Genomic DNA, 57,671 nt, shown 5'->3' with positions numbered 1-57,671 from the left:
CGTTCTGAAACAGCAGGAACGAGCCCCAGCCGCAGGTCACAAGGAAAGCCACAGAGGAGGCGGCGAGAAACTTGGCGTTCATGATCGGGGTGACGATGACAAACAACAAGCACAGCAGGAATGTGACCGTCAGCTCGACAGAAATGGCGTAATTGGGTCGCTGCAACAGGGTGTTGGTCAGCAGGTTTTCCAGCAGCTGCGCGTGCAGCTCCACCCCCGGTACGGACACGCCAAACGGGGTTGCGCGGTAGTCCCCCAGCCCGACCGCAGATGTGCCAAAAAACAGCAGCTTCCCTGACACCTGCGCTGGCTTCAGCGTGCCGTTCAACACATCCGCCGCAGGAATGAACCGATCCTGTCGCGAGCGTGTGAGATAGGGGCGCACGGTGCCATCAGCGGAGGTTTGCACAAACTGGCGCGCGAGCACCACGCCATCCACACCCGCTTCATTGGAGCGCAGCACAAATGGCGCACCGCCCGTGGCCACGCGCAGCATTTCCGGCGCCAAGGCGAGACGCAAATGGCCCTCGGCCCGCATCACCATCGGCAGATTGCGATAGACCCCATCAGGATCTGGCCGAATGGAAAACATCCCGCGCCCCGCAGCCGCGTCTTCCAGAACCGAAAGATTCTGTACCAGATCAGGCAGCTCCAGAATAAAGCCATCCGGCGGCGGCCCCATCGTGGCGTGCGGCACATCTTGAACCTCTGCACTTTGGGTGGCGCGGTGAAACGCGCTTCGCACGCTGGTTTGCCCAACGATCACCCGCGCGCGCTGAAAGGCCTCCGCCAGCACATCGTCGTTGTCGGGGAGCTGCGAGAGGGCCTGCGACACCCCGCGCGGCAATGCCTCATTGTCGATTGCCACCGCCTTGGGAGACAGTCGGTCTGGCTCAGCAAAAATCACATCAAAAGCAATGGCCACCGCGCCGTATGATGTGAGCGTGTCGATCATCTCTGCAAAGCGGGTGCGCGGCCAGGGCCATTGGCCAATTTCCGCGATACTGGCGTCATCAATATCAATGATCGCAACCGGCAACGCCTCTGGCGTGCGCGGCAAAATGCGCTGGAAACTGTCAAAGGTGAGATTGCGCACGAGCTGAACCGGAATCGGATCAGCCACACGCACAAACAACGCAAAGAAAATCAGCGCCAAAGCAATTATTCGGGCAACCGCAACAGACTCAATAAACCGACCAAACATGCTCTACCTAAGCAGGATTGGGCAGCGTTTGGCAAATTTTCGCAGCGCTATGCCACGCCAATCACGGCGCGATCAGAAATCCAGCTACCACGCACCGTGGAAGGTGCCCGCCTTGTCGAGACGTTGGAACCCATGAGCGCCAAAAATATCCCGCTGCGCCTGAATGAGATCTGTCGTGCCGCGCGCCTGACTGATCGCATCAAACCACGACACTGCGGCAGATAGGGCGGGCACCGGCAGACCGGCCATTATGGCCTGAGCAACCACCCGCCGCAGCGCCCCGATATTGTCCTTAAGCAGCGTGGCGAAATGATCCGACAAGATCAACCGGCCATGGGGCAACTCGTTTTTGAATGCCTCGGCAATGTCATCCAACAAAGCCGAGCGGATGATACAGCCGGCGCGCCAAATCTCTGCGATCCGCGCAAAATCCAGATCCCAGTCAAATTCGTCCGACCCGGCTTTTAGAATGCGGAACCCTTGTGCGTAGGCCAGAATGCGGCCAACGCGGAAAGCGGCCTCTAGATCCTCTTCGCTGAAAACGACCGGCTGCGTCGTTTGAGGTGTGTCCTGCGCGCGGAACACATCTTGCGCTGTGTGTCGCACCGTTCGTTCCGAAGACATCACCCGCGCGCCCACCGCGGCCTCAATCACTGAGGCAGATTGGCCCATGCGAATGGCCTCAATCACCGTCCAGCGACCGGTGCCTTTCTGTCCGGCCTGATCGACAATCACGTCAACCATCGGCTTGCCGGTTTCGGGATCCACAGCTTTCAGCGCTTTGGCGGAGGTCTCGATCAGGAAACTTTCCAGATCACCCGTGTTCCAGCGATCAAACAGCGGCGCGATCTCTGCTGGGGTGCGCCCTTCGCCATCACGCAACACACCATAGATTTCTGAAATCATCTGCATGTCGGCGTATTCAATGCCATTGTGAACCGTTTTCACGAAGTGGCCTGCCCCGTCAGACCCAAGATGCGCGACACAAGGCGCGCCTTGGTAATCGGCGGCAATCTTTTCCAGCATTGGCTGAACGCGCAGCCAGGCCTGTTCGGCCCCACCAACCATCATGGAAGGGCCATGGCGCGCGCCCTCTTCGCCACCACTGACACCGACACCGAGATATTGAAGCCCGGCCGCCTCGATACGCGCAGTGCGGGCCTGGGTTTCGCGAAAATCACTGTTGCCGCAGTCCACGATAATGTCGCCGGGGGCAAGCTCGGACACCAGCGCCGCTATGGATGCATCAACCGGCCCCCCGGCCGGAACCAAAAGCAACACGGCGCGCGGCGCCGGCATTGACGCGACCAACGCCTGAACACTGTCTGCTTTTGTCAGTCGTGGCGCCAAATCGCCCGCGCGCGCAAGCAGCGCGTCAACGGTTTCAGTTTCCAGATTATACAGCGCAAGATCATGGCCTTGTTCTGCGATGTTGAGCGCAAGCGCCGCCCCCATGGTGCCCACCCCAACAAGGCCAAATGAAATCTGCGTCATGTGCGTGTTCCTCAAACTGCCCTCAGGCGGATGTGCGTGTGGTGCGACGATCGTTGATAAAGACGAGATCTACCATGCGTCGCGTTGTTGTTGAAGCTGGCGGTATGTTCCTGACATTTCGAACAAACCCTTAGAATGTAAAGCACATCATCAGGGCCCGGCGCGCGCGTCATAGATAGAGTGATCTGTCACAACTGCAAGAGCGCGTGTGCCGATGCAGGCAAAAGTACACACCCTTGGCAGCGGACATTGCGGCGCTTTGTCCTGTCTTTCGCCACAAAAAGCGCCGCAACCTGCAATATCTAGATATGTCCAATAATCTATGATTATGGCTGAAATGGCCGCAGCACACCATCACTTCGAGAGAGTATCTGCGCGAATTTGCTTACAACGGCTTAAAATGACAGAATCGTAAGGCAAAATGGTGCCCGCCACGCGCCCCAAACACCACCTAACTGGCACGAGGGGACGCTATTGAGGCGCCAAGATGTGATGCTAGGCCTCTGCCTTTTCCAAACCTTCGAAAATCTCGGGGTCCATATCTTCCCAGAACGCGAAGATTGCGCGGATATTGAGCGGAGACACCCAGCCGAAACGCTCAAAATCACCACGCGCGACATCATCTTCGAGCTGGCTTGCAAACAGGCGTTTGTCTGCGTCGCGCTGCGTTGGGGTGCGCGCTTCAATTGCGGCCTGAACCCGGCGCAACCGCTCCGCCCGATCAGATTTAGGCGCGGTTGATTGCGGTTTCGGCGGCTCGTCGGTGGGCTTGTAGTCTTCTTTCAGGGCCGCCGTGAGATAACCCACCATGCTTTTCACGTCTTTACGCTGTTTCACATAGTCGAGTTTCGCCATCACCTGCTCTTCGCCGTAGGCACCAAGCCATTGACGCGCCAATCGATCGCTAACGCCAAGTTCGAGAAGGCGCGCATAAACCGGCCCGTGACGCAGACCTTCACCATCATCAATATCCAGAATCGCCAGTTGTGGGTTCTCTTTGATGCGGAAGCGAATATCCGTCACCACCCTGCCCTGCTTGCGGGTTTCCGGCTCGATCAGGATGTTGCTGGTTTTATTGACCTCTGCGACGGCTGGTTTGATAACCTTCGCATTCAGATGCTTGTAGCTCTCATAATAGCTGGAGCCCTCAAGCCCCATGAGGCGCCGAAACAGATCCATCGACCACCAACCGGTGCTGCCCGTGCGAATGAAGCGATAGCAGTTTTCATAAAGCGCAAGCGCGTGGCCGGAGGTGAATTTGCGCTGAATATTCAGGTTGATGAGCGCAAAGACCTTTGGGTCATGCAGTTTTTCAGCCAAAGCAGGCGAATAGGCGTACTCACAAACGCCGCCTTTGAGCTTCGCATAGCTCAGAAGGCTCGAGACGCCCCATTCTTGCTGTCCTTTTTCATCCAGCATGTCCCATTCCGCGACGGTTTCCGCCAAACCGCGCAATGATGCCTTCAGCGTTTCCATGTCATTGGAATTGTACCCAATCATCATACAAAGCGTGCGCGCATCAATAGAGTGCTTGCCGTGGCTGGTGAGCGTGTCATACGCGTTCAGCAACAGCACGTTTGAAAGCTTGCGCTGGAGTAGCGTCAGCTTGCCTGAAACGTGGATCGCCGCCACGTGTTTTTTCACCGCTCCGCGCCGCAAAGCGCCTGTGAGCTGGTCGCGAGGAATGTCGTTCATCGCTCTGCCCTTTTTTTTGACATTATGCGCCGAAAGGAACCTTAACGCAAACCCAATAAGGGTGCTCCAATGTCGAAAAATCCGGTCCCGTAAGCGGGTCCCTTTGACGACTTTGGGGGCTGTGGATGCCCCTTAAAGGGACCCGGCTACAGGATGAGACTCCGGGAAATTGCGGGAAACAGACCAAATTCCTTGCGGAATGGGCCAAAACTGGACTCAGGTGCCCCTATTACCGCGAATCGGGCCCCTACTCACCGCATCTAGGCACCTTTGATCCTGTGTACGGGTCCCATTGATCCTGTAGAGGGGTCCCCAAACACATTTAAGTATTTGTTTTATAATTATTTTCCAGACGTAAAGATTCTAAAGTCCCTAAAGATTCTACAAGCTATATGTCGCTGTTTTTTCTGTTTTTTGGAAGGTTTCGCGGCGAAACCGCGTGTTTTGTTTCACAAGGTTGGTTTCATGTGCGATAGTTCCGTCAAAATCATGATTGAAGCAGTACATCGCTGAGGAACTGAGATGGTATCAGGCAAAGACAACCTGCCCCCTTATTTCAACATCAACCCAGAGGAAGCCGCAGCCAAGTTATCTGACCCTATCGACACAGCGCGATTCGCAAAAGCAGCGGCCTTTGCCACCAAAGGGCGACAGGATCTCGCGCGCAGAGGATACGCCCCCGACGGCAAGAAGAGGCTGCGTCGATTCTCGACTTGGGAAATCTGCAAGTTCCTGATCCCGGTTGCGCCTGCGCATTTTCGGAGAGTTCTGAAAAAATACCCGGACCTTCCTCAGGGGGTCGGTGAGGGCAATTCCAAATGGTTTACACTTGAGGATGTTCTGGCGCTGAGGGCGCATTTCGCTGCGGAGGGCGCGCAGGACCGGGAATACAAGCCATGGCGTCCTGAAGGGTTGCCTGCGAAAATCGTTGCCGTCTCCAACTTCAAAGGTGGGACATCAAAGACCACCACCACCGCGCATCTTGCCATGTCGGCGGCATTGGATGGCTATAAGGTGCTTGTGATCGATCTGGACAGCCAGGGCTCGCTGACCTCCATCATGGGTGGGGACGTGCCGGACGAATGGTCGACCGCGTTCCCCTTGATGGCGAAAGACTATGCGCAGGCGTTGCTTGCTGAAAACAGTGTGCGCGAGGCGGCTGGCGAAAGCCCCCTGCCCTTTGACGAGACACTGACCGAGGCGCTGAACACAACCGCGCGTGATATCATCCAGCCGACACATTGGCCAAACATCGATCTGCTGGGCGCGCAGCTGAATCTCTACTGGGCTGAATTTCAGATTCCGGTTTGGAGGATGGGGCTGCGCAGTTGGCCCTTATGGGATGCGCTGACCAATGCGCTGGAAAACGAAAAGATCGTGGACGATTATGACATCATTATTTTGGACACGCCCCCTGCCCTTGGCTATCTGACGATCAATGCCTTGGCGGCCGCCGACATCCTGCTGGTTCCGCTTGGTGCGTCGTTTCTGGAATTTGATTCCACGGGGCGCTTCTTTGACATGCTGTACTCGACGTTTGCGAGCGTTGAAGAAGGTGAGAATGCTGCGCGGCGACGGGATGGTTTGCCAGAAGTGAAATTTGAGTGGGACGCGGTGCGTGCGTTGATCACCCGGTTTGACGCTGGCCAGCAGACTGACTTGGCCAACGTCATTCAGGCTTACTTCGGAGATTTCATGACAACCTATCGACAGGAAATGACCGCGATGGTTGGACAAGCCGGGGAACAGGTGAACGGCATCTATGAAGCGGATTACCGAGAGTTCAATCGAGATACATATGTGCGCGGGCGCGAAACGTTTGATCGTACCTGGGCTGAGGTGAAAGAAATCATTCTTGGAACCTGGTGGCGTGATCTGGAAGATTTGAAAGCGGAACAGATGAGCACGGAGGCAACCGATGGCTAAGCGTAGAAAACTGGTGGCACCCAGCAGTGCCGATCTGACCAAACTGGAAGAGGAGTTTCGCCGCGAAACCTCCGTGCCGGAGCCGGCGGCATCACAGGTGCGCGGTGTGGCACCAATCGCAAAGATCGCCGCAGATGCAGCTGCGGTTGCACAGCCGGCAAGTGTTGCAGATCGCGCGCGCCAGGCGCAGTTGGAAGCGAGTGAAGCCAAGCTGAATGACGCGGAAACAGAAGGGCGCCTGCTTGTCGATATTCCAGTTGGTGAGATTAACGCGGATGCCATGGTGCGAGACCGTGCCGCGCTGGACCCTGACGACATGCTGGAATTGCGGCTTTCGATTTCAGCAAATGGTTTGCGGTTGCCAATCGAAGTTTACGAATTGCCTGGAAGTGATGGGGAGAATGCGCCGAAGTTTGGCCTGTTGTCTGGGTATCGGCGACTGATGGCTGTGCGTGAGCTGCTCGGATTGACTGAGGATGCTGCGTTCAAGACCATTCGGGCAATCATTCGGCCAAAGGCGGAAACCGATGCGGCCTTCGTCGCGATGGTTGAGGAAAACGAGGTGCGTTCGGAGCTGAGCCATTTTGAGCGCGGCCGCATTGCTGTGATTTCTGCGCAGCAAGGTGCGTTTCTGAATGTTGAAGACGCGGTCAACAAACTGTTTGCGACGGGCTCCAAGGCGAAGCGTTCAAAGGTGCGTAGCTTTGCGCTGATTTTTGAAGAGTTGGGGGACATGTTGGAATTTCCCGATGCGCTGAGTGAAAAACGGGGTTTGAAGTTGGCGCAAGCGTTGCGGCAGGGCGGTGAAGACCGCATTCGCGATGGGTTGGCCGCTGCGACATATGCCACGTCAGACGAAGAGTGGGCCGTTATTGAAGGCGTGATCGAAACGCTTGATGCGCCAGTGCGGGATCCCAAACGCGGTGGGCGCCCCCGTGCAGCCGCGACAGTTGACGACTGGGGTCATGCGCATAAGTTTGTCAGCTCCAACGGCGTTTCTGTCAGCCCTAAGCAAGACGCAAAGGGATATGTTTTGCGGTTCGAAGGTCAAGATTTGGATGCTGAACTTATGGACGGGCTGATGGAGGAGATCCGGGTCTATCTGGAACGCAACTGACCGGCGCTCCTTTCAGACACCCCGCGAAGGGGTTTCGCCGCGAAACCTGTGATTGGTTTCGCGGCTTTTTTGTGGGAAAAGACGGTAAGGCGGACGCGCGAAGACAGCCAGCGTCCAAATAAACATTGGCCTATTTGTCACCGCCGATCGTTATTCGCCTTGTTGGGCGTAACTTCCCGCTTTTTTCGCTGCCTTACGCGATCTGGCCAAACCGCTGCGCAGGCTGTGCCCGGAGAACAATGCGAGACGCTCTTTTTCAGACAGATCTGGACGCAAACCTGCTGCGATAACTGTGCGTTTGATAAGGCGGGCCACATGTTTGTCGTTCAGGCGCGCATCAAGCGCGCGCTTGCCGTCTCTTGAAATACCGACAAAAACGGGGCCTGCCTGGATTTTTGAAAAGTGAAGCCATTGCTCTAGCGCGTGTACCGCGCAGATCTGTTCCTTGATCTGGCGATTGATGCAGACCGTTTGCTGACCAGTGCGTGTGCTGTAGGTGACGGCGGCGCCAGTTTCTGAAATCTCAATCCAACCTCGGCGCGTGTCATCGTCAGGATTGTCATGTGCGCCGAGATCCAGACCGACCAGATCAGTGCGGCCAAGCCCCGCCTCATAGCCGAGACGCAAGAGCGCGCGATCTCTCAACCCGCGTAGATCAAAGGGCAGGGTGGCTGCCATGGCGTGAATTTCCTCTGGCTGGATTGCCTGTTTGCGATCCGGCGCGCGGTGATGATTGGCACGCAGGTCTCGCATGAGATTTGCGAGGGCAGGGGCGTTCCGATCCAGCGGTTGCCCGCGTTGGGCGCAGTTCCACAAGAGGCCGGCGAACCGCCGCTCTATGCTGGCGACTTTTAGGGCTGGGCCGCTGGCTGGATTTGCGAGCTCCGCAAGGTAGCTGGCCACAACATCGGGTTCAGGAGGCATGGGGGCGTGACCTTGCAGGCGACACCAACGTGAAAAATGGCGCCAATCCGCGGCATAGGCCTTGCTGGTGTGTGCGGAGGGCTTGGGTTGCTGGGCAGTATTCACGGGCATATACTCCTGAAACATACGTATAAAATTTGGAGGTTGTGATGAGCCGGATAAAGGTCAATCTCACGCTGGATGCTGATGTTGTGGCAGAGGCGCGAAACCTTGGACTGAACATGTCGCGCCTTGCGGAGGCGGCGATTGTGGACGCGGCAAAGGTGGCGCGAAACAGACGCTGGCAGGCTGAAAATGGCGCTGCGCTTGACGCTTATGCGCAGGAGGTGGCGGGCGAGGGGGCACCAATGCCACGCCTGCGGCGCATTTGAGGGCGTAACTCTATGGCGCAGTTTGATGTTTACAGGCTGAATGGTGCGCCGAATGATGGCGTGTGCGACGGTCAGCTGGTTGTGGATTTGCAGACGGATTTGCTTGGTCTCGATGCAACGCGCATAGTTGCGCCACTGCGTGAGGCGGAGAAATACGCCCATTTGCCCCTGATAGCGCCTGTGGTGGCATTTGAGGGGCGGGAGTGGCTCGTGCGGGTGCCCGAGCTTGCTGCGGTGCCTGGAGCGGCGCTCTGCGGCTCTCTGGGCTCTTTGCGCGCTTACGAACAGGACTTGAAACAGGCGTTGGACATCCTGATAAACGGGATCTGAGTGATATAATGACCTCATGGTCAGGAGAATCGGCGATTACCGGGCCAAAAGCAAGATTATTGGACATATCTCGAAATTGCATTGTGCGGCGCTTTTATGAGAAAAAGGATAGCGTAAAGCGCCGCAATGGTGTAGCTGATGGTGTATGACACTCGGGACAACACACCGCGCCTTGCTTGATGACGCTTTTGATGAGGCAGGTCAGCTTCCGAGGGATGCGCGCGCGCGTCGGAGTGGACAATCTATTGAAGATGCAGCGTTTTTTTCCGGTGCGGCTCTGGCCAAACTCAGTGACACTCTGGCGCAAGATGCCTTGCCTCTTGGGGTGTTGCGAGATCGTTTGGCATTGCGGGCTGCGGAAGCGACGGTTGTGGCGACCGGACGCCCGGAACGCGCCACAGAATTGCGTGATGCGGTGACGTTTCTGCGGCCAGAAGACCATCCGGGGCCTGCTGGGGCCACCTATATGAGTTGGCGTCGCGCGGTGGCGCGCCCCTTGAGTAAAGTGTCGTTACAACGTGCTTTTGCACAGTATGAGGCGGATGAGATCGAGGGCTGGTTGCGGGTGTCGAGCGAGAGAACGGCCAAATCCCCGATTGGGCAAGCGGCGGCAACTTTGGCGGCGGTGCTGAAAGATCAGCCTAAGTCAGAGGGGCTGGCAATGTGTCTTGCGGATGCGCGATTGGCGCGGGCCATGAACTGGACGCATGTTGTGCCTTTGATGGCGCTTGGTCTGACGGCGCGCGACCTACGTAAAACAGAGGATGATGCGCGGTTGGCGTGCCATACGGCCACCACGTTGGCGGCCGATCATGCTTTAAGTGTGTCGCAGAGTTTGATCCGACGGGCCGAGGCGTTGCGTGCGGTTGCGCCAAAGCTGCGCGCAAAGGGATCTGACAAGGCGGTCGCGCTGTTCCTTTCCCAAGATGCGGTGACGCCAGCAATGTTGACTCATCTGATGTCGGATCGTGCGGCGCGGCGGTTTTGTGATCGTCTGGTCAGTCTTGGGGTTGCCAAAGAGCTGAGCGGGCGCGAGAGCTTTCGTCTCTACGGGATTTGACGATATGAAAGATCGCAAAGAGCCTGTTTTGGATCGCGAATTGGACGATCTGGCCCCCGAGCTGCGCTGGCGGGAATGGATGCGCCGGATCGAAGCGGTTTTGTTTGCCTCTGCGGCGCCGGTTGCAACAGCCGATCTGGCGCGCGTTGTTGGGCAGGGTGTTTCGGTCGATTTACTGCTTGAAGATTTGGCTGCCGATCTGGATGGGCGGGCTTTTGAGATTGCCGCTGTCAACGACGGCTGGATTTTGCGCACGCGCACAGCCTATGCGCCTGCCATTCGTGCTGCATCGCAACTGGGCGCCCATCTGGTGGATCTGGGAGAGTTTGAGATCGCCGTTCTGGCCGCCATCGCCTATCGCCAGCCGATCACGCGCGACGGGTTGAAGGACATTTTTGGCAAAGATATCAGCCGCGATCTGATTGGCCGCTTGCATGATCGCGGTCTCATCAGCACCGGGCCGCGCAGTCCACGACGCGGAGCCCCCTACACTTTTGTGACAACCGATCAGTTTTTGGTGGCGTTTGATCTGGAAAGTCTTAGAGATTTGCCGGATCGTGAAATGCTGACTGATGCGGGTCTACACCCGGAGGGCTGAGGTGCTGATCCGACTTGAGAAAATCAATCCTGGCCGCCGCCAGCGGCGCTTTTATGTGCTGTATGTCACACAGACGCTTTTCGGCGAATGGTGTGTCATCCACGAATGGGGGCGCATTGGCAGCAAGGGCGGGCAGCGTCGGGTCGATTATCTTGAGACAGAAGGCGCCGCGCGCGCGGTTTGTGAAGAATGGAAAGCCGTGAAGCTGCGCAGCGGCTACGCGCCGATTCCTGTGCAGCTCACTTTGTTTGGCTAACAGGCTGCTTTTCAGCGCACGAACTGCTGTTTATATCGCGCGTTAAATGGCGGTGCTTTACGTGGGCGTGACGCGCATTGACCCCGGGAAGCGTTGCGATCGCAGCGGTCAGCGCGCAAGCCACAATCCAATCCACACCATGTGCCACTCATTCAAGGCCGTGGGACGGGTTTCCGTCAGACACGACCGTGCCCAAAAAGTGCCCGAAACGGAGCCCTTACGGAAAATGCTGTTGCGTGATTGTTGATTGCTGGGGCTGTGCTCTGAGGTCAAGTGCGCCGTTGGTGTTGATGTGCGTATTGGTCTGAGCATCCCAAGGAAATACCCGAAGTCGCATACGAATCCTGAAATTTTGCACGGGACCAATTTGGGACTTTTCCAGAAAAACTGTTAAAATTGGACCAGAGATTTGCACAAAATCTTTGCAAACGCGCCCACTATCTTACTGTGAAGAATAGAAAATTCCGGTGGTTCAAAATAATAATTGAAATGGTCCAATTATGGGGCATGATCAAGGCGAGCCAATGGATCGTACCAATCCGGTCTGAAAAGGTTCTTTGCGCGGGCAACTGGTTGTTGGGAGGAGCACCACGCCGCACTTCAAAGCCGAGATAAAAAATTCGGCAAAAAACAGGAAAACCAAGAGGGAAGAACACATGACTCTCGACGTGAGCGCGATACACGCTGAACAAGTCACATTAAACTCGCTGGTGCAGAACATTCTGTATGCATCTGGCACGGTCGGGGCGATCCTGGTTGTCGTTGGCCTGCTGCTGATCGACGCCGGGACAGCCCGGCGCAAAAACCTTTTCAACTCGACCATCGAAAAGACACTTGGATTTTTTCTGGGGTTTGCGACCTACTACATGGTTGGGTTCGGCCTTTGGGCGGGGCAGTACTATATCATGGAGGGCGCCACCATGATGGACTCTGTGAAGGACTGGTGGCTGGGCGGAGGCATGACCAATGCTTTGGCACACCATACGGATCCGGGCACATTCCCCGGTCTGAACACCTTCCAGATCTTTATCTTTTTCCTTGCGACCTTTGCCGGGATTATCAACATTCTGTTCCACTTCTCGGTGTCTGAGCGGATGAAGGCATCGGCCTATTTTGTCATCTGTGTGGTGGCCGCAGTCGTATCTTCGGCGCTGAGCTGGGCCACATGGGGATCTGTTGGCCCGCTGACGCTGGCCGGGTTTCATGACTTCTTTGGTGTGGGTTTTGTTTATCTGTTCCCCGCAGGTATGGCGCTGGTGTTCACGCCAATGCTGGGCGCGCGCCCTGGCATGATGGATCCGCACCCGCAGGTGTCGGCCTATCTCGCGCCGAGCATTGGGCTTTGCGCGCCCGGTTTGCTGCTGATTTTTGCAGGTTTGCCAATGGTTATCCTGTCGTGCCTGTTCTTCTTTGACCCTGAAGCCCTGGCGGTGAGTGTGACCATGGCTGACACCAGCGTTGGCATTGCGATCAACAACTATGCGCTGGTTTGGGCAGGCGGTGCCATCACCGGCCTGATACTGGCCTATCGCTCGGGCAACTATGCCTACACCCTGCTTGGGCCGCTTGCGGGATACGCCGCCGGTGCGTCTGGCTTTGATGTGTATCTGCCGTGGGAGGCCTTCCTTCTGGGGCTGGCGGCACCGTTGGTTGCATTTGCGGTTTATGAATTCACGCTCAAGCGCGGCATTGATGAGCATAAGCTTTTCCCGCTGTTCATTGGCTGTGGCACCTTTGGCATGATTGTTCTGGGGATTTTCAAAGCAGGCACCCCGCGTGGTGGCTACTTTGGAATCGAAGAGGGCGCCTATGCCTTCCAAGCGGGTGAGATTTCACTCATCATGCAGCTTGTTGGTGCGGCGGTCTGTATTGGCGTCGGGGTGATCACCGCGTTGATCATGGCGCCTGTGCTTAAGGCTACAGTTGGTCTGAGTGTCAGCGAAGAAGATCAGGTGGCGGGTCTTGACCCCAAGCTCTGGGAGCTGGAGCCGGATGTCATCACCCATGCCGACAGCAAGTGAGCAAGACACCTCTTGATAACATGACGCAGACCTCGGCTTTTGGGCCGGGGTCTTTTTTGTTGATTGCTTGAGTTTCTGGCGCTGCATGACGTACAAGACAGTAGGGAAGCGCGTTTAGAGCCGCAGGAAGTTGAATGAACCAAGTCATAAATACTGATCTGCCAAATGGTCAGGATGTCGGTGAGACGGTTCGCGTGGTCATGGGTACTTTGTATGCAAGAATCCAGTCCGGCGAATATCCGACAAATTCGCGACTGCCGTCCGAACGGGCCCTGGCCGCGGAGCTCGGGGTGTCCCGCAACACTGTGCGTGAAGCGTTGGATGTTCTTGAATCTTGCAAGATGATCCGCCGCCGCCAGGGGAGCGGCAGCTTTGTGATCTATCAGAGTGAGCAGGTCGAAGCGCCCGTGCCCGGATCGGTGGGAGAGCGGACGAGTCCGTTGGATCATCTGATCGTGCGGTCCATCATTGAGCCGGAGATGACTCGCCTTGCGGTGATGAACATGACGCCAAAGCAGCTGGAAAAACTGGCGCAAATCGTCGCCCGCATCGAAGCTGTGCGTACGGATCTGAATGAATTCATCCGCTTGGAAGAAGAGTTCTATCGCTGGATCGCCAAGGCGACGCGGAATCCCTTGCTGGAATCCTGTTATGAGATGACGATCGAGGTGTGTCGGGCCAGTTTCCGCACAGCACTGATGCGCAAACATCTGACGCCGGATCGCATCCAGGACTATCAAACCCGATTCAATTCACTGTTCAACGCGATTGCTGCGCGTGATCTGGAATCGGCGGTGGAGATTGCCAAGCTTCACCTCGTGGAAGAGCAGAAACTTTTCATGCATGAAAGCTAAGGCTTTCGCCGTTTGTCTTGACTTTAAACGTTTGTGCGCGACCTCTCCCATTTGGGGTGACCGCGAACATCGCACCAATGGCCGCCTATAGGCGCAATTTGCTTTAGTAGGCCGCGCGGGCTGTCAGTTGGGCGTGGTGGCCACTTTCGGCGCGCTGATGCCAGAGTTGGCCTTCTTGCGCCATGTGGTGGCGAAACAGGGCTTCGTGTTTGTCGAGCCAGTCGATGATGGACACGAATTCCGCGATGCGCGCCTTGCCGGATTTCAGCGTGACCACAGGCCAATCGCCGATCAGAGCATTGTCGATTCCAAAGACGCTTTCCCCCCACCAGCGGGCCGGGCCGAAGGTGTGGGTCACCGGATCCATCTGTTTCATGGTCGCCATCACCGACACCGGCTGAACAGAGGCCACTTTTTCCACCGCCGCATGCCATATGTCGAGGATTGCAACATATTCCCAGCTCACCGCGCTCCAGCTGTCCGGATAGCGTGTGGTGTATTCTTTGTAAAAGCTGCTGGGCCGCATCAGGAATGAGGTGTTTCGTGCCAGTTCCGGGTCATCAAAGTCGGGGAACTGAAAGATTGTGCCTTCCATGAATTCTGTCGAAGTGCGGGCCACCAGACGGGCATAATCATCCAGCGTGCAGGACATGATCTTGCCGTTGTATCCCTTGTTGAAAGCATACTCTGTCATGGCGTTAACCATTGGTGTGTAACTGGTGCACCAGCAGACCAATTGAGGGTCCGCATCGAGCATAGGCTGAACGATTCCCGCGACATCGGTCTCTTCTGGGGCGTATTTCACCTCTTTAACCACCTCGATTCCGGCCGCTTCAAACGCTGCCCGATATGTGGCAATTGAGGGCAATCCGTGGGCATCGGTCTGGCTGCACAGCGCAACTTTGCGCACTTCGGGGTGGTTGCGGGCCAGCCAATCGACGCCGGTGACATTGTACAAAGGGTGCACTTCTGAGGGTGCAATCAGGTAGCGCGTGTCCGGTGACAGGTCGCTTGGCAGCAGTGTGGAGGTCAGCACTTTGTTGTCTGAAAGGAACTTTCGCAGCGGCGAAAAGGTGTCTCCGCCCAGCATCAACAGTAGTTTTACATTCTCAGATTGCACCAGATGGCGGGCGCCAGTCATTGCGCGATCGGCGTCATAGCCGCAATCAAATGGAACAATTTCAACGGGATAGCGTCGTGCCCCCACCAATAGGCCGCCGGCTTTGTTCAGGCGGTCTTGCCACAGGCGGCATCCCTGAAGGCCGGGAAGGCCCCAAGAGCTGACGTCACCTGATAAGGGCGCCAGAAAGCCGATTTTGATCGGCTCGTTGGTTCCCACCCGGTCGTTTGGCAGCAAAGAAGACATGGCTATGCGATAGGCGAAACTGGAAGTCAGCATACCTATTGCTACCACTGCATGCCGACATGTCAAAACGAAAAGGATTTACCTGGTAGGTTAATAAATTTCCCCGAAATGAAAATTATTGACATCGCGGGCGAACTGGCCTTCAACTGGTGCAAACCAATGAGACCAATAAAATGCCAACTCGGAGATAAGCATGACCAATAAGCGCATTGCCATCATCGGTGCCGGGCCTTCGGGCCTTGCTCAGCTGCGGGCCTTTCAATCAGCCGCAGCCAAGGGAGAGGATATCCCGGAAATCGTCTGCTACGAAAAGCAAGACAACTGGGGCGGCCTTTGGAATTACACGTGGCGCACTGGTTTGGACGAGAATGGCGAACCGGTACATTGCTCCATGTATCGTTACTTGTGGTCCAATGGCCCCAAGGAAGGTCTGGAGTTTGCGGACTACTCATTTGAGGAGCATTTTGGCAAACAGATCGCGTCTTACCCTCCGCGCGCAGTGCTGTTTGACTACATTGAAGGTCGAGTCAAAAAAGCGAATGTCCGCGATTGGATTAAGTTCAACCACGCGGTTCGTTGGGTGAACTACGACGACTCCACGGGCAAATTCACGGTCACCGTGCATGACCACAACATCGACAGCACCACGTCGGAAGAGTTTGACCATGTGATTTGCGCATCGGGCCACTTCTCTACCCCGAACGTGCCACATTATGAAGGGTTTGAAACCTTCAATGGTCGTCTGGTGCATGCGCATGATTTCCGTGATGCGCGTGAGTTTGCAGGCAAGGACATTCTGGTTGTAGGGGCGTCTTACTCCGCTGAGGACATTGGCTCGCAGTGTTGGAAATACGGCGCCAAGTCGATCACCAGTTGCTATCGTACGGCGCCCATGGGCTTTAAATGGCCAGACAATTGGGAAGAAAAGCCCGCGATGGAAAAGGTCAGCGGGAACACCGTCTATTTTTCAGATGGCACCACCAAAGATGTGGACGCGATCATTCTGTGCACCGGCTACAAACACTTCTTCAACTTCCTGCCTGACGATCTGCGCCTGAAAACAGCCAACCGTCTGGCGGCGGCGGATCTATATAAGGGTGTGGTCTATGTGCATAACCCGAAGATGTTCTATCTGGGCATGCAGGACCAATGGTTCACCTTCAACATGTTTGATGCGCAGGCTTGGTGGGTGCGGGATGCGATTCTCGGCAAGATCGACATCTCTGGTGTGTCCAAAGACGACATGCTGGCGGATGTGAAAGAGCGTGAAGCCCGTGAGGACGCTGATGATGACGTAAAATACGCCATTCGCTATCAGGCGGATTATGTCAAAGAGCTGGTGGCGGAAACCGACTACCCAAGCTTTGATATTGATGGCGCTTGTGAGGCCTTTTTTGAGTGGAAGAAGCACAAAGCCAAGGACATCATGGCGTTCCGCAACAACAGCTACACCTCTGTTATCACAGGCACTCTTGCGCCAGTCCATCATACGCCGTGGAAAGACGCGCTGGATGACAGCATGGAAGCCTATCTGAAAAACTAAGATTGCGTCGCCCCCTTTGTCATCCGGGGGCGAACACTCTCGCGTGACGCACCACATTTGGCGCGTCACGCGCTTTGTTTGTCAGGCTTACGCGTGTCTGAGGTTGCTCTGTCCTGTCTGGGTGCGTGAGTACATTTTGGGGGGCTCAATGAAGCACATAAGGCGGGCCGCGGGACATGCATCAAGAAATTTACTTGACTGGCAGGAATATAAATTCATTATTGAGAAAATTGCGGCGTTCATTAGGGACCGGAGGCAACCGGCAATGATACCTTTCTCAATGGGCGCCGGAAGACATGCGCGCGACCTGCGGCTACGTCCCGCCGCGCTCAGCCACCCCACCTAATCCAGCGACGCTGCGAGTGCGCTTTCAGCGGTTGGGTTGGAAACGATCGCACCCAAATAACACGCCGCAACCTGCGTGGCACGCAACAACAGGAGATATCTTTTGGCCTATAAAACCGACATCGAAATTGCCCGCGAAGCCAAGAAACAACCGATCCAGGAGATTGGTGCAAAGCTGGGCATCAGTAGCGCTGATTTGCTGCCTTACGGCCACGACAAGGCCAAGGTGAGCCAGGAGTTCATCAACTCCGTCAAAGACAAAGAGGACGGCAAGCTGATCCTCGTGACCGCCATCAACCCGACACCTGCGGGCGAAGGCAAAACCACCACCACTGTGGGTCTGGGCGACGGTCTGAACAAGATCGGCAAAAACGCCATGATCTGTATCCGCGAAGCGTCTTTGGGCCCGAACTTCGGCATGAAGGGCGGCGCAGCGGGCGGCGGCATGGCACAGGTTGTGCCCATGGAAGAGATGAACCTGCACTTCACAGGGGACTTCCACGCGATCACCTCGGCACACTCGCTGCTGTCGGCGATGATCGACAACCACATCTACTGGGGCAATGAGTGCGAAATCGACATCCGCCGCGTGGCATGGCGTCGTGTGGTCGACATGAACGACCGCGCTCTGCGTCAGATCACGGCTTCTCTGGGCGGCGTGTCCAACGGCTTCCCTCGCGAAACCGGCTTTGACATCACCGTGGCCTCTGAGGTGATGGCGATCCTGTGTCTGGCAAACGATCTGGAAGATCTGGAAAAGCGTCTGGGCGACATCATCGTGGCCTACCGCCGCGACAAAACCCCGGTGTATTGCCGCGACATCAAAGCAGAAGGCGCAATGACCGTTCTGCTGAAAGACGCGATGCAGCCAAACCTCGTGCAGACTCTGGAAAACAACCCGGCCTTTGTGCATGGCGGCCCATTCGCCAACATCGCCCACGGCTGTAACTCCGTGATCGCAACCAAAACCGCGCTGAAAGTGGCGGATTACGTTGTCACTGAGGCAGGCTTTGGTGCTGACCTTGGTGCCGAGAAATTCATGAACATCAAGTGCCGCAAAGCGGGCATCGCGCCTTCCGCGGTTGTTCTGGTGGCCACCGTGCGCGCCATGAAGATGAACGGCGGCGTTGCCAAGGCGGATCTGGGGGCAGAAAACGTCGAAGCAGTTCAGAATGGCTGTGCCAACCTTGGCCGTCACATCGAAAACGTGAAATCCTTCGGCGTGCCGGTTGTTGTGGGCATCAACCACTTTGTCACCGACACCGAGGCAGAAGTGCAGGCCGTCAAAGACTACTGTGCCGAGCACGGTGTGGAAGCAGTTCTGTCCCGTCACTGGGAGCTGGGCTCCGAAGGCTCCGCACCGCTGGCAGAGAAAGTTGTGGAAATCGTGGAAGGCGGCTCTGCCAACTTCGCACCGATCTACCCAGACGAGATGCCGCTGTTTGAGAAGATCGAAACCATCGCAAAGCGCATCTATCGTGCCGACGAAGTGCTGGCTGACAACAAGATCCGCAACCAGCTGAAAGAGTGGGAAGACGCAGGCTATGGCAACCTGCCGGTTTGTATGGCGAAAACTCAGTATTCCTTCTCCACCGATCCGTCCCTGCGCGGCGCGCCAACAGGCCACTCTGTGCCTGTGCGTGAGGTCCGTCTGTCCGCCGGTGCTGGCTTCATCGTGGTGGTCTGCGGTGAGATCATGACCATGCCAGGCCTGCCGCGCAAGCCTGCTTCGGAAAGCATCCGACTGAACGACGAAGGCTTGATCGAAGGCCTGTTCTAAGGTGTGACACGCGAACGGAGGGCGGGATTTCTGGCTGTCAAAAGTGAATGGCTCAGATGTCTTGCCCTTTGTTTTTCATACTGAATCTGCGCTTGGCGCGCGGGACATTCATTTGGTGTAGAAAAAGGGAATTCGATGACTGCAAAGCTGATTGACGGCAAGGCCTTTGCCGCCACTGTCCGTGAAAAAGTTGCGTCACATGTGACGCGCCTGAAAGAAGACCACGGCATCACCCCCGGTCTGGCTGTGGTGCTGGTGGGTGAAGATCCCGCGTCGCAGGTGTACGTGCGTTCAAAAGGCAAACAGACCACTGAAGCGGGTATGAACTCTTACGAGCACAAGATGGATGCTGACACCACTGAAGCGGATCTACTGGCGGTTATCGACGCGTTGAACACTGACCCGGCGGTGCATGGCATTCTCGTGCAGCTGCCGCTGCCCGGTCATTTGAATGAAGATCTGATCATCAATTCAATTGCGCCGGAAAAGGACGTCGACGGTTTTCACATTTCAAACGTGGGCCTGCTGGGCACCGGTCAGAAATCCATGGTGCCGTGCACGCCGCTGGGTTGCTTGATGATGTTGCGGGACCATCACGGGTCTCTGTCGGGCATGAATGCGGTTGTGATTGGCCGCTCCAATATTGTGGGCAAGCCGATGGCGCAACTTTTGCTTGGGGACAGCTGCACTGTGACCATTGCGCACTCGCGTACCAAGGATCTGCCCGGGGTGGTGAAACAAGCGGATATCGTTGTGGCCGCTGTGGGGCGTCCGGAAATGGTGCCGGGGGACTGGATCAAGGAAGGCGCAACCGTGATCGATGTGGGTATCAACCGCATTGAGCGCGACGGCAAAAACAAGCTGGTGGGCGATGTCGACTTTGAAAGCGCGGCGAAAGTGGCGGGCGCGATCACGCCGGTTCCGGGCGGGGTTGGTCCTATGACCATTGCCTGCCTACTGGCCAATACGGTCACCGCCTGTTGCCGCGCAAATGGTCTGGCTGAGCCCGAAGGGCTTACGGCATAAAAGCGGCAGGGTGCGCGCGGGTGCACCCTGCAATATTTGCGGTTCAGAGCTCTGGATAGAGCGGGAACCTGGCGCAGAGCGCGGCCACTTCGCCGCGTACTTTGGCTTCGACGTCGCCGTTGTTGTCTGCGCCGTGGGCGGCCAGACCATCCACGATTTCAATGATCCAGTCTGCGATTTGGCGGAACTCGGCCTCGCCAAAACCGCGGGTTGTGCCGGCGGGCGACCCCAGTCGAATGCCCGAAGTTACGGTTGGTTTCTCCGGATCAAAGGGCACACCGTTTTTGTTGCAGGTGATATGCGCACGCCCCAGCGCCTTGTCCACGATATTGCCAGTCACGCCTTTGGGGCGCAGGTCGACCAGAACCACATGCGTGTCGGTGCCATTGGTCACGGTCGCTAGACCGCCTTTGACAAGTTGATCGGCGAGCGCCTGCGCATTGCTCACCACAGTCTTGATGTAGTCTTTGAACTCAGGGCGCAGCGCTTCGCCAAAGGCCACGGCCTTGGCCGCAATGACATGCATCAGCGGGCCGCCCTGAATGCCGGGAAAAATTGCGGAGTTCACTTTTTTCGCGATCGCCTCATCATTGGTGAGGATCATCCCGCCGCGCGGGCCTCGCAGGGTCTTGTGTGTGGTGGTTGTGGCCACATGCGCATGTGGGAAGGGGCTCGGGTGTTCGCCCGCCGCAACGATGCCAGCGAAGTGGGCCATATCAACGTGCAGATAGGCGCCCACCATATCTGCGATTGCGCGCATACGCGCAAAATCGATCTGGCGTGGAATGGCGGACCCGCCGGCGATGATCAGTTTTGGCTGATGTTGCTTGGCCAGCGCTTCGACTTGATCATAGTCCAGCAAATTGGTGTCGCGGCGCACGCCATATTGCACGGCCTTGAACCATTTGCCCGACTGGTTCGGAGCGGCGCCATGGGTCAGGTGCCCGCCTGCGTCCAAGCTCATGCCCAGAATGGTGTCGCCCGGTTGGAGCAGCGCCTGAAACACACCCTGATTGGCCTGACTGCCAGAGTTCGGCTGAACATTGGCGAATGCACATCCAAACAGCTGTTTGGCGCGTTCAATGGCAAGGGTTTCTGCCATGTCGACAAATTGGCAGCCGCCATAGTACCGGCGACCGGGGTATCCTTCGGCGTATTTGTTGGTCATCACGGAGCCTTGGGCTTCCATCACGGCGCGGGACACAATGTTTTCTGAGGCGATCAGCTCGATTTCATCTCGCTGGCGGCCCAATTCCTTTGTGATCGCGCCAAACAGCGCCGGGTCGCGCGCGGCCAGGCTTTCGGTGAAAAAGCTGTCTGTGCTGTCGTAGAGATCTTTGGTCATGGTGGCTCCCTGTCTGTTTATCCGGTCCAGCCAAGGCCGGAGGAGATGCAATTCATGGATTGCATGAGGTGGATACGGGCTGGGTTTGCGGAGGATGGATCGGCGCGCACGTCCTGTAGCAGAGTCATTTGCAACTGGTGGGCTGCCTGCAGGGTCGGACCGTTGCGTTCACATTGCGCGCGCAGACGTGGGAAGCGCGCGGCCAGAGGCTGACCGGTGATTGTGGTGATCATGGATTGCGTGCGCGCATGTTCCTTCTGAATGTCGCCAAAGATGGTCGCAGAAACGTTGGGGTCTTCGACAAGATCCGCATAGCCACGCGCGATGGTCATGTCGGTCAGCAGCAGTGCCTTTTCCACTTCGTCGATCATCAAGCGGAACAGCGGATTGTGCAGGAACATGCGGTGCAATAGTGCGTCGCTTTGCGCCCCTCGGATTGAGCGGAAGGTTTCCAGTGCTTTGCCGACGCCATACCAGCTGGTGATCATCTGGCGGTTCTGAGACCAAGCGAACACCCATGGAATTGCACGCAAGTCGTCCAGAGAAGCAGCCCCGAACCGACGCGCGGGGCGTGACCCGATGCGCAGGAGTGCAAGTTCATTCACAGGGCTGGCTTGGTTGAAGTATGGCAGGAAATCCTTGTGCGATATCAGCGCCGTGTAGGCGGTCTGGCTCAGGCTGGCCAGCGCTTCGAGTGCGTCATCCATTTCCGGGTCGATGGGTTCCAATCCGCTATTGGCACTGTGGCGCAGGACTGAGGATGCCAAAAGTTCCAATTGTGCCGCAGCCGTGCCGACATTGGCGTATTTTGCGCTGACAACTTCGCCCTGTTCGGTGATGCGCAGCGCGCCATCCAGCGTTCCAAGCGGTTGTGCTGCGATGGCCCGGTCGGTGGGCGCGCCGCCCCGACTGACCGAACCACCGCGACCGTGGAAAAAGACGGGCTTCAGACGGAAGGAAGCAAGGCTGCGCGTGATGGCCCGTTGTGCGCGATCAAGCGACCAGATCGAGCGCAGGAACCCGCCGTCTTTGTTGCTGTCAGAATATCCAAGCATGATTTCGATACGGCCGGACCCGTTGCGTAAGCTGCGCAAGGCAAGCGGCGTACTCAAAACATCTCGCAGTATTTCTGGGGCGGCTTCGAGGTCGGGAATGGTTTCGAAAAGAGGCACCACTTTGAGGGACAGCGTTTCTCCTCCGAACCCTGCATAGCGTGCCAGCAGATATACGGCGAGAATGTCATCTGATGATCTGGTCATCGACAGAATGAACGGGCCGATGGCTTCGGGATCGACGCCGGTCTGGCTTTCGCGGATCAGGCGCAACAGGGCCATTAGCTCCGTTGCTTCCTCGGACAGACGGGTGTCATTGATATGCACAAGGTCGGGTTGGGAGAGCTCGCGCCGCAGGCGGGTGCGCCACTCAGGCGTTTCGGGGGCAGGGGTGTGCCCCTGTGCTTGCCATATGGCCTGAAGCGTGCGTGTGACCACCTCTGAATTCTGACGAATATCAAGGGTGTGCATGCGCAACCCAAAGACCTGCACCTGCCATCGCAAAGGGCGGATCAACTCTTGCGCCAGCAGGTCTGCGTTGATGTCGTGCAGAGCAGTTTCGACGGTTTTCAGGTCTTTCTCGAAATCCTTCACATGCAGATAGCGCCGATCAGACAGGCAAGAGCGGATGGCGGCCATGGCCTGACGGAAAATTTCGTTTGGGTTTCGCGCACGTAAAGTTGCGGCATCCTGCGCGCGGGTCTCAATCAGTTGGGTCAGTGTTTTCTGGGTTGCTTGGGGCAGGGGTACCAGCTTTGCGGACACTGACAGGTGCTGAACGATGTCATCCAGACGCTCAAGATAAAGCGCGTGGGCCATATCGCGGGAGCGGGTCAGCGCCTGGGCGGTGACTTTGGCGGTGACATTTGGATTGCCGTCGCGGTCGCCCCCAATCCAGGAATGGAAGCGTAAACAGCAGCTGTCTGGCAGGTCGTTTCCAAAGGCGTCCTGAGTGGCCGTGGCAAAACTTTCAAACAGGCGCGGTACGGCTTGCATCAGGCTGTTGCGGTAGAACTGCAGGCCCCAGTCGATTTCCGCATCAAGGGTGGGGCGTTCGAGGCGCAACTCGCCTGTCATCCAGAGCAGGTCGATCTCCATTTCAAGGCTGCGCTGAAGTTGCGCCTCTTCGCGTGGGGACCAGCGTTCTGTTTCGAGGTTGACCAAGCAGCGGTAAATGCGCCGGTGGATCTCCAGCACAGAGACACGTTTGGCTTCTGTTGGGTGGGCGGTCAGAGTGGGGCCGACGTTCAGACGATTGTCTTCGATCAGTTTGCGCATGCTGCGCTGGGCTTCTTTGTTGGGTTCAGCGAGGACCTGCGCAAAACTGCCGGTGCGATTGGCTGGGCCTTCTGAGCGGTCTGCCTGACGGATGGTGCGGATGAATGTGTTTTCATCCAGAATTTGTTGCAGCTGGAACCAGATGGTTGCCGCTTGAAGGTGATCTGATGCCAGATCCAGAGACCAGCAGGGGGGCGGTGTGCCCTGATCCGTCAAGAGGGCGGGCGCCCGGCGTGCCAGAACATGGGTCCAGGCCCGCTTCAGGCGCGCGCGCAGGCGGTCGGTCTGAAGAGCGAAATTGGCCGTCGGTTGGGAAGTTTCGGGCGCCCGCTGTTGCATCACTGCACCTTATCTATTGGGTTTCCATCTTTGAAAAACGCTTCGAGGTTGTCGAGCACACGAAACCCCATGGCTTCGCGGGTGGCTCGGGTGGCACTGCCCAGATGAGGCAGCATGACGAGATTGTCACATTGCATCAGATCCGGGGCGATGCGCGGTTCGCCATCAAATACATCCAGCCCGGCCCCGCCGATCATGTCAAAGCTGAGTGCCTGAATCAGGGCGTGTTCGTCGATCACCTCGCCACGGGCCGTGTTGATCAGGAAGGCATCCTGTTTCATCAAACCAAGGCGTTGCCCGTTGATCAGGTGCTTGTTCGCTTTGCCGCCCGGACAGTGCAGGGAGACAAAATCGCAGTGCGGCAGAAGCTCTTCGATGGTGTCGACCTGTGTCGCGCCATAGGCGGCCAGCACTTCTGGCGCGACCTTTGAGCGATTTTGCACGATGATCTTCATGCCAAAGCCATGATGCGCCCGTCGCGCCATGGCCTGACCGATCCGGCCAAAGCCAATGATGCCAAGTGTTGCGCCGCTCACGCGCGTGCCCACCAGGTGCGTGGGACGCCATCCCGTCCATTGCCCGGCGCGCAACTCGCGTTCGCCTTCGCCTGCACGGCGGGCCACCATGAGCAGCAGAGTCATGGCGATGTCGGCGGTGCAATCTGACAGCACATCTGGCGTGTTGGTGACCGTGATGCCGTGGGTCTTGGCCAGATTCAGATCGATATGGCCAAAGCCCACGCCGTAATTTGCCAATAGCTCGGTCTTGGGGCGCGAGACATCAAGCGCTTCGGCATCCAGTTTGTCTGTGACCGTTGGCAGGATTGCATCATATTTCTTGAGAGCCTCGCGGAAATCCGCGTGACTCATGGGGGTGTCTGCCTTGTTGAACTCGGCATTGAAATTCTCCGCCAGCCGCGCCTCGACAGCTGCTGGCCAGCGGCGGGTGACAAGCACATTGGGTTTCGCGGGCATCAGGCGGCCTCCTTCATGACACTGGCGATGGTGTCGCCGATCACGGCTGGGTTGGGCGCAACGGTGACGCCTGCCGCAGAGAGGATTTCGACCTTTTCGCTGGCACTTTCGCCAAAGGCTGAGATGATCGCACCGGCATGGCCCATGGTGCGGCCCTTGGGGGCGGTCAGCCCTGCGACATAGGCCACCACAGGTTTTGTCACATGGGTGCGGATATAGTCGGCTGCTTCTGCTTCTTGCGGGCCGCCGATTTCGCCAATCATGCAGATCACATCCGTTTCATCGTCGTTCTCGAACTTTTCAAGAATGTCGCGGAAGGACGAACCGTTGATGGGGTCCCCGCCAATGCCAACGCTGGTCGAGACGCCGATACCGTGTGCCTTGAGCTGCGCCGCGGCTTCGTAGCCCAGTGTGCCTGAGCGCCCGATGATGCCGACGTTCCCCGGCAGATAGATATGTCCGGGCATGATGCCGAGCAGCGCTTTGCCGGGGCTGATGGTGCCTGCGCAATTTGGTCCGGTCAGCACCATGCGGCGCTCTTTGGGGTAGCGATACATATAGCGCTTAACGCGGATCATATCCTGTGCCGGAATGCCGTCGGTGATACACACGCAGTAGCGAATGCCGCCATCTGCGGCTTCCATGATGCTGTCGGCAGCAAAGGGAGGCGGCACAAAGACAAGGCTGGCATCTGCCTGAGTTTCGGCAACGGCCTCTTCCACGGTGTCAAAGACAGGCACACCGTCAACCATTTGGCCCCCTTTGCCGGGCACAACGCCGCCCACAACGTTGGTTCCATATTCCAGCATGTCTGCGGTGTGGAAGCGGGCCATCTTGCCGGTAATACCATGCACGATGACGCGAGAGTTTCGGTCCAGATAGATGCTCATTTCATAACCCTCACCTTGGTATCTTGGGACAATTCGTTCTGCCATGCGCCAACGGCCCGTTCGGCTGCTTCCATCAGGGTTGCGGCACGAATGATGGGAAGCCCGCTTTGTGCGAGGATTTTCTGACCTTCCTCTACATTGGTGCCCGCAAGGCGGACGATCACGGGCACGTCGACTTGCACTTCCTGCAGGGCCTGCACAACGCCGGTCGCCACCCAGTCACAGCGGTTGATGCCTGCGAAAATGTTGACGAGAACGGCCTGAACATTGCTGTCAGACATCACCAGCCGGAACGCCTTGGCAACCCGCTCCGGTGTTGCGCCGCCGCCGATGTCGAGGAAGTTGGCAGGTTCGCCTCCGGCCATCTTGATCGTGTCCATGGTGGCCATGGCGAGACCGGCACCGTTAACGATGCACCCGATATTGCCATCAAGGCCGACATACGACAGGCCCCGGTCCGCCGCGCGGCTTTCGCGTGGATCTTCCTGCGATTTGTCGCGCAGCTCTGCGATCTGTGGGTGACGGAACAGCGCGTTGTCGTCAAAAGTCATTTTCGCGTCGAGCGCAACAATGCGGCTGTCGCTTGTCACAACCAGCGGGTTGACCTCAACCATGGTGGCGTCATGTTCGGTGAAGGCGCGATAGCAGCCTTGCAACGTGCGCACCATTTGCTGTGTCATTGCTGGCTCGATGCCCAGTTTGAAAGCGATCTGGCGGCATTGAAAATCCTGCAGACCCACCGCTGGTTCCACTGTGGCGCGGACGATGCTGTCTGGTTTTTCTGCCGAGATGTCTTCGATCTCCATGCCGCCTTCGGCGCTGGCAACGATCATCACGCGCTGGCTTGAGCGATCCAAAACGAAGCCAAGATAGATTTCCCGCTCTATCGGGACACCCGCTTCGACATAGACGCGATAGATGCCTTTGCCATCGGGGCCGGTTTGGTGGGTCACCAGCTTGCGGCCAAACATCTCTTCGCAGCCGCTTTGAATGTCGGCGTCATTTTTGCAGATCTTGACGCCGCCCGCCTTGCCGCGGCCACCGGCGTGTACCTGTGCTTTGACAACCCAGAGTTCGCCGCCCAGTTCGCGCGCGCGGTATACGGCCTGTTCAGGGCTGTAGGCCAATGCGCCTGCGGGTACATCCACGCCAAAGCCGGCGAGGATTTCCTTTGCCTGATACTCATGAATATCCATGGTGTCCTCCCAAAATACCTGTTGGTTTCCTATTCCGCAGCAACTGCGACGCGGTAATGGCGTTCAAGCGCGGCATTCACGGCAGCGTGATCAACACTGCCGCCGAGCTCCTCGATGGCCTGGCCAAAGCGGACGACGATGTCGCGGATGGTGGCCTCACTCAGCAAATTGAGGATGCCAATGCGCACTTGCACGGGTTCTGACAGGGTGGGCCAGATGCCAAAGTTGCGTGCGCGACAGTTTTGCACGAGTTCCATTTCGCGGCCCGCCAGTGCGCCGGGCAGATTGAGCACGACCAGCGACGTCATGTTCGATGTGACCTCGCAGCCCATGGCGGCAACCGCTTTGCGCAGGGCTGCCTCGTGGTGGGTGTAGTCCTTCGCGCGCTGTGCAACGGTTTGCTGTAGCGCGATGCGCAATGCTTCGTGGAAAGCGGCGACCGCATAGGCCGAATGGGTGCGGTGGTAGGTGCCTTTTTCGACATCTTGGCCGTCGATGATGCCCCAATGGCGGGCCTCCATGAGGGGGTGATGCACAAAGCTGCGGGTGCCGGTGGTCTTGAGTGTGTCGACATAGCGATCGGTCAGAGACACCGGCGCATAGGTGAGTGGCAGACAGCAAATGCCCTTCTGTGGACAAGAGGCCCAGCCCGCGACGCCGGGGTAGTCATCAATGCGAAAGTCTTCTACGCCCAGAGAGGAGACCGCATCGACCAGTCCCATGGCGCCGTGCTTTTCGCAGGCGTCACTGAACCCTTGAATGTCGTTGATGCGGCCGGAGCCCGTTTCCCAATGCGCCATCGCGGCCCATTTCGGTTTGTGCTCGGCCAGCGCTGCGTCGACGATTTCACCGGTGACGGATTGCCCGTGCGGCACATTGATGATGGTGACGGATGCAGGTTGTGGATCCAGTGGATTGGCGGCCAACTCTTCTGCGGTGGCGGCTTTCATGCGCACGGTTAAGCCGTCGATGCCTGAGAAGGTGCCATTGACGAACACGACGACTTTGTCACCGGGCATCACAGCGCTGAACATCACATCAAGGCCGCTCCAGCCGGTGCCAGCCACACCAAAAGTATGCGTGTTTTCGGTGCCCCAGATTTGGCGGAGCATGTGCTTGCATTCGATCATGCCACGCAGAACATCGCCATGCATGTGGTCCGCGATGCCCGCCCCTGCAAAGGCCTCAAGCACGCGTGTGTCGGTGTTGCCGGGGCCGGGTCCGGCAGCGATTGTGGCAGGGATCACCAGCTTTGAGAAAATCTGTGGGCTTTGCATTTTGGGCTCCTAACTGATGTTTTAGTATTCGAATTTCCAAAATGATGACTTGCCTTTGATTTTAAGAAAACGCACCTTGATCCTGCTTTTGTGTGTCTAAAAGGGTGGGTAAATACCTACCCATATTGGTAAGTATTCCGTTGTATACCCGAATTAGAGCTACCTAAATGGGTAGTTTATTCAAAATAACTTAGGAAAAACAAATGGTTGAAAAAACCTCTGCTCCGATCTCGATCATGCTTGGTGATGGCAATCCATTGGTGTTGTCAGCCATGTCAGAGATGTTTGACCGCGATGCGAGATTCTCTTTGGTGGCGACCAGCGCCACCGCCGAAGGGTTTCTGGGAACGGTGATGCGGGTGCCGGTTCAGATCGGTGTGATCGATTGGGAATTGCCGGTGCTGGGGGCGGAAAAGCTGACCGAAGTGTTGCGTGCCCAGGAAAATGCGCCCCGGGTTATCATCTACGGGAATGATGACAGAGCCTTGGTAAAAAGGGCAATGAGTGCAGGAGCAGCCGCATATGCAACGCGATCTGGGTCGACAGATACCCTGATTCAAACCTGTTTGGATGTGGCTGCCGGTAAAATGGTCTTTCCATTTCTCGACGTTCGTGAGTTGAGAAATGATCCGATTGAGAGCCTTTCCCGCAAAGAAAAGCTGTTACTGGATGCACTGGCGACGGGCCTGACAAACAAGGAATTGAGCCGAGAACTGGAGATTTCGACCAATACGGTGAAGTTTCATCTGTCGAATATCTTCGACAAACTGTCGGTCAGAAACAGGGCGCAAGCGATCGCTTACTACTACTCTCATAAAGCAAAGGACGGTCAGGGCTGATTAAGTCGGCATTCATTCGTATGCAGAAAAAATTATTGACAGGAAAATTAGTTTTGGGAAATTGAAAACTGTAGACAGACCCGAGCGCGAGGAGACGCCCCATGTCCTTTTTCCCAATCGAACAAGCCCCCGGCCGCCTGAATCGTAGTGAGCTTGCCGTTCCTGGAAGCCAGTTGCATATGTTTGAAAAGGCGGCACAATCTGATGTCGACGTCATTTTTCTCGACCTTGAGGATGCGGTCGCCCCCGACGAAAAGGAGCAGGCCCGCAAAAATATCATCAAGGGTCTGAACGAGATCGACTGGAACACCAAAACCATGTCGATTCGGATCAACGGTCTGGACACACATTATATGTATCGCGACGTGGTTGACGTGGTTGAGCAGGCTGGCGACCGGTTGGATCTGATCATGATCCCAAAGGTTGGTACCGCCGCAGACGTCTATGCCGTCGATATGCTCACCACGCAGATCGAAGATGCGGTGGGTCTGAAGAAACGGATTGGCTTTGAGCATATCATTGAAACCGCGCTGGGCATGCAGAACGTGACCGAGATCGCGGGCGCCTCAAAACGCAATGAAAGTCTTCATTTTGGTGTGGCGGATTATGCGGCGTCGACCCGAGCCCGCACCACGATCATTGGCGGTGTGAATCCGGACTATTCGGTGTTGACTGACCCATCTGATGATGGGGCGCGCATGACCCATTGGGGCGATATGTGGCACTACGCACTGGCGCGTATGGTTGTTGCGGCGCGCGCGAATGGGCTGCGCCCGATTGATGGGCCGTTTGGAGATTTTCAAGATGCTGATGGCTATCGCGCTGCTGCAAAACGGGCTGCTGTTTTGGGGTGTGAGGGCAAGTGGGCCATTCACCCCAGTCAGGTTGCTTTGGCGAATGAGGTGATGTCGCCCTCTGAGGCGGAAGTGACCAAGGCTCAACGTATCTTGGAGGCAATGGCTGAGGCCGAGGCCGCCGGAAAGGGGGCGGTGTCGCTCGATGGGCGTCTGATCGATTATGCATCGATCCGTCAGGCTGAGGTGCTGGTTGAAAAAGCGCGGCAAATCTCTTTTGCTTGATCAGCCAAACCTGCTGCGCGGCGTCTCCCGCACCGCCTTTGATATGGCGGTGCGGTGCGCTGATCCGGCGCAAGCGGTGCAGGCAGAACTGTCGCGCGCGCCTTTTGCGCCACTGCAGGAGGGGGCGAAAACTTACTGTATCGCCATGGGTAAGGCAGCCCCAGCGATGTTGCGCCCGTTTTGCCAGAGCCGATCCGGACCGATGGAAACGCTTTGCGTGACCCATCGTGAAAACACCGAAGTGGTCACGGCAGATTGGGTTTTTCGCGCAGGCCATCCTGTCCCGGATGAGGAAGGTTTGCGCGCTGCTGCAGCGATTTGTGATATGTTGGAACGCGCCGAGGCGCAGGATCGCGTGATTGCGCTGATCTCTGGTGGTGGATCGGCGCTTGTGCCCGCGCCGCCAAATGGCGTGAGTCTGGCTGACAAACAGACATTGAATCGGCTGCTGCTGCAAAGCGGATTGGGCATCAATGCGATGAATTTGATCCGGCAGCAGGTGTCTGATCTGAAAGGCGGTGGGTTTTTGCGGCGCGCCGCGCCTGCGCAGGTGACTGCGCTTATCCTGTCTGATGTCATCGGAGATGATCTGCGCGCCGTGGCCAGCGGGCCAACCGTGGCCCCACTTGGCACCGCGCAGGAGGCTTTGCAGCTGATCGCAGAGGCGGGGATCACGGACCGGCTGCCGCAGAGCATCCTGATGCATCTGAGCCGTGAAGGGGCCGCGCCCGAGGTTGGGCTCGCGGACAACCGTCTGATCGGCAGCAATCGACAAAGTGTTGAAGCTGCGGCCCACGAGCTTGGCGGCAGGTTTGACGTCACTGTGGCAGACGCGCCTCTGACTGGAGACGTGCGCGACGCCGCAGACCGGATTTTTCGCTCCAGTATTGAGAGAGCCACACAACATGGGCCTCAGGCGTTGGTCTGGGGTGGGGAAACCACCGTGCGCGTGCGTGGAAACGGAAAGGGCGGGCGCAATCAGGAGCTCGCGCTGCGTGTTGCGGCACTGGCGGACGCCCAGCCGATAGATCGCCACTGGGTGTTTCTGTCTGGTGGTACCGATGGTCGCGATGGGCCCATGGATTCTGCAGGAGCTGTGGTTGATCAGGCCACATGCGCGCGCATTCGCCAGCATGGTCGCGCGCCGGCACGTTTTCTGGAGTGCAATGACAGCTATGCTGCGCTCGCCCTGTCAGGTGATCATCTGATGACCGGTGCGACAGGCACCAATGTGGCGGACATTCAGATCATGTTGATTGGGTGAATCGGATGCGCTCTTAGGCAGGCGTGTCCGTTGTATGCGGGTTCACTGGGCTGTCCAGTCGCCAGTCATGAACATCATTCACCAGCATATGTGCGGCGCGGCGCAGGGTGGCGCGGATGCGCTGGACAGTTGCAATGTCCATCAACCCACAATCATCCAGGGCTTTGTCAAATGTCTGTAGCCAGAGGTCGGCATCCTCTTTGCGGATGGGGATGTGTTCGTGCAGCTCTCGCAGGTTCATGTGGCCAAAGCGTTCGCGATAGTAGGCTCGGCCTCCGAAGAAGCCGGACAGAAATTCAAACTGCGCTTGCCGGATGTGTTCCATACCATGCCCGCGAAAATGAAGACGGTGCAGAGGGTAGGCCTCTGGGTCCGTTTCCATGCGATCATAGAAGCAATTGACCAACTCTCGCAGCCGTTCCTCTCCACCAATGTCGGTCAATGCACTCATAATTTCAGCCTATCTTTGCGTTTGTTCTGGTCCTTGATCTTGGTTAACAGGCCAGGCTTACGACCGGGGGCGCGTTTTCTGTGGATCGTAATGGGCAAAGGGCACGATGGTGGCCGGCAGGCGTTTTTGGTGACCGTCGAGTTTGCCGATTTCTACCTCTGTGCCGACGTCATGATGGGCCACGTCCACCCGCGCCAGCGCGATGTTCTTGCCCAAAATTGGCGAGCGCATGGAGGAGGTGACTTCGCCGATCTGGGCCCGGCCAATGTGGACACAGTCCCCGTGAGCGACATCGACATTGGCGTGGATATCAAGGCCAACCAGCTTGCGCGCCGGGGTTTCCTTGCGTCGGATCAACGCGTCGCGGCCGATGAAATCATCAGTCTTGGACTTCAACGGCACGGTAAAGCCGATGCCGGCTTCGAAAGGATCGGTTTGATCACTGAAATCATAGCCCGCAAAGATCAGACCGGATTCGATGCGCAGCATGTCCAGCGCCTCAAGGCCCATGGGGCGAATGCCATGTTCCTGCCCCGCGTCCCAGACGGCGTCAAACACCGCGCCTGCGTGGCTGGGGTGGCAGAAGATTTCATAGCCGAGTTCCCCGGTATATCCCGTGCGGGAGACGACAATCGGCGTGCCATCATGACCATGCAGGCGCGCAGGGGTGTGGCGGAACCAGGCCAGATCCTCGAAGTTGGGATGATGCGGCATGGTCCAAATGATCTTTTTCAGCAGGTCGCGGCTTTCTGGGCCTTGCACAGCGATGTTGTGTTGAACGTCGGTGGAGGCGCGCACCAGCACCTTTAGGCCCAGCTTTTCCGCCTGTTCGCGGATCCATTCGCCGCCATAGTCTGAGCCGCCAATCCAGCGGAAGTTGTCTTTGCCCAAACGGAACACAGTGCCGTCATCGATCATGCCGCCATGGGGATAGCACATGGCCGTATAAACCACGCCGCCCACCGGCAGGGTTTTCATGTTGCGGGTGAAGATATACTGGCACAGGGCTTCGGAATCTGGGCCGGTGATTTCGAATTTGCGCAATGCGCTGAGATCCATCACGACGCATTTTTCACGCGCCGCGTGGTATTCTTCGATCGGGCCTGCGGTGGACATGCAGTTCGCCAGCCAGAACCCATTGTATTCAATGAAGTTCTCGGTGAATTTGGCAAAGCTGTCGTGGAAACCGGTCTGTTTTGTCATTTTCGCCTCGGCATCAGGGGTGGGGCGGTAGGCCACCGCACGTTGGAATTTTTCTTCGCCGCTGTAGGTGCGAACATGAATATCAGTGGGGTTCCAGCCGTTTGCGGCCGATGTGTCATCGGGGCAGGCTGAGCTGACGCAGACCAAATCGGTCAGCGCGCGCAGCAACACATAGTCGCCCGGGCGGGTCCAAGGCTCGTCAGAATACATGACGCCGTGTTCGTCCAGCGCCGTATTGAAGAAGAAGTTGATCGCCATCCAGCCGGCCCGGCCCGTCACCCCATGCGGCGCGAGCGCAGCATTGAAGTTGTCCGAACAGTTCACATGGCCGGGATAGCCGATGTCGTCATAGTATTTTGATGAACAGGCCAGGGCAAAAGCGTCGTGACGTCCGACCGTGTCCTGTATCACTTCGACCAGCGGCAACATGTCGTGATCATAGTATTTCGCATGTAGGCCCGGCATTGGATAGGCGTGTTCCATAATGGTGCGCGTGGTGGTCACATCCAGGGCATGTTCGACGCCTTTGTCCAATTTGCGCGCAGCGAAACACTGGAAATCGGTGCATTGACGGCCGTCGACGTCGAGGATCTGAATGTAATCTCCGGCTTTCACGAAGTAGCTTTGCGCTGTGGCGGAGTGGACGCGGATTTCGGCAACGGGATCTGCCAGAGGGTCTGGCAACTCAAAGCTGGTGTGGGGCTTGATGACGGCGCGTTTGACCCAGACCGTCAGTGGCGTTGAGGTGTTTTGCAGCTCAAAATCCATCACGCCACCGGGGGCGGCTACAACGACAACGCCATCTCGCCGTGCGGTGAAGATACGGTCTTCTCCGGCAGGGGTGGTTGGGCCGAAAATGTCGATAGAGCGTGCTGAGCCCAGTTCTATGCCTCGCGCCTCCAGCCCCAAACGCAAGCCACGCAGGGATTGGTCTGAATTGGTCAAAAGCGCCTTGAGGCCCATTGCGGTGCCGTCGCCAGCTTGCCCAAAGACTGCAGGATCGACAACGCCATCGGGGCCCGCTGCGACGATTTCGCAAGGCTGGCCGCCCTCGGTATTGGAGACGGTCAACGTATCGCCAGTTTCGATTCGGATCAGGATTGCCCCTGCACCTTCAACAACATAGCGTTCTGTGCCTGGCGGTAGTGAGAACACTTGAGGCTGTCTAATCAAGCTTGGCTTGGGTGGTCCGGGTGCAACGTCCGGGTAACGATTGTCGAGCATGTTTCCCCCTTATAGGTGATCCACCATTTGCTTTTGCGGAATAATAGTTAAATATAAAGAATATCCACAAAGCGGTCCTTCGGACAAGAAAAGAAACCAGTTGAACCAATTATTTTGAAAGGTTCAAAAAAAGCAAGTGGGTTTGCGCAACAGAAGGTGTGACGGATTGTTGAGTCTAGGGTTGGGAATTGTAGCGGCTTTGGCTTGGGGGTTTCATGATCTCTGTGTGCGGTACGTCAGCCAAAACGCTGGAATCATTGCGCCTTTGCTGGGGGTCATGGTGTTTGGTACGCTTATGGTCGCGCCGTTCAGCCTGTTGGCTGAGTCCCAACCCACAACAGGGGCGGTCACGCTCGGCTTGGTGGCGGGCGTGATCTATGGATTGGCAGGATATGCGCTTTATCAGGCCTTTTCCATTGGCCCTGTGCGCCTTGTGGCACCAATTATCGGTTCATATCCCGCGCTGTCTGTGGCCTGGGCCAGCGTCATGGGGCAAGCCGCGACTGTAGATCAATGGGTTGCGGTGCTTCTGATCATTGTTGGAGTTGGGTTCGGCGTTGGTCGCAGCGATGAAGAAGGACAGCCGCAAGGCAGACGGCGTGCTGCGGTTCTCTGGTCGTTGGCGGCTGGGGTGAGCTTTGCCACAACTTTTGCGATCGGGCAGGCGGCAGCTTCGGGTGGGGCGGAGGTGGCGCTTTTGCTGCCCACGCGGCTGGCAGCGCTTGGGACGATTATCGCGTTGGCCGTGCTGAGTGGGCAATCGGTCAGACCGGCCATGAAAACCCTGCCTGTTCTTGTGCTCATGGGGGCCTTAGATGCCTTGGCGCTGGGAATGATTATTGTCGCAGGCGGGGTGCCGCGACCGGAATTCGCCAGCGTTGCTGCCTCTGCTTTTGGATTGATTACGGTTACGCTGGCCGCCCTGTTCCTGCGGGAGCGGATGACCCCGGCCCAGTGGGGGGCGGTTGGCGTTGTCTTTGCTTCGATTGCCTATCTTGGGCTTTGAGCGCGCGCGATAGCGTGTCACTTATCCCGATCGTAAATCAAACCGGGTGTTGAAAAAAGAGCGCGCGACCCGGTCGCGCGCTAAGGGGGATGACCTGCCGGGGGAGGTAAAGGTCAGATATCGAGAGTGTGCTCTTTCTCCCAACGGGAGAAATGGCTGACGAAGGAGTTCCATTCCTGGTTCTTCAGCTTGAGATAAGCGCTGGAGAATTCACCGCCCATCGTTTGAACCAGCTCATCATCCCGTTCATAGGCGCGCAGGGCGTCCAGCATGTTGAGCGGCAACTTTGGGGCATCCGTGATGGAGTGACCTTCGGCATACATGTCGATGTCATGGCGCTTGCCCGGATCTGCTTTGGTGCGTACGCCAGACAGACCGGCGGCGATGATCACCGCCTGCAGCAGATAGGGGTTCACCGCACCATCGGGCAGGCGCAATTCGAACCGGCCGGGGCCAGGAACGCGCACCATATGTGTGCGGTTGTTGCCGGTCCAGGTCACTGTGTTTGGCGCCCAAGTTGCGCCGGACATGGTGCGCGGTGCATTGATCCGTTTGTAGCTGTTCACGGTTGGGTTGGTGATCGCAGCCAGCGCGCTGGCGTGTTTCATGATCCCACCAAGGAAATGGCCGCCTTTTTCAGACAGGCCAACTTCGCCAACCTGGCCGCCAGCGTCGCCTGCAAAGACATTGACCTTGCTGTCCGAACCTGGCGCGTCCCAGACCGAGATGTGGGCGTGACAGCCATTTCCGGTCAGACCTTCAACCGGTTTCGGCATGAAGGTGGCGCGGAAGCCATGTTTTTCCGCCACCGATTTGGTCATGAATTTGAAGAAGCTGTGCTTGTCCGCGGTTTTCAGAGCGTCGTCAAATTCCCAGTTCATTTCGAACTGGCCGTTCGCATCCTCATGGTCGTTCTGATACGGACCCCAGCCCAGTTCGAGCATGTAGTCGCAAATTTCACGCACCACATCATACCGTCGCATCACAGCCTGCTGATCGTAGCACGGTTTGGCTGCGGTATCGAAGGGGTCGCTGATTTCATCTCCTTCCGGAGTCAGCAGGAAGAACTCTGCTTCGATGCCGGTTTTGACGTGCATGCCTTCGGCGGCGGCCTCATCAATCAGGCGGCGCAATACATTGCGGGGGGCCTGGGCGACATCCTGTCCTTCCATCACACAGTTGCCAGCAACCCAAGCCACTTCGGGCTTCCAGGGCAGTTGGATTACGGAGTCCGGATCTGGCACCGCCAGCATGTCGGGGTGGGCTGGTGTCATGTCCAGGTAGGTGGCAAACCCGGCGAAACCGGCGCCATCCTCTTGCATGTCGGCGATTGCCTGCGCCGGAACCAGTTTGGCACGTTGGCCACCAAATAGGTCCGTGAAGGAAATCATGAAATACTTGACGCCTTTTTCCTCGGCAAATTTTGCGAGATCAATCGTCATTTGGGGCTCCCTGTAGGTCTTGTTTTTTATAAAAAGGCGTGCGGAGTGGTGTCCGCACGCCCTGCATTTTTAGTAACCGGTCCCGGGTTTTCCCGGATACCAGTCGGTGCCAGCCATCGGAATCTTGGCCATTGCAGCCGCTTCCAGTGTCAGCGCGCACAGGTCCTCTGGTTCGAGGTTGTGCAAATGGTTGTGTCCGCAAGCTCGCGCGATGGTTTGTGCCTCAAGGGTCATCACCTTCAGGTAGTTGCGCAGACGGCGCCCTGCCTCAACGGGATCAAGGCGCGCCATAAGGTCGGGATCTTGAGTGGTGATGCCTGCCGGGTCTTTGCCTTCGTGCCAGTCGTCATATGCACCAGTGGTGGTGCCCAGTTTCTGATACTCCGCCTCCCACTTGGGATCGTTGTCTCCAAGTGCGATCAGAGCTGCGGTGCCAATGGCCACGGCGTCTGCCCCCAGAGCCATGGCTTTGGCCACGTCTGCCCCAGTGCGAATGCCGCCAGAGACAACCAGCTGCACTTCGCGGTGAACACCCAGATCCTGCAACGCCTGAACGGCGGGGCGGATGCAGGCCAGCGTTGGCATGCCCACATGTTCGATGAACACGTCTTGGGTTGCAGCGGTGCCGCCCTGCATGCCGTCCAGAACCACAACATCGGCCCCGGCTTTTACGGCCAGTGCGGTGTCAAAGTACGGGCGGGTGCCGCCGACCTTGACGTAGATTGGTACTTCCCAATTGGTGATCTCGCGCAGTTCCAGGATCTTGATCTCAAGGTCATCTGGGCCAGTCCAATCTGGATGACGGCAGGCGGAGCGTTGATCGATGCCTTTGGGCAGGGTGCGCATGTCTGCCACGCGGTCAGAAATTTTCTGACCCAGCAGCATGCCGCCGCCACCGGGCTTGGCGCCCTGACCAACCACGATTTCGATCGCATCTGCTTTGCGCAGATCGTTTGGGTTCATACCGTAGCGCGACGGCAGGTACTGGTAGACCAGCTTGTTCGAATGGCCGCGCTCTTCAGGGGTCATGCCGCCATCACCGGTGGTGGTAGACGTGCCCGCCGCGCTGGCGCCGCGCCCCAACGCCTCTTTGGCCGGGCCAGACAGCGCGCCAAAGCTCATGCCGGCGATGGTGATCGGGATGTCCAGTTTGATCGGTTTCTTGGCAAACCGGGTGCCAAGGGTCACGCTTGTGTCGCACCGCTCGCGATAGCCTTCCAGCGGGTAGCGTGAAACTGACGCGCCCAGAAACAGCAGATCATCAAAATGCGGGACGCGCCGTTTGGCGCCGCCGCCGCGGATGTCGTAAATGCCAGTGGCCGCTGCGCGCCGGATTTCCGCGTTGATCGGGTTGGAAAATGTTGCCGACTGGATCGGCATGGTCTGCGGGATTTTGTTATCCATATCTTTCATCCTGATCCTCAGTAGGACTGCGCATTGTCGACGTCGAAGTTGTAGAGCTGACGGGCGGAGCCGTAGCGCTTGAACTCTTCGGGTTTGGCGTCAGCACCTGCGCGTTCGAGCAGATCCTTGAGGATCTCGATGTGTTCGGGGCGCATTTCTTTTTCGATACAGTCGGCTCCTAGGCTTTTGACTGAGCCGCGCACAAACAGGCGTGCCTCATAAAGGGAGTCCCCCAGTGCATCACCGGCGTCGCCGCAGACAACAAGGTTGCCCGCCTGCGCCATAAAGGCGCTCATGTGGCCGATATTGCCGTGTACCACGATGTCGATCCCCTTCATGGAGATCCCGCAGCGCGAGGACGCGTTGCCCTTGATGACGAGCAGACCGCCATGGCCGGTGGCCCCGGCATATTGGCTGGCATCCCCTTCGACGACCACGGTGCCCGACATCATGTTTTCTGCGACGCCGGGGCCAACTGAGCCTTTTACATTGACGGTCGCCTGCTGGTTCATGCCGGCGCAGTAGTAGCCGGTCGATCCGTTTACGGTGACCTCGATCGGCGCATTCAGACCCACAGCAATTGCATGGCTGCCTTTGGGGTTCACGATGTTCCATTCGGTCTGGTTGGTGGTTTCGCTTTGGGCGTGCAGGGCGGAGTTCAGACCGCGCAGGCCGTTGGCTTCAAGATCATATGTCTGCATCTTAGTGGTTCCAGAAGTAAACGGTTGCGGGTTCGGGTTCCCAGACTTTGGCGTCTTCGATGCCGGGCAGGTTCACCAAGGCGCGATATTCGCTGCCAAAGGCGACGTACTGATCGGTTTCGGCCATCACGGCGGGTTTGCAGGCGATCGGATCGCGGACCACGCCAAAGCCGTCCTTGGTTCCGACAACAAACGTAAAGAAGCCGTCCAGATCGTTGAGCGAGCTTTCCAGCGCTTCGCCAAGCGATGCACCTTCGCGCATTTTCCAGGTCAGGTAGGCTGCGCCAACTTCGGTGTCGTTCATTGATTCAATTCGCACACCTTCACGCTGCAGCTTGCGGCGCAGCGAATTGTGGTTGGACAGAGACCCATTGTGCACAAGGCACTGGTCTGCGCCGGTTGAAAATGGGTGCGCGCCTTCTGTGGTGACGGCGGATTCTGTGGCCATACGGGTGTGGCCGATACCGTGCGTGCCAGCCATTGAAGAGATGTCAAAGCGGGCTGCCACATCTTTGGGAAGGCCCACTTCTTTGTAGATTTCGATGGTATCTCCATCGCTCATCACGCGCATGCCAGGGCGCAGTTCACGCACGGCCGCGCGGGCGGCATTGGCTTTCTCTGCAGGAAGGGACAGCACGGCGTGGCTGTCGTTGCGTGTCATGGACACTTTGGCGTCGATGGCGGTGCCAAGATCGGCGGCAAGGGTTTGAAGGTCGGCGTCCGCATTGTCGGACTGGACCGTCAGTTTGGCCTCTCCGTCATTTTCATTGCCCCCGTAAATGGCAATCCCGGCACTGTCGGGGCCACGATCTGTCATCGTGATGAGCATGTCAGTCAGCAATGCGCCAAGCTGGGGCTCAAGTGCTTTGTCTTTCAGGAATAATCCGACGATTCCGCACATTTCTTTGGTTGCTCCGTTTTTTGATTCGACCCTCTTGGGGTTGGATTTAGGCTACCACCCGGCAAGTCGATGATCAAACCAAAATGAAAAAGATATTCCTGTCAGTCAATGATCCGGGCGCCAATTGCGCCCGGATCATGCAAGCTCAATATCGCTCTACGCTTTGAGTGATCTTGTCGTGGTCAATCGCCTGCTTGCGTGCTTCTTCAAGATGTTTGCCTTCGCGCACGAATTGAATGCGATGCCAGCCCACCCAGAAGGCGACTCCCAGGATGACCATCAGCACCTCTGATCCCTGGAAGGGGTAGATCGCCCCAACATCCGCGAGATCGACGTTCCAGTTCTCATAACCAATCGTAGACATGTCGATTTCTCCTTATTTTGCGGGTTTGATGTTGTTGGCGAGATAGCGCTTGTCGGCTTCGATGATTTCGGACTTGGCGTCTTCGTAGGAGTGGTGTTCTGCGTAATCGAGGCCCTGCAGTTCGACCTCTTCGGGGATGCGCAGAACGCCTGCTGCTGCCTGAATTTTGGCGAGACCCCAACCGGGCAAGAAGCCAAGAACGAAGAACATGATGACGGCGCCAATCGTTTGCCCCAGCGGGTTGATGGCTGCGTAGCCTTCGAAGGGCGATGATGGTGCACCCCAGAGCATGAAGCCGGCGATGATCAGACCAACAACGCCTGAATATCCATGCACGGCAACCGCCCCAACAGCGTCATCCAGTTTGAAGCGACGCTCGACCCAATAGTGCATCTTGTAGACGATCACGACGCCCACGGCGGCAATCAGCATTGCCTGAATCGGGTGGTAAAGATCGTTGCCAGCGGAGGCAGTGATCACCCCGGCGAGTCCGCCAGAGAATGTCCAGAAGGCATCGCCACGTGAGACAACATAGGCTGCCATCAGGCCGCCAGAGAGCGACATCAGAAAATTGAAGGTGATCGCAGACAGAGATGTCGGTGCCAGATAAATATTGGTGGCTGTCCAAGTTGTGCCGGTGATCTGACCGCCGATCACTTCGGGCGAAATGACGGGCACGTTGCAGGCCGCATAAAAGCCCCAGAAGCCAGTGTAGATCAGGAAGATCCCGATGGTCAGCATCCATGGGTTGTGCGGGGGGATGTCGCGTGGTGTGCCGTTTTTGGAAAACTTACCAATGCGTGGGCCCAGCACCATAATCACGCCGAGGGCATATCCGCCGGCAATCGCGTGGATCACACCGGATGCATAGGCATCGTGATAGCCGAGGTATTTCACCATCCAGCCGCCATAGTGCCACCCCCAGGCGGCGTCGATGATCCACCAGACAGAGCCGATCATGACGGCATGCACCCAGAGTGCCGAGGATCGGATGCGTTCGATGACCGAGCCCGATACGATTGACGCTGCCGTCCAGCTGAACAGGAGGAATGCAGCCCAGAATACACCGGTGATTCTATCGCTCAGATTGGTGCCCATGGTGTCAGACCAGGGTGTGTTGGCGTTGCCAGCGGCATCCAGCCCTCCGAAGAAGGGAAACATTGGGAATGCCCAATAAATCCACCATCCGAAAAAGAAGAACGTTACGGTAACAAGGGGGATCACCATGACGTTCTTCATGAGCGTGTGCATGTGGTTCCGGCGGCGGCTCGCGCCCACTTCGTACATGCAGAACCCGACGTGAATGAGGAACATAAACACAACTGTGACCCAGTAGTAAAACTCTGTGAACACCGTCGTGATCGCATTTAGATTGCCATCCATTTTACTTTCCCTGTTGCTGTTATTTTCACTTAAGGAGAAATTTTTTCCCTTAGCGGGCGCTAATTTTTATTTTCTGTCAACATTTTTGTATTTCAGGCAAATTTCACAACCAATTCTTTCATGTTTAAGGGGTTTCGGGTTAAGTGGTTCATTTTGGATTGGCATTTTGTACGATTAGCCCAAATATCGGGCGGATTGTAAACTTTTAGGGCATAAATTTTCCCAGTGGGAAATGTAATTGCACAGAAGTGTTGATTTTTGGATCATCATAGGTCTGAATGTGGTTCAACAATGGATCAATCGGGAGAATACAATGGCCATCATTTACCGGACCTCCGCGCTTGCACAGCGTCATGCTGAAATTGGCGGTGAGCTTGAAGATTGGAACGGGATGGGGACCGCCTGGTTCTATGACAGCTCTGATGAACGCGCCAAAGCTGACTATGAAGCGGTGCGCACCAAGGCGGGGCTTATGGATGTTTCCGGGTTGAAGAAGGTCCACCTGAGTGGCCCACATGCCGCGGCGGTGATTGATCGCGCAACCACCCGAAATGTCGACAAAATCATGCCGGGTCGCGCGGTCTATGCCTCCATGCTGGACGACCGTGGCCTGTTTATTGATGACTGTGTGATCTATCGCCTGTCGGTCAACAACTGGCTGCTAGTGCATGGTACGGGCACCGGCCATGAGAGCTTGGCTATGGCGGCCTATGGCAAAAACGTCACCATGCTGTTTGACGATGATTTGCATGATATGTCGCTGCAAGGTCCCGTCGCCGTGGACTTCCTCGCCAAACATGTGCCGGGCATCCGTGACCTCGCCTATTTTGGAATCATCCAGACCAAGCTTTTTGGCAAGCCCGTCATGATTTCACGCACTGGATACACCGGTGAGCGTGGCTATGAAATCTTCTGTGAAGGGCGTCACGCTGTAGAGTTGTGGGATGCCATTCTCGAAGACGGCAAAGACATGGGCATTGTGCCTGTGCAATTTTCGACGCTGGATCTGTTGCGTACCGAAAGTTACCTGCTGTTCTTCCCGGGCGACAATTCAGAGACCTATCCGTTTGCTGATGGCCCCTGTGGGGACTCCCTTTGGGAGCTGGGTCTCGATTTCACGGTTTCGCCGGGCAAGACGGGATTCCGTGGTGCGGAGAACCACTATGCCATGCAGGGCAAGGAGCGCTTCAAGATCTACGGGGTGCGTCTGGAAGGCACGACCCCAGCGGGTGAAGGTGCTACGCTGTTGAAAGATGGCGAAGAGGTTGGCGTTGTCACCTTTGGCATGAACTCGGATCTGAACGGGCACAACGTGGGCATTGCACGTATGCCTGTGGCGTGCGCTGTTCCCGGAACGGCCATGACCGTGCGCAATGAAGACGGCACGGAAATCCCCTGCGTCGCAGAAGAGATGCCGTTCTACGACAAAGACAAGGCAATCCGCACCGCAAAGGGTTGATCGCACTCGGGCGGGCCTGACGAATGGCCCGCCCGTTTCGCCTTACACGCATAAAAAGGGAGGTGACTGGGCATGTCCAAATTCCAGTTTCCAAAAAGCATTACGAGCCGACCGGTCTATGGCACGCTCGCGCCACGCCCTGGTAAAGCGCATCTGATGATTGCTGATGCCGAGGGCGCCGAAGCCCTGTTGGAGCTTGCCGACCGCGACACTGACCTGATGGCAAAGAGCCACATCATCTATATTCCGAAAGAGACTGGCGACACCTATGTCGAAAAGCTGCAGGCGGTTGGGCCTGCACAGCTTTATGTCGGTCCCAGTTTTGAGGCCGCAACCCAGCGTATCCGCCATGTTTTGGGCGAAGCGCATATGGGCCTGCAAGTGTACTTGAGCGGCACCGAAGGGTTGATGGGGCAGGCCATGAACGAAGCGACCACGGCTGGGATCCCGCATACAGCGATCCAGACCGAACACCGAGGGTCGGTCGCGCGGCGGATGCAGTGCGTACACTGCAAAGGCATCACCGAAGACGTGATGACCGATCCATTTGTCTGTTCACACTGCGGGCTGAACCTGTTTGTGCGCGACCACTATTCACGTCGGCTCGCTGCGTTTCAGGGAGTCTGCATCGACGCCGAAGACCCCGGCAATGTCCCTGACCCTGTGGAGCTGTACAAATGAGCGCATCCCCCCAAAAAGCCAAGGCAGGTGCTGAAAAGCTGGACGTTGTGGTCAGTGCCGTGGTGCCTTTGAATGATCTTGTCACCCGTTTCGAATTCAAGCGCAGTGATGGCCAGGATTTCCCGCCATTTTCCGCCGGAGCGCATACTGTTGTCGAGATGCATGATGAGGGGCGCACCCGCCTGAACCCTTACTCCTTGATGTCCGATCCCGCTGACACATCCACCTATGCGATTTCGGTACGCCGGGATGATGAGGGGCGCGGCGGGTCGTTGTTTTTGCACCGCAAGGTGTCCGAGGGTGATCAGATGGTGATCACCTATCCGGTCAACCTTTTTTCGCTGGACCTGCGTGCAGGCAAACACATCTTTTTTGCAGGCGGGATCGGCATCACGCCATTCATGGCGATGATCGAACAGCTTGAACGGTCAAACGGACATTGGGAATTGCATTATTCGGCGCGTTCGCCAGAGCTGGCGAGCTATGCCGGTGATTTGCAGTCCAAGCATCCGGCCAATGTGCATGTCTATTATGACAGCAAAGGTGAAGCGATAGATCTGGAGCATCTTCTGGATGGGCAGCCTTTGGGCACGCATGCCTATGTGTGTGGCCCGGCTGGCATGATCAAATGGGTGCATGACACCGCGACTGCCCATGGTTGGCCTGATGATAATGTCCATTCCGAGGAATTCCTTGCGCCGCAACCTGGCAAACCGTTTCAGGTGCGTCTGTGCAAATCAGACCTCACCATTGATGTGGGTGAAAACGAAAGCTTGCTGGAGGCGATGGAGCGGTGCGGCGTCGATGCGCCTTTCCTGTGTCGCGGTGGTGCCTGCGGGCAATGCGAAACAGATGTGGTCGAAAGCGATGGCACATTTCTGCACCGCGATCACTGGCTTGAGGGTGAAGACCATGCCTCGGGCAAGAAAATCATGCCCTGCGTAAGCCGCTTTGTCGGCAAATCGCTGGTTCTGGACCGCTAAGGAGGGGCCAAGATGACCATTCAATTCAACGAAGAAACCTTCCGCGACGACTATTCTTTCCGCAATTCGGATTGGGCCATCAAGCGGTTCCCGTTCCCCTTTCATGAAGACAGTTACATGTATTCGGTGAACATGGAGCAGCACCGGGGTGGTCCAAAGGGATCGGTTTACGAAAAGCGGTTCGATGTGGATGAGCATTATGTGTCTGAGATGCGCGATCGTGCGCTTGTTCTCGCCGATGACCCGCTGCGTTGTCAGTCACTGCCGCATATGACACTGGCCGGTTGGGATACGCTGGAGCTGATCATGGTGTCCAAATCCGAGGATTATCCTGATTTGTTCGAATTGCATCGGGATGGCAATCAGTGGCACTGGATCAACAAGCCCATGGGCATTGATCAAAAGTTCACCTTTTTGGATGAAACGACCCTGCCTTGTGGGCCGCTGGAATACATCACGCGTCAGGCCCAAGGCGACTACGCGGTATTGGATCAGCGGGATGATATGCTGTGGATGGATGCCGGCATGGTCACCACACAGGCGGACTGGTCGTTGGACTTCGACATTGGCATGAATTTCTTTGAGTGGCACGCCCCGGTGCCGCTTGCGCATGAGATGGGCATCTTCAAACGTGCGCTAAAATTCCTGCTGAACATTCAGCAAGGTGCCCCGGCGCGTCGTCTGAACTGGACGATGACGGTGAACCCTCTGCTGGATACCAGCCCGGAGAACTATCACAAATGGGGTATTCAGAAGACTGAGCTGACGCCGGAGAACATTGGATCGAGACAACATCTGCGGGTGGAGTTGCAAACATTTTATCGTTTGCCACGGTCTAATGCGCTGTTGTTTCCGATCCGTTGTTACCTGATCTCTTTCCAGGATATTGTGACCATGCCGAAGTGGGGCCGTCGGCTGCATCGCGTGATCCGCGATCTGCCGGAAGAACTGGCGACGTACAAGGGATTTATCGACAACCGTCCGATGATGTTGGATTACCTGAGTCAATTTGATGATGGGCTGCCGACATCTCCGGGGATCTGGCCGGATCTGGATACCGAACCGGCTCTACAGAAATAGACCTGTCAAACAGCCCTTCGGGGCTGTTTTCTTATTGTGTTGAGAGGCGGGGGCGATCAGCCCTTGGCGGGATAGCTGATGATCGACAGATAGCGCGCGGGCAGGCTGATCAGCTTTTCTGGCCCGTGCGGCGCATCGGCATCAAAGAACAGCGTATCACCGGGCAGCAGCTTGTAGATTTGGCTGCCGTGCAGGTAATCCACTTCTCCTTCCAGCATATAGATCATTTCAATCCCGTCGTGCTGAAAGGTTTTGAACACATCCGCATCGGATTTCAGCGTGATGAGATAAGGTTCGACGATAACGCCGCTGGAATTTGACCCAATATGTGCCAACAGATTGTATTGGTGGCCTGCGCGCGTGCCTTCGCGTTCGATTTCGACGCCTTCGCCTGCGCGGGTGTGCACCGCTTCGCGGTGTTTTTCGTAGCCTTTGAAGAAAGAGGTCAGCGGCACCGACAGGGCTTTGGCCAGCGTTTGCAGTGTTGTTAGCGAGGGCGAGGTGTTCCCGTTTTCGATCTTTGACAACATGCCGATGGACAGATCGGTGAGGCGCGACATTTCGGCGACTGTGATGTTCTGTTGTTTGCGATGTGCGCGGACTTCGCGCCCGATGGCCACTTCCAGAACCTTCTCCCGCTGTTCACCGCGGGGGGTATGCGGATCTTGTGTCAGTTTCACTTGGTTGCTCTTAACACTGTCCATAATAATATCGCACACTTGTCTATTTCGGTTGCGTCCGCAGGGACCTAACGTGATATCAAGCCTAATGCAACTTTCACCAAATGGCAAAAATATTCCCTGCAGTAGTGGATTTTCTGGCGGTGCGGGCTGATCTGCATGATGCAAGACACGGATGAACTGGAAGTCGATTTGAACGAGGGTAAATAGACGAGCGCTCCGCCCCGCAAGACTTGGTAGTGCGTTTTGGGGGAGTGTTACCGGTCTTCTTCGAGCAGGCGTTGCAGGCGACCTCTCCAATCCTGATTGGGCATGCCTGCTTTGCCGATAGACTGGAACCCGAAATAGAGGTGCAGGATCACATCGGCGAGTTCTTCGCGGTAGGCGGTGCTGTCGCCCACGTTTTTGTTTTCCAGCACCATAAGGATGCCACCGCGCAAACGGTCCGCCATGTCTTGGGTCTTTTTGGCGATTTCTGGGTTTTCCGGTGCGACCTCAACCATCGCATTACATATAAAGCAGCCAAAGCTGGTTTTGTCGGATGGGGTGAACATAGGCATCAGGCATTCGGTGGCGGTGGCGGCCTCGCAATTGCCAAGAATGCCGAGCGTGGTTGTCACAACAGTGTGGTCATAGCGATCCAGTGCAGCGCAGTAGACGCTCTCTTTGTCCTCGAACGCTTTGTAAAAGCTGCCGCGGGTGAGCCCCATCGCTGCCAGAAGGTCTGGCAAATTTGTGGCCTTATAGCCCTGACGCCAGAATATGCCCATGGCGCCATCCAGCGCGGTGTCGATGTTAAACTCTCTGGGTCTTGCCATGCGTCGTCCGTCTTTCGCGTTGTGTCAGAGTATTCACACTTAGTTGATTTGTACCACTTGGTTCCCAATGCTACATCATTTCCCATAAGGAACCAAGCAGTTCCTAACGAGATCCAAAATGCTAAGGAGTTTCCAAATGCACATCTTTAAGACCCTGATTTCTGGCGCGGCTTTGTCTGTTGCTCTCGCGACCACTTCCATCGCAGCGGGCGTTGAGCTGAACGCAAGCTCCACTGGTCTGGCTCTGCAGGGCTATGACCCGGTTGCATACTTCACCCAGGGTGAGCCAACCAAAGGCGACTACCGCATCTCGTCCGTGTACAACGATGCGACTTACCGCTTCGCAAGCGAAGAGCACAAAGCGGCGTTTGACGCAGACCCAGAATCCTACCTGCCACAGTACGGCGGCTACTGCGCTTTTGGTGCGGCCATGGGCTTCAAGTTTGACGGTGACCCAGAGTATTGGAAAATCGTTGACGGTGAACTGTTCCTGAACCTGTCCAAAGACATCCAGGTGCGTTGGGAAGAAGACATTCCTGGTCTGATCGAACGTGCCGACACCAACTGGACAGACATCGCTGACAAAGCTCCTGAGGCGCTTCAATAACCCCTGACGACCTCCGTCTGTCCCCCCTTGCCCCTGCCAAATTTTGGCGGGGGCATTTTGGTTTTGGGATCGCTCAGGCGGCGGTGCTGTGAGGGTATGTTTGTGTCCCACTGCCTGCGGCTGCTGGATTCACCGTGAAGGAGCCGATGGTGGCCTCGAGTGTCACAGCCTGATGTTGAAGCTGTTGTGTGTGCTCGTATGTGGCGCGCACGCTGTTGGCATTCTCCTGTGTGGACAGATCCAGGCGCCTTGTCGTGCCAGTGATTTCATTGATCCCGACAGAGGTGTCGCGTGTGGCATCTACAATTTCGAAAATATAGCTGCTTGAGTCATGGAGCAGCCCTACGATCTCTTTGAAGGCGGCACCGGATTTTTGAACGGTTTCCACACCCTGATCGATGGTTTGTGCAGAGTGATTAACCTGGCTTGAAATCTCCACTGCGGCGGCGGCTGAGCGTTGTGCGAGCATACGCACTTCATTTGCCACAACCGCGAAACCTTGTCCGGCTTTGCCGGCCCGCGCCGCCTCCACGCCTGCGTTCAAGGCGAGCAGGTTGGTCTGGAACGAGATGTCTTCAATCACTGTAAGCATGTTTCCAATGGTGGCTGAAGCCTCTTTGATCTGCTGCATGGCGCCTACGGCGGTGGTCATCAATTCAGACCCGGTCTGCGCCTTACCCGAAATGGTGTTGATGCTCTGCCCCACCTCTTCGGCAGATTCAGCGGCAGATTTGACCTGCTCTGACATTTGTTCCAGTGCTGCAGAGGTTTCTTCGACGGAGGCTGCGTTTCCTTCGGCGTTGGCTGCCAGTTGATCGGTGCGCCCGGAGATTTCCTGCGAACCTTCGGCAATGGCGGTAGAGGATTGAGAGATGCGGGTGACGATTTGGTTCAAACTGTCGGTCGTGGCGTTCATTGAGCAGGCGATTTCGCCAAACACGCCGGGCAAGTTTTCGGGCATGTGGTGCGTCAGATCACCTTGGGACAGATGGGAGAGCGCCTCACTGACGGCTTTGAGACCGGTGTCTGCAGATTGACTGATCTGGTTCACGTTTTCGCAGAGGCCTGCGAATGTGCCGTCTTTGTCACTGACGTCGAGGCGCTTGGTGAAATCACCTTCTGCGCAGGCGCGCACCACGACAGCCATTTCTTGTGCTGCCCGCGCTTCGTTCTGATATTTCTGCAGCAGGCGATCTGTTGCCGTGCGCAGCTCGATGATTTCTTTTGCCCGGCTCGTTGCGGTCACTTTGGGAGCAGGATCATCTCGAGACGCCGCGGATAGAGCCAATGCGTTTTCGCGCAGCGGCCGGAACTCACGGTTGAGCCAGAACAGAAAGGCTGCGAGGCAGGCGAGGGCGCCAAGGAGAAGCACGATCACCGCGTTTTGGATGGTTTTTGACAAAGCCAGTGACTGGTCCGTGAAGTCGAGCATCATAAACAAGACGTCTTTGGGTTGCGCATGTGCGCCGAATGTTTCGCGGGAGACCACATAGGAATGCTCCGCGATATCGAGCACGCCAAATGAGGCATCAATTGTCGCCATCTCAGCGATGGCCGTTGCGCCGATGCGATTGAGTTGTGTCAGTGCCAAGCCCTGCGCGACGGGGGCTTCGATTTTTTGGACGTGTAGCCGTGCCGAGGAATCCGGTCTGGCCAGAATGGCGGTGCCGCCAAGTGCGGTTGCAATCATGGGCAGATGTGCCTCCAGATCCAGCGCCAGAAGTGCGAAGCCAACCTTTTCTCGCCCTTTCAGGAGCGGGACCACATAGTTTGCGGCCACACGTTTGTCGGGCAAAGTATCAATGCCGAAGCTACGCCTTCCGGTTTCAACAGACTTTGCAACCACTGTGGAAGTGTGCGCTGTCTTGGACTGTTGTTCAGCTGTGGACAAAGCAGCCACTTCACGCCCGGCAGCGTCATAAATGATCAGGTCCGTCATCTCGCCCTTGGCGGAGATCCGGTTAAATGTGGAGAGCAGGCTCTCTTTTAGTTTGGCTGTGTCCTTTTCAATCAGCGCCGTGATCGCGGCGCGATCACGGCCGATGGTGCGGGCGTGCAGCGAAAGTTGACCCTCGCTGCTTTGCAACACCGATGACGCCGCTGCGGTCGCATTGCGTGCGTTGAGAGACAGTAGACCATTTTCCACTTTCTGCAGGATTGTGAGACCGGAATAACCGGCTCCAACAGTCAGAAGGATGGTAAATGCCACAATTCCAGCGATGATCCGACCGCTTAGCGTCATCTGTATTCTCCTAAACTCGGCTTACTCGACAGGGAACCCGGCTTCGTCCCAAGAGGGGAAGCCTTCGCGCAGGTACTTCACATTGGTGTACCCCCACGCAACCGCCTTGGCTGTTGCTTCAGAGGAGCGCAGACAGGAAAATCCGTTGCAGTAGATCACCACGGGATCTGAGGGCTGCACAGCTTTCGCGAGGTTTTCGGGGGTGAAAGCGGATTTTACATCCAAGTGGATTGCGCCGGGAATGCGGCCACTTTCAAAATCTGACTGTTTCCGTACGTCTACAAAGACCACGTTGTTTTCAAACAGCGCGTAAGCTTCGTCTACGTTGATTGTGGTGGCCCCTTCGATATGGGCCGGAGCCTCTTCGGCGAATGCTGAAAATGGCAGCAAGATCAATGATAAGAATAGGGCGGTTTTTTTGAATATTGCGGGCATATCACTACCTCTTAGTTTCTTGGGCCTTCCACGTAAGCGGGAGTGGATAACAGATGACTAACGTGATTCTTTTTGTTGGGTTTTCATGCCTAAATTTTTAGCAGTAAAAAATGCGCGAAAGTTCTGGCAAGATTGGCGTGCTGGGCCACCCAAAATGTTGCTGCGAAAGGCGCGTGAATGATCGTGGTTTTCGGCGTGGTTTCGATGGATGGCGCGACACCTGTGTACCACGTTGACAAGGTCAGGGATTTGGCTGATACACCCGAAGCATGAGTGGGCCGTTAGCTCAGCTGGATTAGAGCAGGGAACTTCTAATTCTCAGGTCGGGGGTTCGAGTCCTCCACGGCTCGCCAAACTCTCTCGTTGTTGTTGAGAAATTTTCGCACCTGTGCGGGCCTCGCAAAAAAGCGATTGATCAAGAGTGACAAAGCCCTAGTAGCGCGTGGTCTTAAAGTGTATTGCGCATGCCCAAGAGATTACTCCTTCTGGAAACACACCTTATCCGCTTCATGTTTAGAGCAGGATGCACTGGAAAAGGTCGAAGATAACAAAAAGGGACTGAAGGTGCGCGACAAGCAAACTTTTTCCACGCCAATTCCAACCCGATGGGTTGGTCCGCTCCATTTGAAAGGCGACGTGGTCGACGGAGAGGTCAGCGTGCCCTTGGCAACATTTGAAACGCCGCTTTGGCCGTCAACAGATCGCGGCGCGGGCGTGTCGCGTTATAGCGGTGGCATTCAGGTCTCTATGGTAGATGAGCGTATGACGCGCTCTATCGTGGTGCGGGCGCGTTCTGCGGCTGAAGCTGTTGCAGCGTGGCACCGTATTGAAGCGCAGTTTGACAAGGTGGCAGAGATCATTGCCGCCACGAGCCGCTTTGCCCGTCTGATCAAGCTCAACCGCCAGATTGCCGGCAATCTGCTGTTTGTGCGCGTCGAATGCGCCACTGGTGATGCCTCCGGTCATAACATGGTGACGAAGGCGGCAGAGGCGGTGCTGGAGTGGATTTTGACCGATCAGCCGCAGCTGGAATACTCCTCGATTTCTGGCAACTTCTGCACCGACAAAAAGCCGTCTGCGGTCAATGGGCTGCTGGGGCGTGGCAAGTACATGATTGCGGAGATTGAGATTCCGCGCAAAATTCTGACGCGGATGTTGCGCACAGACGCTGAGAAGATGGTTTTGCTCAACCATGAGAAAAACTACGTGGGCGGCAATCTTGCCGGATCTCTGCGCAGCGCAAACGCGCATTTCGCCAATATGCTTCTGGCGTTTTATCTGGCGACCGGACAAGATGCGGCCAATATCATCGAAGGTTCGCAAGGGCAGGTGACCTGTGAAAAGCGTGGCGAAGATCTCTATTTCGCCTGCACGTTGCCCAACCTGATCATGGGGTCCGTTGGGGCTGGTAAAGGCAACACAGCGGTCGAGGAAAATCTTGTCAGAATGGGCTGTAAAGACGACCGACCTGCTGGTGAAAACGCCCGCCGACTGGCAGGCATCTGTGCGGCGGTTGTGCTCTGCGGTGAGCTGTCTCTTTTGGCGGCACAAACAAATCCGGGGGAATTGGTGCGCACCCACATGGAGCTTGAACGGTGAATGAGGCGTCGGTGAGCCGCAGCGTCGCTGGGCGCAAGCTGGAGCACATTCGTGCCATTCTGTCTGACCCTCAGATTGAGCGTCAGAGCAGCGGCTTTGAGCATATTTCCCTGACCCACCGGGCGCTGCCTGAGCTGGATATGGATGCGGTTGATCCGTCGTGTGACTTCTTGGGTAAGCGTTTGCCGTTTCCGTTGTTGATTTCTTCGATGACGGGCGGTGCCGGGGATGAATGCCTGCATATGAACCGCAATCTGGCGATCGCGGCACAGGAAACTGGCGTGGCAATGGCCGTGGGATCGCAGCGTGTGATGTTCACGAACCCCGAAGCAAAGGCGAGCTTTGATCTCCGTGGGCTGGCGCCGGATGTGCCGTTGCTTGCCAATGTGGGGGCGGTGCAGCTCAACAAGGGCTTTGGTGTGGAGCATTGCCGTGAGGCGGTAGACGTGCTGAAAGCTGATGCGCTGTATCTGCATCTCAATCCGCTTCAGGAGGCTGTGCAGCCTGAAGGAGACCGCGATTTTTCCGGGCTTGCAGAGAAGATTGCGCAGGTCGCAGGTGCGTTGGATGTGCCTGTGGTATTGAAAGAGGTCGGCTCTGGGCTGTCGCAAGCAGATGTGGCGCTGGGCCTGAAAGCCGGAATTCGCCACTTTGATGTGGCCGGGCGTGGCGGCACGTCTTGGAGCCGCATCGAATACCATCGTCGATCAGAAGATGACGACGACTTGGGGTTGGTCTTTCAGGATTGGGGGCTCACCACTGTTGAGAGCCTGATTGAAGCACGGGAAACATTGTCGCACGACGCAACGAAAACCACTCTGATTGCCAGCGGCGGGATAAGAGATGGTGTAGATATGGCGAAATGTGTGATTCTTGGCGCTGATCTGTGTGGCGTTGCCGCGCCATTTCTTGTAGCGGCGCAGGACTCCAGCGACAGCGTGGTGAAAAAGATAAGGAAGTTTCAGAGAGAGTTTGCCACGGCCATGTTCCTTTTGGGAACGGCTGACGTTCAGGCGCTCAAGGGGAACCTTTCGTTAATTCGGTAGAAGACGGAACGAAATGATCAAAACTGGTATTGAGGCGATGAGCTTTTACACGCCTCATCGTTACATAAGTCTGGCGACACTGGCCGAACAGCAGGGGATCGACCCTGAGAAGTTCTCCCGTGGGATTGGTCAGGATAAGATCGCACTGCCGGGGCAGGATGAAGACATCGTGACCATGGCGGCGGAAGCTGCACGTCCGTTGATTGATCGCTACGGTACTGATGGCATTGATACGGTGATGTTTGCCACGGAAACGGGCATTGACCAGTCGAAAGCCGCCGGGATCTATGTGCATCGCCTGCTGGGGTTGAATGCAAATTGCCGTAACGTGGAGCTAAAGCAGGCATGTTATTCGGCAACGGCGGCTTTACAGATGGCGTGTAGCTATGTTGCGCGTCGGCCAGATCGCAAGGTGCTTGTGATTGCCTCTGATGTGGCGCGGTATGATCGTGACAGTTCTGGCGAAGCGACGCAGGGCGCAGGCGCTGTGGCCATGCTGGTGAGCGCGGATCCCAAACTGCTGGAAGTTGGTGTGGTGTCTGGTGTGTTCAGCGAAGACATCATGGATTTCTGGCGTCCCAACCACCGCCGGACCCCATTGTTTGATGGCAAGTTTTCCACGCTGCGGTATCTCAATGCGATGCTGGAAGCCTGGCGGGATTATGAAGCCAATGGCGGCAAGTCCTATGCGGAATTCTCGCGGTTTTGCTACCATTTGCCGTTTTCGCGCATGGGCGAGAAGGCGCATCGCCATCTTGCGAAATCGGCTAAGGCCGATCTGGACATGAGCCTTGCGTTGCCGGGCATGGAATACAATCGCGTGGTGGGCAACAGCTACACCGCTTCGATTTATCTGGCGCTGATTTCGACGCTTGAGAATGCAGAGGAAGATCTGTCGGGCAAGTCGATCGGCTTGTTTTCCTATGGGTCTGGCGCAACCGGTGAGTTCTTTGATGCGACCGTTGTGGAAGGGTATCAGGCGCATCTGTTCAAGCAGCTGCATCAAACCATTCTGGAAGAACGCATGGCTGTCAGTTACGAAGATTACGTTGAGCTTTGGGGCGCGCCCGTGGCACAAGACGGCGAAGAGCTGATCTTTGCGGATGAAGCTCGTGGGCGCTACAGACTGGCAAGCATCAATGATCACAAGCGTATCTACGTCGACAAACACGCCTGAAGGCTCTGGTGTGTCTGTCGCCCATTCGCCGGGCAAGCTGATTTTGTCGGGTGAACACTCGGTGCTTTATGGTGCGCCCGCGTTGGCCATGGCGCTGGCGCAATACACAGAGGTCAAATTTGTGCCGCAGGGTCCTGGAGAGGGCCTGCGGACAGCGTTTGAGAACCTGTCGTCGGGCGTCGATTACCCGCTGAAGCTTTTGCATAAATTCAAGTCGTCGCTTGACAAACGCTTTGACCAGTTTAAGCGTGGCGAGCTGCCTGTGCATGAAATTCTGACCCACCCAGATGACCTCGCCGTCTATACGCTGGCGTCGCTGTTGCAGGATGGAGATGGGCATAGAGGCACAACCATGACCGGGATCGGTGCTGTTGGGCATTTGCCGCACCCCGGCCAGTTGTCCAGCCGATCAGAGCTGCCGATTGGCGCGGGGCTTGGATCCTCTGCGGCGGTGGTGGCTGCGACCACAGTTTTGTTTGAGACGCTGCTGGATCGCCACAAGACGCTGGATGAGCGTTATGAACGTGTGCGGTTCTGTGAGCGCTTGAAGCATGGCAAAGCCGGGCCGATCGATGCAGCTGCGGTGGTGCGGGGCGGTCTGGTGCACGTGAATGACGCAGAGGTCAGCGTGCCGACAGTGCATGAAGCGCATGGGCTTGCTGAGGGCGAAGGCTGGTATTGGGTGTTGCATGGCAGCCCGGAAAGTTCAACCGGAGAGTGTGTCGCACATGTGCGCGCGCGACATGGGCAGGATACGCAGCTGTGGGTGGCATTTGCGCAGTGTACTGACGCGCTGACGCAGGCTTTGTCCGATGGGGGCGAGGTGACCACTGTACTGCGCGAAAATCAAAGCCTGCTGGAGCGCATTGGCGTGGTGCCCGTACCCGCGCAGGATTTTGTGAAAGAGGTTACCGCGCTTGGTGGTGCTGCCAAGATCTGTGGGGCGGGTTCTGTCAAAGGCGCAGGGGGCGGCGCCGTTTTGGTGCGCCTGCAAGATCACGCCGCAATGGCGGATCTGATGATGCGGCATCCGGGCAAAGCCTGGTCCAGATTGCGCATGGCCACACAGGGGGCGAGCGCTGGGCCGGCGCCTCAATATGACCGCGCAGGTGAAGGACAGATTTGATGAAACGGATCAAAGCCAGCGCACCGGGGTCGATCATGATCGCGGGCGAGCATGCCGTCGTGTATGGCCATCGCGCCGTTGTTGCGGCGATTGAACAGCGCATTACCGTGACGCTGACACAGAGGTCTGATCAGAATGTGCGGATTGTTTCCCAGATCGCGGACCCTTTTGAAACATCGCTGGGTGCGCTTGAACCGTCTCATGCCTACCGCTTTGTGATCGCGTGTATTCGCACCCATGTCAGCCGTATTGAGACGGGCTTTGATCTGGAAATCACATCCGAGATTGATCCCACTTTGGGGCTTGGCTCCTCTGCGGCGGTGACAATTGCTGTGCTCGGTGCGCTGAGTGCGCTGGTTGATGCAGATCCCGCGGAGATTCACACAGATGCTGTGACCATTATCCGTGACATTCAAGGACGCGGGAGTGGCGCTGATCTCGCCGCGAGCTTAACGGGGGGCATGATCGCTTATCAAGCGCCGCCAGAGGCGGCGATCATCCGGTTGCCACGCCCTCCGGTTCTCGCGTTGAAATATGCCGGTTACAAAACGCCCACCTCAGAGGTGCTTAAGCTGATTGCGGAGCGTATGGAGGGGCAGGAACAGATCTTTCATGCGCTTTATGCCGAGATGGGCCAGCAAGCCGACGAGGCTATCGAGGCTGCGCAAGGCGAAGACTGGCAGGCATTTGCCGCAAGCCTGACGCAGTATCAGAGTCTGATGGAACAACTGGGCGTTTGCGATGACACGTTGGCTGGCATCATCGCACAGGCGCAATCGGATCCCGCAGTGCTTGCTGTCAAGATTTCTGGCTCAGGGCTGGGTGACTGCGTGGTTGCGGTTGGAGCCGTGCCTGATGGGTTTACAAAGGCCGAACTGGCCACAGAAGGATTGATCATTCATGCATGATGCGGCCAAAGAGATGCTCCAGCAGGCCATAGGAAAGGCTGCGCTGGCAGAAGCTCCGCAGACCTATGCTGCCTATGCGCCGAGCAACATTGCCCTGTCCAAATACTGGGGCAAGCGGGATCGGGCACGCAATCTGCCTTTGAACAGTTCTTTGTCCATCTCGCTGGCCGAATGGGGGTCACACACGCAAGTTGGGCCTTCTGAGGATGGGCTTGATCATGTGACACTGGGTGGGGAAGAGCTGGCGCTTGAAACGCCCTTTGCTGCCAAAGCGCTGAAATTCGCGGATTTGTTTCGTGGTGAAAAAGCTGTGCCGCTGCGGATTGAAACCAACAACACCATTCCCACGGCCGCGGGACTCGCGTCTTCGGCGTCTGGCTTTGCTGCGCTGACGCGCGCGCTTTGCGGCAGTTTTGGTCTGACCGATGTTGTGAGCGAAGCCGAAATGAGCCTGTTGGCCCGTCTGGGCAGCGGCAGCGCGACCCGATCTTTCTGGCATGGGTTTGTGCGCTGGGACAAAGGTGTGCGTGAGGATGGGGCAGACAGTTTTGCGCATCCATTGGATGTGCGTTGGCCGGAGTTTCGTATTGCCATCCTGCCGGTAGATGTTGGCCCGAAGTCGCACTCTTCGCGTGATGGTATGAACCACACGGTCGCCACCAGCCCGCTTTTTCAGAGTTGGCCGGATCAGGCCGAAGCGGATTGCGCGGCCATTGAGCGGGCAGTGTGCGCGCAGGATTTTGACACGCTGGGCGCGCTGGCGGAGGCCAATGCCTTGGCGATGCATGCAACCATGCAGGCGGCGCGTCCGGCACTGAGCTATCTGACAGCGGAGAGCTGGGTATTGCTGGAGCGGCTGTGGCAGGCGCGCAAGGATGGTTTGCTGGCCTTTGCGACCATGGATGCTGGGGCGAATATCAAGCTGATCTTTCTTGAAACGGCGACGCAGGATGTGACGCAGACCTTCCCAAATGCGCAGGTGATCGTGCCGTTTGATCAGGTTTAAGGTGCCTAAGGCGCTGAAAGGTCAAGCGATCGCCCTGACCCGCTGTGAGCTGCGCAGTTTAAGAGGCCCGCGGGTCATCGGATCAAGCGGTGTGTTGCGTCACATATTCGGGTAGTTTGGTCCGTCGCCGCCTTGCGGTGTGACCCATGTGATGTTCTGGCTTGGGTCTTTGATATCGCAGGTTTTGCAGTGCACACAGTTCTGGAAGTTGACCACAAAGCGGGCGTCTTTGCCCTCTTCTTCCACCACCTCATAAACCCCGGCCGGGCAGTAGCGCTGTGCGGGTTCTGCGAACTTCGGCA

At 56.9% G+C, this 57,671-nt stretch carries 51 protein-coding genes and 1 tRNA gene (1 of these 52 running past the window's edge); 28 read left to right on the top strand and 24 right to left on the bottom strand.

Going from position 1 to position 57,671, the window contains the following annotated elements; translation table 11 throughout:
* The 3 genes from J7413_RS18400 to J7413_RS18390 all read right to left on the bottom strand — a co-directional run.
* On the bottom strand, positions 1-1,204 hold the 5' portion of the coding sequence (locus tag J7413_RS18400; RefSeq protein ID WP_209100908.1) for an adenylate/guanylate cyclase domain-containing protein. Its footprint begins 1,019 nt before the window's first position; 1,204 of the gene's 2,223 nt are visible here — the first part of the coding sequence; the start codon lies at positions 1,202-1,204; its stop codon lies off the left edge, out of view.
* A gap of 84 nt (positions 1,205-1,288) precedes the next feature.
* Positions 1,289-2,698: an NADP-dependent phosphogluconate dehydrogenase gene (gndA, locus tag J7413_RS18395; protein ID WP_209100906.1), complete on the bottom strand. Its 1,410-nt coding sequence runs from the start codon at positions 2,696-2,698 to the stop codon at positions 1,289-1,291.
* Between the two features lie 495 nt (positions 2,699-3,193).
* On the bottom strand, positions 3,194-4,393 hold the full coding sequence (locus J7413_RS18390) for a replication initiation protein (RefSeq protein ID WP_209100904.1): 1,200 nt from the start codon (positions 4,391-4,393) through the stop codon (positions 3,194-3,196).
* A gap of 522 nt (positions 4,394-4,915) precedes the next feature.
* Between J7413_RS18390 and J7413_RS18385 the strand changes: the two genes are divergently transcribed.
* Together J7413_RS18385 and J7413_RS18380 are read left to right on the top strand one after the other, a co-directional pair.
* Positions 4,916-6,319 (top strand): AAA family ATPase, encoded by a 1,404-nt coding sequence (locus tag J7413_RS18385; protein WP_209100902.1) that lies wholly within the window; start codon positions 4,916-4,918, stop codon positions 6,317-6,319.
* A complete protein-coding gene (locus J7413_RS18380) occupies positions 6,312-7,436 on the top strand; it encodes a ParB N-terminal domain-containing protein (RefSeq protein WP_209100901.1) in 1,125 nt (374 codons plus the stop codon). The genes J7413_RS18385 and J7413_RS18380 overlap by 8 nt, the downstream gene beginning before the upstream one ends.
* 150 nt (positions 7,437-7,586) lie before the next feature.
* On the opposite strand, the gene J7413_RS18375 is transcribed toward J7413_RS18380, so the two are convergent.
* On the bottom strand, positions 7,587-8,360 hold the full coding sequence (locus tag J7413_RS18375; RefSeq protein ID WP_209100898.1) for an integrase: 774 nt from the start codon (positions 8,358-8,360) through the stop codon (positions 7,587-7,589).
* Positions 8,361-8,509: 149 nt separating this feature from the next.
* On the opposite strand from J7413_RS18375, the gene J7413_RS18370 reads away from it, so the two are divergent.
* The 7 genes from J7413_RS18370 to J7413_RS18340 all read left to right on the top strand — a co-directional run bounded on the left by J7413_RS18370 (position 8,510) and on the right by J7413_RS18340 (position 13,850).
* Complete coding sequence (locus J7413_RS18370) at positions 8,510-8,731, top strand: type II toxin-antitoxin system CcdA family antitoxin (protein ID WP_209100896.1); 222 nt, start codon at positions 8,510-8,512, stop codon at positions 8,729-8,731.
* A gap of 12 nt (positions 8,732-8,743) precedes the next feature.
* Positions 8,744-9,061, top strand: coding sequence for a CcdB family protein (locus J7413_RS18365; protein ID WP_209100894.1), 318 nt, complete (start codon positions 8,744-8,746; stop codon positions 9,059-9,061).
* Positions 9,062-9,206: 145 nt separating this feature from the next.
* Positions 9,207-10,121, top strand: coding sequence for a DUF1403 family protein (locus J7413_RS18360; RefSeq protein ID WP_209100892.1), 915 nt, complete (start codon positions 9,207-9,209; stop codon positions 10,119-10,121).
* Positions 10,122-10,125: 4 nt separating this feature from the next.
* Positions 10,126-10,719, top strand: a complete 594-nt coding sequence (locus tag J7413_RS18355; RefSeq protein ID WP_209100890.1) for an SMC-Scp complex subunit ScpB — start codon at positions 10,126-10,128, stop codon at positions 10,717-10,719.
* A 1-nt stretch (position 10,720) separates the two neighbouring features.
* Positions 10,721-10,975, top strand: a complete 255-nt coding sequence (locus J7413_RS18350) for a WGR domain-containing protein (protein WP_209100888.1) — start codon at positions 10,721-10,723, stop codon at positions 10,973-10,975.
* Positions 10,976-11,631: 656 nt separating this feature from the next.
* Positions 11,632-12,996, top strand: a complete 1,365-nt coding sequence (locus J7413_RS18345) for an ammonium transporter (RefSeq protein ID WP_209100886.1) — start codon at positions 11,632-11,634, stop codon at positions 12,994-12,996.
* A gap of 134 nt (positions 12,997-13,130) precedes the next feature.
* Positions 13,131-13,850 (top strand): FCD domain-containing protein, encoded by a 720-nt coding sequence (locus J7413_RS18340; protein ID WP_209100884.1) that lies wholly within the window; start codon positions 13,131-13,133, stop codon positions 13,848-13,850.
* 103 nt (positions 13,851-13,953) lie between these two features.
* Here the strand turns inward: J7413_RS18340 and J7413_RS18335 are convergent, their stop codons facing one another.
* Positions 13,954-15,249 (bottom strand): ABC transporter substrate-binding protein, encoded by a 1,296-nt coding sequence (locus J7413_RS18335; RefSeq protein ID WP_209100882.1) that lies wholly within the window; start codon positions 15,247-15,249, stop codon positions 13,954-13,956.
* A 160-nt stretch (positions 15,250-15,409) separates the two neighbouring features.
* Between J7413_RS18335 and J7413_RS18330 the strand changes: the two genes are divergently transcribed.
* The 3 genes from J7413_RS18330 (at position 15,410) to folD (ending at position 19,910) form a co-directional block, all read left to right on the top strand.
* Positions 15,410-16,759, top strand: coding sequence for an NAD(P)/FAD-dependent oxidoreductase (locus J7413_RS18330; RefSeq protein ID WP_209100880.1), 1,350 nt, complete (start codon positions 15,410-15,412; stop codon positions 16,757-16,759).
* Between the two features lie 448 nt (positions 16,760-17,207).
* The gene (locus tag J7413_RS18325; protein ID WP_209100878.1) at positions 17,208-18,884 is read left to right on the top strand and encodes a formate--tetrahydrofolate ligase; all 1,677 of its coding nucleotides are present in this window, start codon (positions 17,208-17,210) and stop codon (positions 18,882-18,884) included.
* Between the two features lie 135 nt (positions 18,885-19,019).
* The gene (gene folD / locus J7413_RS18320; protein WP_209100876.1) at positions 19,020-19,910 is read left to right on the top strand and encodes a bifunctional methylenetetrahydrofolate dehydrogenase/methenyltetrahydrofolate cyclohydrolase FolD; all 891 of its coding nucleotides are present in this window, start codon (positions 19,020-19,022) and stop codon (positions 19,908-19,910) included.
* Between the two features lie 43 nt (positions 19,911-19,953).
* Here folD and glyA read toward each other — a convergent pair whose 3' ends face one another.
* From glyA to J7413_RS18290, 6 genes are read right to left on the bottom strand one after another with little or no spacing between them, the layout of a single operon-like run.
* Positions 19,954-21,255 (bottom strand): serine hydroxymethyltransferase, encoded by a 1,302-nt coding sequence (gene glyA / locus J7413_RS18315; protein ID WP_209100874.1) that lies wholly within the window; start codon positions 21,253-21,255, stop codon positions 19,954-19,956.
* Positions 21,256-21,272: 17 nt separating this feature from the next.
* Positions 21,273-23,924 carry a phosphoenolpyruvate carboxylase gene (locus tag J7413_RS18310; protein ID WP_209100872.1) on the bottom strand — a complete coding sequence of 884 codons (2,652 nt, stop codon included), beginning with the start codon at positions 23,922-23,924 and terminating at the stop codon, positions 21,273-21,275.
* Positions 23,924-24,898, bottom strand: a complete 975-nt coding sequence (locus J7413_RS18305) for a D-glycerate dehydrogenase (protein ID WP_209100870.1) — start codon at positions 24,896-24,898, stop codon at positions 23,924-23,926. Before J7413_RS18305 ends, J7413_RS18310 begins: the two co-directional genes overlap by 1 nt.
* Positions 24,898-25,788: a succinate--CoA ligase subunit alpha gene (gene sucD, locus J7413_RS18300; protein ID WP_209100868.1), complete on the bottom strand. Its 891-nt coding sequence runs from the start codon at positions 25,786-25,788 to the stop codon at positions 24,898-24,900. The genes J7413_RS18305 and sucD overlap by 1 nt, the downstream gene beginning before the upstream one ends.
* Entirely contained in the window at positions 25,785-26,984 is a 1,200-nt protein-coding gene (locus tag J7413_RS18295) for a malate--CoA ligase subunit beta (protein WP_209100866.1), read from the bottom strand. The genes sucD and J7413_RS18295 overlap by 4 nt, the downstream gene beginning before the upstream one ends.
* Before the next feature lie 29 nt (positions 26,985-27,013).
* Complete coding sequence (locus tag J7413_RS18290; protein WP_209100864.1) at positions 27,014-28,261, bottom strand: aminotransferase class V-fold PLP-dependent enzyme; 1,248 nt, start codon at positions 28,259-28,261, stop codon at positions 27,014-27,016.
* 203 nt (positions 28,262-28,464) lie between these two features.
* On the opposite strand from J7413_RS18290, the gene J7413_RS18285 reads away from it, so the two are divergent.
* The 3 genes from J7413_RS18285 (at position 28,465) to J7413_RS18275 (ending at position 31,443) form a co-directional block, all read left to right on the top strand.
* Complete coding sequence (locus tag J7413_RS18285) at positions 28,465-29,100, top strand: response regulator transcription factor (protein WP_247743621.1); 636 nt, start codon at positions 28,465-28,467, stop codon at positions 29,098-29,100.
* Between the two features lie 101 nt (positions 29,101-29,201).
* Positions 29,202-30,179, top strand: coding sequence for a CoA ester lyase (locus tag J7413_RS18280; protein ID WP_209100862.1), 978 nt, complete (start codon positions 29,202-29,204; stop codon positions 30,177-30,179).
* The gene (locus J7413_RS18275; protein ID WP_247743620.1) at positions 30,148-31,443 is read left to right on the top strand and encodes a DUF4147 domain-containing protein; all 1,296 of its coding nucleotides are present in this window, start codon (positions 30,148-30,150) and stop codon (positions 31,441-31,443) included. Before J7413_RS18280 ends, J7413_RS18275 begins: the two co-directional genes overlap by 32 nt.
* Positions 31,444-31,456: 13 nt before the next feature.
* Here the strand turns inward: J7413_RS18275 and J7413_RS18270 are convergent, their stop codons facing one another.
* Both J7413_RS18270 and tdm read right to left on the bottom strand, forming a co-directional pair.
* Entirely contained in the window at positions 31,457-31,897 is a 441-nt protein-coding gene (locus tag J7413_RS18270; RefSeq protein ID WP_209100921.1) for a group II truncated hemoglobin, read from the bottom strand.
* 54 nt (positions 31,898-31,951) lie between these two features.
* Positions 31,952-34,321 carry a trimethylamine-oxide aldolase Tdm gene (gene tdm / locus J7413_RS18265; protein ID WP_209100858.1) on the bottom strand — a complete coding sequence of 790 codons (2,370 nt, stop codon included), beginning with the start codon at positions 34,319-34,321 and terminating at the stop codon, positions 31,952-31,954.
* A 181-nt stretch (positions 34,322-34,502) separates the two neighbouring features.
* On the opposite strand from tdm, the gene J7413_RS18260 reads away from it, so the two are divergent.
* Positions 34,503-35,327 carry an EamA family transporter gene (locus J7413_RS18260; RefSeq protein ID WP_247743618.1) on the top strand — a complete coding sequence of 275 codons (825 nt, stop codon included), beginning with the start codon at positions 34,503-34,505 and terminating at the stop codon, positions 35,325-35,327.
* 113 nt (positions 35,328-35,440) lie between these two features.
* Here the strand turns inward: J7413_RS18260 and glnT are convergent, their stop codons facing one another.
* The 6 genes from glnT to J7413_RS18230 all read right to left on the bottom strand — a co-directional run bounded on the left by glnT (position 35,441) and on the right by J7413_RS18230 (position 41,522).
* A complete protein-coding gene (gene glnT / locus J7413_RS18255) occupies positions 35,441-36,769 on the bottom strand; it encodes a type III glutamate--ammonia ligase (protein ID WP_209100848.1) in 1,329 nt (442 codons plus the stop codon).
* Positions 36,770-36,838: 69 nt separating this feature from the next.
* Positions 36,839-38,173 (bottom strand): FMN-binding glutamate synthase family protein, encoded by a 1,335-nt coding sequence (locus J7413_RS18250; RefSeq protein ID WP_247743617.1) that lies wholly within the window; start codon positions 38,171-38,173, stop codon positions 36,839-36,841.
* A gap of 17 nt (positions 38,174-38,190) precedes the next feature.
* Positions 38,191-38,874 (bottom strand): GXGXG domain-containing protein, encoded by a 684-nt coding sequence (locus J7413_RS18245; RefSeq protein ID WP_209100844.1) that lies wholly within the window; start codon positions 38,872-38,874, stop codon positions 38,191-38,193.
* Position 38,875: 1 nt separating this feature from the next.
* Positions 38,876-39,775 carry a glutamine amidotransferase family protein gene (locus tag J7413_RS18240; protein WP_209100842.1) on the bottom strand — a complete coding sequence of 300 codons (900 nt, stop codon included), beginning with the start codon at positions 39,773-39,775 and terminating at the stop codon, positions 38,876-38,878.
* Positions 39,776-39,920: 145 nt separating this feature from the next.
* A complete protein-coding gene (locus tag J7413_RS18235; RefSeq protein ID WP_209100840.1) occupies positions 39,921-40,139 on the bottom strand; it encodes a hypothetical protein in 219 nt (72 codons plus the stop codon).
* A 12-nt stretch (positions 40,140-40,151) separates the two neighbouring features.
* Positions 40,152-41,522, bottom strand: a complete 1,371-nt coding sequence (locus J7413_RS18230; protein WP_209100838.1) for an ammonium transporter — start codon at positions 41,520-41,522, stop codon at positions 40,152-40,154.
* A gap of 313 nt (positions 41,523-41,835) precedes the next feature.
* On the opposite strand from J7413_RS18230, the gene J7413_RS18225 reads away from it, so the two are divergent.
* The 4 genes from J7413_RS18225 to J7413_RS18210 all read left to right on the top strand — a co-directional run bounded on the left by J7413_RS18225 (position 41,836) and on the right by J7413_RS18210 (position 45,725).
* Entirely contained in the window at positions 41,836-42,981 is a 1,146-nt protein-coding gene (locus J7413_RS18225) for an aminomethyltransferase family protein (RefSeq protein ID WP_209100836.1), read from the top strand.
* Positions 42,982-43,053: 72 nt separating this feature from the next.
* Positions 43,054-43,662 carry a dimethylamine monooxygenase subunit DmmA gene (dmmA, locus tag J7413_RS18220; protein WP_209100834.1) on the top strand — a complete coding sequence of 203 codons (609 nt, stop codon included), beginning with the start codon at positions 43,054-43,056 and terminating at the stop codon, positions 43,660-43,662.
* Complete coding sequence (locus J7413_RS18215) at positions 43,659-44,645, top strand: PDR/VanB family oxidoreductase (RefSeq protein ID WP_209100832.1); 987 nt, start codon at positions 43,659-43,661, stop codon at positions 44,643-44,645. Before dmmA ends, J7413_RS18215 begins: the two co-directional genes overlap by 4 nt.
* A 12-nt stretch (positions 44,646-44,657) precedes the next feature.
* Positions 44,658-45,725, top strand: coding sequence for a DUF3445 domain-containing protein (locus J7413_RS18210; RefSeq protein WP_209100830.1), 1,068 nt, complete (start codon positions 44,658-44,660; stop codon positions 45,723-45,725).
* 56 nt (positions 45,726-45,781) lie between these two features.
* On the opposite strand, the gene J7413_RS18205 is transcribed toward J7413_RS18210, so the two are convergent.
* Positions 45,782-46,429 carry an XRE family transcriptional regulator gene (locus J7413_RS18205; RefSeq protein WP_209100828.1) on the bottom strand — a complete coding sequence of 216 codons (648 nt, stop codon included), beginning with the start codon at positions 46,427-46,429 and terminating at the stop codon, positions 45,782-45,784.
* A gap of 233 nt (positions 46,430-46,662) precedes the next feature.
* On the bottom strand, positions 46,663-47,223 hold the full coding sequence (locus J7413_RS18200) for a TetR/AcrR family transcriptional regulator (RefSeq protein WP_209100826.1): 561 nt from the start codon (positions 47,221-47,223) through the stop codon (positions 46,663-46,665).
* A gap of 136 nt (positions 47,224-47,359) precedes the next feature.
* On the opposite strand from J7413_RS18200, the gene J7413_RS18195 reads away from it, so the two are divergent.
* A complete protein-coding gene (locus tag J7413_RS18195; RefSeq protein ID WP_209100824.1) occupies positions 47,360-47,830 on the top strand; it encodes a YHS domain-containing (seleno)protein in 471 nt (156 codons plus the stop codon).
* A 73-nt stretch (positions 47,831-47,903) separates the two neighbouring features.
* On the opposite strand, the gene J7413_RS18190 is transcribed toward J7413_RS18195, so the two are convergent.
* Both J7413_RS18190 and J7413_RS18185 read right to left on the bottom strand, forming a co-directional pair.
* Positions 47,904-50,072, bottom strand: a complete 2,169-nt coding sequence (locus J7413_RS18190) for a methyl-accepting chemotaxis protein (RefSeq protein ID WP_209100822.1) — start codon at positions 50,070-50,072, stop codon at positions 47,904-47,906.
* 21 nt (positions 50,073-50,093) lie between these two features.
* Positions 50,094-50,507, bottom strand: coding sequence for a rhodanese-like domain-containing protein (locus J7413_RS18185; protein ID WP_209100820.1), 414 nt, complete (start codon positions 50,505-50,507; stop codon positions 50,094-50,096).
* A 275-nt stretch (positions 50,508-50,782) separates the two neighbouring features.
* Here J7413_RS18185 and J7413_RS18180 point away from each other — a divergent pair.
* From J7413_RS18180 to mvaD, 7 genes are all read left to right on the top strand, one after another.
* A tRNA-Arg gene (locus tag J7413_RS18180) sits at positions 50,783-50,860 on the top strand.
* Positions 50,861-51,071: 211 nt separating this feature from the next.
* Positions 51,072-52,106, top strand: coding sequence for a hydroxymethylglutaryl-CoA reductase (locus J7413_RS18175; RefSeq protein WP_348538779.1), 1,035 nt, complete (start codon positions 51,072-51,074; stop codon positions 52,104-52,106).
* An 11-nt stretch (positions 52,107-52,117) separates the two neighbouring features.
* Entirely contained in the window at positions 52,118-53,152 is a 1,035-nt protein-coding gene (gene fni / locus J7413_RS18170; RefSeq protein ID WP_209100818.1) for a type 2 isopentenyl-diphosphate Delta-isomerase, read from the top strand.
* Positions 53,153-53,165: 13 nt separating this feature from the next.
* Positions 53,166-54,329, top strand: coding sequence for a hydroxymethylglutaryl-CoA synthase (locus J7413_RS18165; protein ID WP_209100816.1), 1,164 nt, complete (start codon positions 53,166-53,168; stop codon positions 54,327-54,329).
* On the top strand, positions 54,292-55,455 hold the full coding sequence (locus J7413_RS18160; protein ID WP_209100814.1) for a hypothetical protein: 1,164 nt from the start codon (positions 54,292-54,294) through the stop codon (positions 55,453-55,455). The genes J7413_RS18165 and J7413_RS18160 overlap by 38 nt, the downstream gene beginning before the upstream one ends.
* Complete coding sequence (locus J7413_RS18155; protein ID WP_209100812.1) at positions 55,455-56,363, top strand: hypothetical protein; 909 nt, start codon at positions 55,455-55,457, stop codon at positions 56,361-56,363. Before J7413_RS18160 ends, J7413_RS18155 begins: the two co-directional genes overlap by 1 nt.
* Positions 56,356-57,369, top strand: coding sequence for a diphosphomevalonate decarboxylase (gene mvaD / locus J7413_RS18150; protein ID WP_209100811.1), 1,014 nt, complete (start codon positions 56,356-56,358; stop codon positions 57,367-57,369). The genes J7413_RS18155 and mvaD overlap by 8 nt, the downstream gene beginning before the upstream one ends.
* 99 nt (positions 57,370-57,468) lie before the next feature.
* Here the strand turns inward: mvaD and J7413_RS18145 are convergent.
* On the bottom strand, positions 57,469-57,671 hold a 203-nt coding region (locus tag J7413_RS18145; RefSeq protein WP_209100810.1), incomplete at its 5' end, for a 4Fe-4S dicluster domain-containing protein.

Source organism: Shimia sp. R10_1 (assembly GCF_017744095.1).
GTDB lineage: Bacteria > Pseudomonadota > Alphaproteobacteria > Rhodobacterales > Rhodobacteraceae > Shimia.
Note: the sequence above shows the minus strand (reverse complement) of the source record. Positions and strands in the feature narration are given on the sequence as shown.

What these genes read in the sequence shown, in the direction of transcription:
- J7413_RS18330 (WP_209100880.1), top strand. Translation starts at nt 15,410, where the DNA reads ATGACCAATAAGCGCATTGCCATCATCGGTGCCGGGCCTTCGGGCCTT.
- J7413_RS18195 (WP_209100824.1), top strand. Translation starts at nt 47,360, where the DNA reads ATGCACATCTTTAAGACCCTGATTTCTGGCGCGGCTTTGTCTGTTGCT.
- J7413_RS18390 (WP_209100904.1), bottom strand. Translation starts at nt 4,393, where the DNA reads ATGAACGACATTCCTCGCGACCAGCTCACAGGCGCTTTGCGGCGCGGA.
- J7413_RS18290 (WP_209100864.1), bottom strand. Translation starts at nt 28,261, where the DNA reads ATGCAAAGCCCACAGATTTTCTCAAAGCTGGTGATCCCTGCCACAATC.
- J7413_RS18285 (WP_247743621.1), top strand. Translation starts at nt 28,465, where the DNA reads ATGGTTGAAAAAACCTCTGCTCCGATCTCGATCATGCTTGGTGATGGC.
- J7413_RS18295 (WP_209100866.1), bottom strand. Translation starts at nt 26,984, where the DNA reads ATGGATATTCATGAGTATCAGGCAAAGGAAATCCTCGCCGGCTTTGGC.
- J7413_RS18240 (WP_209100842.1), bottom strand. Translation starts at nt 39,775, where the DNA reads ATGTGCGGAATCGTCGGATTATTCCTGAAAGACAAAGCACTTGAGCCC.
- J7413_RS18230 (WP_209100838.1), bottom strand. Translation starts at nt 41,522, where the DNA reads ATGGATGGCAATCTAAATGCGATCACGACGGTGTTCACAGAGTTTTAC.
- J7413_RS18245 (WP_209100844.1), bottom strand. Translation starts at nt 38,874, where the DNA reads ATGCAGACATATGATCTTGAAGCCAACGGCCTGCGCGGTCTGAACTCC.
- J7413_RS18370 (WP_209100896.1), top strand. Translation starts at nt 8,510, where the DNA reads ATGAGCCGGATAAAGGTCAATCTCACGCTGGATGCTGATGTTGTGGCA.
- tdm (WP_209100858.1), bottom strand. Translation starts at nt 34,321, where the DNA reads ATGCTCGACAATCGTTACCCGGACGTTGCACCCGGACCACCCAAGCCA.
- glyA (WP_209100874.1), bottom strand. Translation starts at nt 21,255, where the DNA reads ATGACCAAAGATCTCTACGACAGCACAGACAGCTTTTTCACCGAAAGC.
- J7413_RS18185 (WP_209100820.1), bottom strand. Translation starts at nt 50,507, where the DNA reads ATGCCCGCAATATTCAAAAAAACCGCCCTATTCTTATCATTGATCTTG.
- J7413_RS18280 (WP_209100862.1), top strand. Translation starts at nt 29,202, where the DNA reads ATGTCCTTTTTCCCAATCGAACAAGCCCCCGGCCGCCTGAATCGTAGT.
- folD (WP_209100876.1), top strand. Translation starts at nt 19,020, where the DNA reads ATGACTGCAAAGCTGATTGACGGCAAGGCCTTTGCCGCCACTGTCCGT.
- J7413_RS18225 (WP_209100836.1), top strand. Translation starts at nt 41,836, where the DNA reads ATGGCCATCATTTACCGGACCTCCGCGCTTGCACAGCGTCATGCTGAA.
- dmmA (WP_209100834.1), top strand. Translation starts at nt 43,054, where the DNA reads ATGTCCAAATTCCAGTTTCCAAAAAGCATTACGAGCCGACCGGTCTAT.
- J7413_RS18210 (WP_209100830.1), top strand. Translation starts at nt 44,658, where the DNA reads ATGACCATTCAATTCAACGAAGAAACCTTCCGCGACGACTATTCTTTC.
- J7413_RS18205 (WP_209100828.1), bottom strand. Translation starts at nt 46,429, where the DNA reads ATGGACAGTGTTAAGAGCAACCAAGTGAAACTGACACAAGATCCGCAT.
- J7413_RS18375 (WP_209100898.1), bottom strand. Translation starts at nt 8,360, where the DNA reads ATGCCTCCTGAACCCGATGTTGTGGCCAGCTACCTTGCGGAGCTCGCA.
- J7413_RS18385 (WP_209100902.1), top strand. Translation starts at nt 4,916, where the DNA reads ATGGTATCAGGCAAAGACAACCTGCCCCCTTATTTCAACATCAACCCA.
- glnT (WP_209100848.1), bottom strand. Translation starts at nt 36,769, where the DNA reads ATGACGATTGATCTCGCAAAATTTGCCGAGGAAAAAGGCGTCAAGTAT.
- J7413_RS18365 (WP_209100894.1), top strand. Translation starts at nt 8,744, where the DNA reads ATGGCGCAGTTTGATGTTTACAGGCTGAATGGTGCGCCGAATGATGGC.
- J7413_RS18345 (WP_209100886.1), top strand. Translation starts at nt 11,632, where the DNA reads ATGACTCTCGACGTGAGCGCGATACACGCTGAACAAGTCACATTAAAC.
- J7413_RS18190 (WP_209100822.1), bottom strand. Translation starts at nt 50,072, where the DNA reads ATGACGCTAAGCGGTCGGATCATCGCTGGAATTGTGGCATTTACCATC.
- J7413_RS18200 (WP_209100826.1), bottom strand. Translation starts at nt 47,223, where the DNA reads ATGGCAAGACCCAGAGAGTTTAACATCGACACCGCGCTGGATGGCGCC.
- J7413_RS18355 (WP_209100890.1), top strand. Translation starts at nt 10,126, where the DNA reads ATGAAAGATCGCAAAGAGCCTGTTTTGGATCGCGAATTGGACGATCTG.
- J7413_RS18360 (WP_209100892.1), top strand. Translation starts at nt 9,207, where the DNA reads ATGACACTCGGGACAACACACCGCGCCTTGCTTGATGACGCTTTTGAT.
- J7413_RS18165 (WP_209100816.1), top strand. Translation starts at nt 53,166, where the DNA reads ATGATCAAAACTGGTATTGAGGCGATGAGCTTTTACACGCCTCATCGT.
- J7413_RS18235 (WP_209100840.1), bottom strand. Translation starts at nt 40,139, where the DNA reads ATGTCTACGATTGGTTATGAGAACTGGAACGTCGATCTCGCGGATGTT.
- mvaD (WP_209100811.1), top strand. Translation starts at nt 56,356, where the DNA reads ATGCATGATGCGGCCAAAGAGATGCTCCAGCAGGCCATAGGAAAGGCT.
- gndA (WP_209100906.1), bottom strand. Translation starts at nt 2,698, where the DNA reads ATGACGCAGATTTCATTTGGCCTTGTTGGGGTGGGCACCATGGGGGCG.
- J7413_RS18310 (WP_209100872.1), bottom strand. Translation starts at nt 23,924, where the DNA reads ATGCAACAGCGGGCGCCCGAAACTTCCCAACCGACGGCCAATTTCGCT.
- J7413_RS18215 (WP_209100832.1), top strand. Translation starts at nt 43,659, where the DNA reads ATGAGCGCATCCCCCCAAAAAGCCAAGGCAGGTGCTGAAAAGCTGGAC.
- J7413_RS18335 (WP_209100882.1), bottom strand. Translation starts at nt 15,249, where the DNA reads ATGCTGACTTCCAGTTTCGCCTATCGCATAGCCATGTCTTCTTTGCTG.
- sucD (WP_209100868.1), bottom strand. Translation starts at nt 25,788, where the DNA reads ATGAGCATCTATCTGGACCGAAACTCTCGCGTCATCGTGCATGGTATT.
- J7413_RS18340 (WP_209100884.1), top strand. Translation starts at nt 13,131, where the DNA reads ATGAACCAAGTCATAAATACTGATCTGCCAAATGGTCAGGATGTCGGT.
- J7413_RS18155 (WP_209100812.1), top strand. Translation starts at nt 55,455, where the DNA reads ATGAAACGGATCAAAGCCAGCGCACCGGGGTCGATCATGATCGCGGGC.
- J7413_RS18160 (WP_209100814.1), top strand. Translation starts at nt 54,292, where the DNA reads ATGATCACAAGCGTATCTACGTCGACAAACACGCCTGAAGGCTCTGGT.
- J7413_RS18250 (WP_247743617.1), bottom strand. Translation starts at nt 38,173, where the DNA reads ATGGATAACAAAATCCCGCAGACCATGCCGATCCAGTCGGCAACATTT.
- J7413_RS18380 (WP_209100901.1), top strand. Translation starts at nt 6,312, where the DNA reads ATGGCTAAGCGTAGAAAACTGGTGGCACCCAGCAGTGCCGATCTGACC.
- J7413_RS18305 (WP_209100870.1), bottom strand. Translation starts at nt 24,898, where the DNA reads ATGCCCGCGAAACCCAATGTGCTTGTCACCCGCCGCTGGCCAGCAGCT.